The organism is Saccharopolyspora sp. NFXS83 (genome assembly GCF_026241095.1).
GTDB lineage: Bacteria > Actinomycetota > Actinomycetes > Mycobacteriales > Pseudonocardiaceae > Saccharopolyspora_C.
Map to the genome: position 1 here is coordinate 1 of NZ_JAPFGB010000032.1, position 57,671 is coordinate 57,671.

A 57,671-nucleotide genomic window follows, 5' to 3' on the forward strand; every position below is an offset into this window, starting at 1 on the left:
GCATAGCCCACGTCGAAAAGCCGACCACCCGCGGGTTCTCAGCGGCTTCCTCGCTGCGGGATCTTTTTCCCGAGTAGCTCCGCCACGAGGGAAAAAGCTGTCCTCGCGAGGAAGCCGCTGAGGTTCCGCCAAACGACCACCAAAGCAAGACGAGCCGTGAAGCCCCCAAAGACGAAGTGCGGACCCCTGGAGTCCCCCGGTCCAAAGGTCCGCACCCACCCCCACGTCCTCCCGGATCGCTCCGAGCGCCCCGTGCCCGGAGCGTCCGCCCCGACCGTCGCCCGTTCGCACGGGCTCGGTCGGGACGGCCGGGTGGCAATCCCCCCTCGGATTTCCCCCAGTGCCACCCGGTGCGGGCCGTTCATGACGCTGACCCGCACGAAAAGCACTGTGTCAGCTCGGGCTAGACATCGGCTAAACGTCGGCTAAACGTCCATAGTGGACATCGTTTGAGCTGCCGGGGAGTCAGGCGCCGATGTCGTCAATGGACTGCAGCCGGGACTTGGCCTGCGCGGCGCGCGGCGAACCCCCGGTCTCGTAGATCGACAGCGCCGTCTCCCACCGGGTGCGGGCCACGGAGCGGTCGCCGCGGGACTGCGCCACGTCGCCGAGCCCCAGGTACGCCGACGCCTGGTGCATCGCCGACCCGCAGCGCTGCGCCACGTTCAACGCCTCGTGATGGTAGCCCTCACCGTCGTCGAGCCTGCCCAGTTCGATGCTGACCTCTCCGCAGTTGTTCAGCACCATCGCGAGGGTTTCGAGGTCGTCCGCTTCGCGGTACATCACCTCGGCCTCCAGCAGGTGCTCCAGCGCTTCGTCGAGCCGCCCGTTGGCCTGCTCGACCTGGGCGAGGTTGTTCAGCGCGCCCGCCTCGCGGTAGCGGTCGCCGAGCGTGCGGTAGGCACGCAGCGCGTCCCGGCAGTGCACCTGCGCTTCCGCGTAGCGGCGCATCCGGAACAGCACGGCACCCATGTTGACCTGCGCCAACGCCAGCCATCCGGGGTTTCCGGTGGCGACGGCGCAGCGGTAGGAGTCGGCGTAGTGCGCCAGCGCTTCGTCGTGCTTGCCGGTGCGGGCGTAGGCCACGCCGAGCCCCGCGGGCATCAGCACTTGGCCGACGGGGTCGGCGGCGAGCCGCGCCGATTCGAGGCCCACCGTGTAGATCTGGATCCAGTCCTCCCACGGGCAGCGCACCACCAGGTAGTTGAACTGGCAGCGCACCAGCCGCCACGCGTACTCGTGCAGCCCGTGGGAGTGGGCGGCGCGCACGGCGGCCACGAGGTTGGGCCACTCCGAGTCGAACCACGCCAGCGCTTCGGTGCGGTTGCGGATCTCGGGCTGCTCGATGGTGGAGTCGCCGGAGAGGTCGAGGTCGTCGCGGGCGGGCCGCAGGAAGCGGCGCGCGTGGTCGGCGACCACGAGGTAGTAGTGCAGCAGCCGGGTGAACGCCTTCTCGTCGCGTTCGGCGAAGCCGGCGCCGTCCTGCCTGCCGTCACCGGTGGGAGCGGTGAGCAGTTCCCGCGCGTAGAGCCGCAGCAGGTCGTGCATGCCGAACCGGTCCGCCTCGGATTCGGTCACGAGGTGGGCCAGTGCGAGCGCCCGCAACCTGCGGTACGCGCCGGGCGGGTCCGTTTCGCAGACGGCGGCCACGGCGTGCGCGGTGAACGTGTGCCCCGGGACCAGGCCGAGCTGCCGGAACGTGGCGGCGTGCACGGGGTGCAGGTTGCGGTAGGAGATGTCGAAGGCGCGGCGCACGCTGGTGTCGGCGTCGTCGATGTCCAGCGCGTGCAGCCGGTTGCTCTCGTCGGTGAGCTCGCGCACGAGGCCCGCGATGCCGCGGGCGGGGTTCGCGGCGAGCCGGGCGGCGGCGATGCGCAGCGCCAGCGGCAGCCCGCCGCAGAGCTCGGCGAGTTCCCGCGCGGCCTCGGGTTCTTCGGCGGATCCGTCGATGCCGCCCGCCCGGTCGAGCAGCGCGACGGCGGATTCGGTAGGCAGCGTCTCCAGCGGCAGCACGCGGGCGCCGCTGCGCACCACGAGCCCGTCGAGCCTGCGCCTGCTGGTCACCAGCACCAGCGAGCGGGAACCGCCGGGCAGCAGCGGCCGGACCTGCTCGGAGTCGCGGGCGTTGTCGAGCAGCACCAGCACCCGCCGGTCGGCGAGCAGCGAGCGGAACAGCGCCGCCCGGTCGTCGAGGTCCACGGGGATCGCGTCGGCGGCCACGCCGAGCGTCTTGAGCATGCTGGTGAGCGCTTCCCCCGGCGACAGCGGCGCGCGTTCGGAGTCGAAGCCGCGCAGCGAGGCGTAGAGCTGGCCGTCGGGGAAGGAGGCGGCGACCCGCTGCGCCCAGGTGATCGCGACGGCGCTCTTGCCGACGCCCGCGGTGCCGGTGAGCACGGCGAGCAGCGTGGTGTCGCCGCGGTCGCGTTCGACCATTCGGTCCAGCAGCGCCATTTCGCGTTCGCGGCCGACGAATCCGGCGACGGCGGGCGGCAGTTCGGCGGGGACCGGGCCGACGGGGGCGACTTCCCGATCGGCCTGCCGCTGGGTGCCGCTGAGCAGGGCTTCGTCGTCGCGCAGCAGCCGTTCGTAGAGGGTGCGCACTTCGGGGCCGGGGTCGATGCCGAGTTCGTGGGAGAGCCGTTCCCGCAGCGCGTGGTAGCGGGCTTGGGCCTCCGCGCGGTTGCCCGCCCGGTATCCGGCGAGCATCAGCAGGTAGGTGAGCCGTTCCCGCAGCGGGTGCTGGTCGACCAGGGTGGCCAGTTCGACGACCAGCCGGTGGTGCTTGCCCAGTTCCAGCTCGGCGGCGATGCGCTCCTCCAGGGCGAGCAGCCGCAGTTCGTCGAGGTTGGGCCCGACCATCTGGTGCAGCCGTTCGGCGACGATGCCGGAGAGCACGGGTCCGCGCCACAGCTGGAGCGCTTCGGTGAGCAGCGCCGCCCTGGCTGCGGGGTCCTTGCCGTGCGCCTCGTTGATCAACGTGCGGGCGCGGTGCGCGTCGACGCGCTCGGGGTCGATGCGCAGCAGGTAGCCGGGTGAGCGGGTGAGGATCTCGGGGCGTCCGGGCGCGTCGGCGTCGCCGTGGCCGTGCAGCAGCCGCCGGATGCGGGAGATGTAGCCGTGCACGATGGTGCGGGCGGTCGCGGGCGGTTCGTCTCCCCAGAGGGTGTCGATGAGCCGGTCGATGGAGACGAGCTGGTTCGGTTCCATCAGCAGGCAGGCGAACGCGCCGCGCACGGAGGCGGAGCCGAGCGGCAGCGGCGACCCGTCGTAGCGGACTTCGAGCGGGCCGAGCACTCGGAAGGTGAATCCGGCGGTGGCCGGACCGGCGCCCTCGCGGTCGGCGCCCCTTCGATCGGGCGTTGCGCCCTGCCCCTGCATGCCCCTCGACACCTGCCGTTCGCTGCGTGTTCGATCCTCGTCAGTTTCGGTCACTCGGACTCGTGGAGTCCACTCCCGGCGAAGCGGACACACGGTAGCGATCTTCGACCGGCGCCCACCGGTACCATCCGAGGCGTCACCCGATCGGCCGAACGTGATGGCACGGCCGCCGAGCATCCGGCAGACGTGCCGCTCACCCGACCGGGGCGTGCCACGGCGTTCGGAAAGTTGATCATTCACCGATCCGGCGCCGGATGCCAGGGTGCCGGGCCGCACGCGGCGACGATGTCCGCGGTTGCCGGATCGCCGCCGCGCCCGCCATACCGCCCAGTAGAGTCGGGCACTGATCGACCGCCGCCGGAGCAGTGCCCAGAAGGAGATCACCGCGTGCCCACACCGTCCACAGTGGTCGATCGGGCCGTGGGCTGCCTGCTCGGCGGGGCTCTCGGCGATGCGCTCGGAGCACCGGTCGAGTTCCAGCAGCTGGACGGGATCCGCGCCGAGCACGGCGAGCAGGGCATCACCGAGCCGCCCCCGCAGGCGCTGCTGGGCGACGCCACCCAGATGACGCTGTTCACCGGCGAGGGCTATCTCAGCGCGTGGACCCAGGGCAACAACGGCGGCCAGTGGCGACCCGTCGAAACGGTCACCGCCGCCTACCGCCGCTGGCTGATCACCCAGCAGGAGTCCAAGCCGCCGCCGGGTGCGACCGGACTGCTCGCCGAAGGCGAGCTGTACGCGAGCCGCGCGCCCGGGCTCACCAGCCTGCGCGCGCTGGGCGAGCCGGAGCTCGGCAGCCCGGACCGCCCGCGCAACAGCTCCAAGGGCTGCGGCGGCGTGGACCGCAGCACGCCGGTCGGTTTCGCCCCCAGCGCGACCATCGCCTACGGGCTCGGCTGCCGGCTCGCCGCGCTCACCCACGGCGGCGCCGGTGGCTGGGCGTCGGCGGGCACGCTGTCGCTGATCGTGCACCTGATCGCCGTGCAGGGCAGGCGGTTGCCGGACGCGGTGGACCAGGCGACCGGGCGCGTGCTGCGCGACGACGGGGAGACCGCGGGCCTGCTCGCGGAGGCCTCCACGCTGTCCCGGCTGGGCGCCTCCGTCTCGCACGTGGAACGGCTCGGGCAGGGCTGGATCGGCCCGGAGGCGCTGGCCATCGGCGTGTACTGCGCGCTGGCGCTGCCCCGGCCGGAGCAGTTCCCGGCGGCGCTGCGCCTGGCGGCGAACCACTCCGGGCACAGCGACAGCACGGCCGCGATCACAGGCGCCATCCTCGGCGCCCGGCACGGCACCGCCGCGCTCCCCCGCCAGTGGCTGTCCCGGCTGGAGCTGGCCGACGTGATCGAACGCATCGGCCACGACATCGGAGCCTCCTGCTCGGGCGAGAAGTTCAACGAACGCCGCTACCTCGGCCTCGACCCGGCACTTCCGTCCCCGGATCACCAGCCCACTTGATCAGCGGGCACCGCGATCCGAGGGGCGATCAAGGCTTCGACGCGAGACCGGCCAGCATCCTGGAGCGCTCCGGATCGCCGGTGAACTCCTCCTGGCCGTCCGGACGCCACTGCGGGGCGTAGACCAGGCCCGGCTCCAGCATCTCGAAGTCCCCGAAGAACGCCTGGATCTCCGCGTGGGAGCGGAGCTGCCCCGGGTGGGTGGACTGCTCGTAGGCCTCCACCAGCCGCCGGTTCTCCTCCTGCTCCTGCTCGGTCGCGTCGGAGGTCGTCCAGTGCGACACGGCCAGCAGCGAACCGCTGGGCAGCCGCTCCCGCAGCGTGTCGAGCGCGCCGTGCGGGCCGACGGCGTCCTTGGAGAAGTGCAGCATCGACAGCATCAGCATGCAGATGGGTTCGTCGAGCCGGAGCACTCCGGTGTCGGCCAGCAGCGCCCACATCCCCCCAGGGTCGGCGATCGGATCGGCGCGCAGCGCGCGGTGCCGTCGCGGATCGCCCTCCCGGTCGAGGATGAGCCCGCCCAGCGACTGCACCACCGGGTCGTTGTCCACGTAGACGACGCGCGTGTCCCCCGGGTCGCGGGCCTCGGGCGCGGAGCTCCAGTGCAGCTCGGCGACCTCGTGCACGTTGCCGACGGTCGGCAGGCCGGACCCGAGGTCCAGGAACTGCCGGATTCCGGAGTCCAGGGCGTAGCGCACGACCCGGTTGAGGAAGCGGCGGTTCGCCCGGCAGTAGGCCTTCATGCCGGGAACGATCTCCACCACGCGCTGCCCGAACGCGCGGTCGATCTCCCAGTTGTGCGCCCCGCCGAGGTACCAGTCGTAGACCCGCGCCGCGCTGGGCGTGGTGACGCTGTCGCGCATGTCGGCGGGCATCGCCTCGACCGGGTGGTGCAGTGTGCTCATCCGCTCTCCTGGACCGCCCTATCAGCGGTGCCGCCGTGGAACACCGTCCACGATCACTCATCGGGATCAGTATTCCAACCCTTTCGGGGGCTCAAGCAATGTGTTCAGGATGAGCATGACCCCGGAGAGGGGTCGGACGCGAACCGGCCCGGCCGCGTGTCGCGGGCCGGGCCGGGACGTGCCGCGTCAGCGCACGACGGCGGTGGTGTCCCGCGCGGCGACGAAGCCCGGACGCGGCCGGTCCGCCGCGAACGGCGCCACCGGCGCGTTGCGCACGCTGTTGAACACGATGAAGATGTTCGACCGCGGGAACGGCGTGATGTTGTTGCCGGACCCGTGCATCGTGTTCGAGTCGAACCACAAGGCGGAACCCGCGTACCCGGTGAACTGCTCGATTCCGTGCTCGTAGCCGAGCCGCGTGATGTCGTCCTCGCCCGGCACCCCCACCTTCTGCTCCTTCAGCGAAGATTTGTAGTTCTCCCCCGGAGTGCGGCCCACGCACGAGACGTAGGTGCGGTGCGCGCCCGGCATGACCATCAATCCGCCGTTGAACGGATAATTGTCGGTGAGCGCCACCGACAAGCTCACAGCACGCGGCGCCGGAAGGCCGTCTTCGGCGTGCCAGGTCTCGAAATCGGAATGCCAGTAGAACCCGCTGCCCTTGAATCCCGGCATGTAGTTGATCCGGCTCTGGTGCACGTAGACCTCGGATCCCAGGATCTGCCGCGCCCGATCCAGCACTCGCGGATCGCGCACCAGATCGGCGATCAGCTCGCTGGTGCGGTGCACCTCGAACAAGGACCTGACCTGACCGGAGTCCTTCTCCACGACGGTGCGCTCGTCGGCCCTGACCTCGGGATCCTTGGTGAGCCGATCGAGTTCCTGCCAGTACTTCTGCACCTCCGCCGGGGACAGCAGTCCCGGCACGGTGTGGAATCCCTTGGCCTCGTGCGTGGCCAGGTCGGTCCGCGTCGCCGGACCGGCGCGCACGCCGGACCACACGACGGGATCGGTGCGCTCGATGAATGCGGACTCGGTGCCGCGCCGAGTCGGATAACGATCCTGAGTCGTCACATCCGCGACGGTCATCAGTTGCGCCTCCTTCGCGAATTACCGCCGGAGCGCCCGATTCCACGTCGGAATCGGGCGCCATTTCTCGGTTCCTCGGTCGGTGGCCGTTCCCCTCTTCAGGGATACGTGTCGCACACCGCGGCAGGCAACCAGACAGTTCTGGGCTACCCGACCGCCGCGGTCATTACTCATGCGCTCCGGCGAGGTTCCGCGAGGAGGGCATGAAAAACCGCCCACGGGCCGCGGGCAGCGGCTCGTGGGCGGTGCGGCGGGAACGCCAGGTCGATACCTGGTCAGTCCTCCACGATCAGCGGGTACACGCCGTTCTCGTCGTGCACCTCGCGGCCGGTCACCGGCGGGTTGAACACGCAGACCGTGCGGATGTCGGTCTTGGGGCGGACCTGGTGCTTGTCGTGGTCGTTGAGCATGTACAACGTGCCCGGCTTGAGCTGGTGGATCTCACCGGTGGACTTGTTCTCGAGCTCGCCCTCGCCCTCGTAGACGAAGACCGCCTCGATGTGGTTGGCGTACCAGAAGTCGTTCACGGTTCCGGCGTAGAGGGTGGTCTCGTGCACCGAGAAGCCGACCTTCTCCCGTGCCAGCACGATGCGCTTGCTGCGCCAGTTCTCGGTCTGGATGTCGTCGTCGGTGTTCTCGACCTCTTCGAGGCTGCGGACGAACACAATGCCCTCCTTCGTGGTGCCGGTGGTGCCGTACGAGACGGCCGGCCCGGAAGTGCGGGACCGGCCGTCGCGTGCGTTGTTGGATCAGGCAAGCACAGCTTGCACCGAATCGACGATGATCTGAAGCCCCTGTTCGAGCTCTTCATCCGACACGGTCAGCGGCGGCATGATCTTGATCACTTCGCTCTGCGGGCCGGAGGTCTCCAAGATCAGCTTCCGGTCGAACGCCGCCTTGGAGATCTTGCCCGCCGTCTCCGGGTCCTCGAATCCGAGGCCGCGGGCGAGGCCGCGGCCCTTCGCCTGGGCGCCCTCGTACTTGTCGGCGATCTCGCCGATGACCTGGCCGACGCGCTCGCCCTTGGCGATGGTGCTCTTCTGCAGCGCGTCGTCGCTCCAGTACAGCTTCAGCGCCTCGGACGCGGTCACGAACGCGGGGTTGTTGCCGCGGAACGTGCCGTTGTGCTCGCCGGGCTCCCACACGTCGTGCTCGGACTTGATCAACGTCAGGGCCAGCGGCATGCCGTAGCCACCGATGGACTTGGACAGGCAGACGATGTCCGGGGTGATGCCGGCCTCTTCGAAGCTGAAGAACGGGCCGGTGCGCCCGCAGCCCATCTGCACGTCGTCGACGATGAGCAGCATGCCGTGCTTGTCGCACAGCTCGCGCAGGCCGCGCAGCCACTCCGGGCGGGACGAGTTGATGCCGCCCTCGCCCTGCAAGGTCTCCACGATCACCGCTGCGGGCTCGTTCAGACCGGATCCGCTGTCCTCGAGCAGCCGCTCGAAGTACAGGAAGTCCGGGTACTGCCCGTCGAAGTAGTTGTCGTAGGGCATCGGCGTGGAGTGCACCAGCGGGATGCCCGCGCCGCCGCGCTTCATCGAGTTGCCCGTCACCGACAGCGACCCGAGGGTCATGCCGTGGAACGCGTTGGTGAAGCTGATGATCGACTCACGGCCGGTGATCTTGCGGACCAGCTTGAGCGCGGACTCCACGGAGTTGGTGCCCGTCGGCCCGGGGAACTGGACCTTGTAGTCCAGCCCGCGCGGTTTGAGCAGCTTCTCGTCGATGGTCTCCAGGAACTCCCGCTTGGCCGCGGTCGCCTGGTCGAGCCCGTGCGTGACGCCGTCGCGCTCGATGTACTCGATCAGCTTGCGCTTGAGCAGCGGGTTGTTGTGGCCGTAGTTCAGCGCGCCGGCGCCGGCGAAGAAGTCCAGGTAGGGCGTGCCGTCCTCGCCGTAGAGCCAGCTGCCACCCGCCTTGTCGAACGTCGTCGGCCAGGTGCGGCTGTAACTGCGGACCTCGGATTCGAGGCTTGCGAAGATATCGTTCACGATCCTCCGTTCGCGGCGGCCGAAGCGGCCACCGGCTGCAAATCGGTCATGGTCCCCGCCGGGGAGACCTGCCGGTCGGAACTCGATTCGTCTGTGCGGCGCGGTCGGCGGATGACCCCGCCCCCGCACGTTCCCCGCCACCGGCTCCCACCGAGAGCCGCGCGGGACGTGCTCGCGCTAGTCCGCCGGGCGTGGCGCCGCAGCGGCCTCACCTGCCACGACACCGGGAGCCGCGAACGGGCCGATCCGGTAGAGGTCCTCGCCCAGGTGCGCGTCCGGGAACAGTTCGGCGCCGAACAGCTCGCTGCGGGCGAGCTCGGTACCGCGGTCCCTGGCCAGCGCCGAGAACAGCTTGATCGAGGCGGTGTTGTCAGCGGTGATGGTCGTCTCCAGGTAGCGGACACCGTCCGGCACCAGCCGGTCGAGCAGGTGCCCGAGCAGCTTGCCCGCCACACCGCGGCCACGCTGCGAGGCGTCCACGGCGACCTGCCAGATCATCAGCACGTCCGGGGCGTCCGGGCGCAGGTAGCCGGTGACGAAACCGACCACGTCGCCGTCCTCCCGCGCCACCGCACTGGTGTGCGCGAAGTCCCGGCACCACAACAGGTACGCGTAGGACGAGTTCACATCGAGCACTCGCGAATCACGGGTGATCCGATAGAGCGCGGGGCCGTCCGCGACGACCGGAATGCCGATCTCGCCGGAAGCGGAAGAACCGCTCCCCGCATTCCGTCCGCCATTCGGTCCGTCGCCGTTATGGCTGGGTTTGTCGCCGGTCATGCTTTGCCAACTTAACAGAACATCGGTAACGCGTCAGGCACTCGGCCGTTTCCTGGCGTCACTACCAGGCGATACTCGATTTTACACGTGATGAGCACGACAGGATTGTTGCGCGTCGCATCAGCGCAATGATAACGATCTAAGGCGCATAGTGATCGAATTTGCGCACTGCGGGCGTGACCAGCTAAAACGCCCGCCGCAGCAGCACGTCCGGACTCGGATTCGATTGCCCGGCCGCATTTTTCACGGTCCGCTCCGGAAATTGCGATCTTCATCCGGCGAGCGACCACCCGGGGTGCACGGTCTCTCACTTTCCGCCACCGGAACGCACACGTCCGGGGCCGCCGTGGCGGCCCCGGACGCGGGGTACTGCTGGAGAGCCTTCGGCGAATCAGACGCCGGCGACTTCCTTGATCCAGTCGCGGTACTCGGTGACGTTCGTGTACGCCGTCGAGGTCGCGCGGTCGCTCGTGGAGGCCACGCCGACCTGGGTGCCGTTGGAGAACATCGGGCCGCCCGAGTCACCGCCGGCGGTGATGCCGTTGACGCGGTCGGCGCAGACCGCGGTGCCGCCGCGGTAGTCGGTGCAGGCGATGTCGGTGACCTTGACATCGGCCACCTTCAGGTTCTCGGCCTGGCACTGGGCCTCGGGCTGGTCGGTGCAGGTCGCGCCCCAGCCGTAGACCTGGACGGTGTCGCCGTTGTTGACGTCACCGGTCGAGCCGAGCGGCGAGAACTCGACGTTCATCGGGGTGGCCACGTTGACCAGCGCGAGGTCGACGCTGTCGTGCACGTGCACGCCGCCGGCCTTGGCCTTGACCTCCTGGCCCTCGTGCTGGTTCAGGCTGCCGACCTTGAAGCTGATCGCGTCGCCCGCGCCTTCCACGCAGTGCTGCGCGGTGAGCACCCAGTCCGCGGAGATGGCGGTGGCGGTGCAGGCCTCCTGGCCGTTGTTGAGCAGGCGAACGGCCCAAGGAGCGTCAGTGGCCTCCTCGCCGTCGATGATCATCGGCTGCATGTCGACGGGGGCGGGCGCCGCAGGGGCGGCGGCCTGGGCGGGAACGGCGAAGGCGGCGGCGGCCAGGGCCAGGCCCGCCGCTCCGGTCAGCACTCGTGCCAGGGACACGCTGATCTCCTCTGGGTAGCAGCGGCAACGCTGTGGGGACGGTCAAGTGGTCCCATGACCTCACCCGAACGGGTAATGGGTCAACCAATTGGTCACTATTCGCCACCACTCCCCTGGTTTTAGACCTGATCGAGATGCGCCGTTCGATTGACCACAGCAACCTTCGAAGGCCCACTATGGGCCTCGGCCGCACCCCGCCGTCAAGGGTCCGGCGGCCGTACTCCACGGACTTCGGGGGCATTCATGGAGATCACGTCGTACCCGCCCGGCACGCCCTGCTGGGTCGACCTCAGCACCGCCGACCCCGATTCGACCTCGGATTTCTACGCCGAGCTGTTCGGCTGGACGGTGCACGACTCCGGCCCGGACGCGGGCGGCTACCTGATCTGCCAGCGGGGCGGCAAGCCGATCGCGGGCATCGGCCCGCAGGACGAGCGCCAGCAGGGCCCGACGTTCTGGACCACCTACGTGGCCACGACCGACGCCGACGCCTCCGCCGAGGCCGTCCGAACCGCGGGCGGCCAAGTGCACCTGAACCCGATGGACGTGTTCGACGCGGGCCGGATGGCGCTGTGCTCGGACCCCACCGGCGCCGCCGTCGCGCTGTGGCAGCCGAACCAGCACCCCGGTTCGACCGTCGTCAACGAGCCCGGCACCCCCTGCTGGCACGAGCTGGCCACCCGCGAACCCGACCGCGCCACCGAGTTCTACCGCGCGGTGTTCGGCTGGGAAGCGGCGTCGCAGGTCACCGGCGACACCGAGTACCGGCTGCTGCGGCTGGGCGGCCACGAGATCGGCGGGATGATCCGAATCGACGAGAGCTGGCCAGCCGAGGTGCCCGCGCACTGGCTCGTGTACTTCGCGGTCCCGGACACCGACCGCGCCCTCGCCGACGTCACCCGCCTCGGCGGCGCCACCGTGGTCGGCCCGGTCGACATCGAGCCCGGCCGCTTCGCCGTGGTCCACGACCCGGCAGGCAGCATCTTCGGAGTCATCCACCTCAACCCCGCCGGGTGAGCTCCCCCGCGATCGTGCGGTGAACCGCGCCGTCAACCGCGACCGGGCAGCGGCTCCGACTGCGACAGGGCGCGCAGCCAGGCGGCGGCGCGGCACTCCCACCGCACGATCGCCCACTGCTCGGACAGGCGCAGCCAGGCGAAGCAGATCGACGGCACCCCCAGCAGGACGACCACGACCACCATCATCGAGTCCACGTTCCCTCCCCACTTCACGCACCGCGTCGGCGGTGTCGAACCGAAACGACACGACCGAACCTATTCCGGTTCCGGGCGGCATTACCACGGCCGGCGAACCACTCGCCAGGAATCCGCCAGATCGGCTTTTTTCCCGCCAGCTGTTCGTCACCCGCAGGATTCCCGCCACCCTGGCGGGAATGTGGCGAAAAGCCAGGTCGCTCCCGCGCATTCCCGCCCTTCGGCGCGGTTCGTTGACGAGATCACTCCCGACCCTTAGTCTCCGCGCGAAACTGAGGGGAACAATGGGGAACGACGACAGAACCCGCAAGAATGCGGGAAACGCGCTGGCGTCGCTGCACAAGGGGCTCGGGGTGCGGCGCGCGGACCTGCACACCCGTTTGGGGCCCGAGCTGCGCGGCATCCTGCGGATCACCGGTACGGACGCGACGGGCGTGCGGGAGCAGCTGACGCGGTGGCTGGAGGAGTGGCTGGCGCAGCTCGCCGACTCCGACCTGGCCCGCATCGCCGCGGTGTCCTACAACATCCCGCCCAGCAAGGGGCTCAACGGGCTCAACTACGGCCACCGCGTCGAGGCGCTGGCCGCCGAGTTCGGCAGGGGGTTCTCCAAGCGCAGCATCGAGCGGCGGATGCCCGAGATCGTCCAACACCTCCAAGGATGCCTTGACCAGCAATACCGTTCGCCGAAGGCGCCCAAGGAGGTGGCGATGCGGCAGCACGAACCCCTGTCGGGGGACGCTGCGGCACCGCAGCCCGAGCCGGAACGCGGAGGGGTGCACGATGCGCTGCGGGCGCTGCACGATCCGCGTTCGGCCGTTCGCCGCGTGATCGACTGCTTCCTCGCGGACGACGTCCACGTGCCGTGCTCGCCCGCGGGCGGGCTGGTCGCGATCAGGGCGGCGGGCCGCAGCACCTGGGTGTGCGCGTTCACCCGAGCGCACCTGCTGGAGGACTACCGGCGGGCTTCGTCGGCACCGTGGGCCACCGGCTCCCACCGGCTGCTCGGAGCGGACCTGGTGCGCACCGCGACCCGGACCTCGGACCCGATGGGAATTCTGCTGAACCCGCGCGCCGGAGAACCGATGGCGCTCACCGAGACGGTGAGCATTCCACCGGCACTGACCGCCGAGATCCGCGAAACGTTGCGGTCCACCTAGGCCCCTGCATCAGGTCCGGATGAATCAACGGATAGATTCCCGCTACCCTCCGTTCCATGGCCGAGTTGGACGATTCCGCGGCGCACCTTTTCGCCTCTCCGGAAGAACTGCACCGGAGCGCGAACACCGCGCAGCACATCATTGACGACTTCCGAGAACAGACAGTTCGCAAATTTCAGCTCAACCCGGAACAGGCGGGGAACGACGAATTGACCCGGGCACTCCAGACCTTCCAGGAGGACTCCTCCCGAGCCGGCGCCGAACTCGCCGGTGAGGCGGCCGAGCTCACCGACCGGCTGCGCGCCACCGCGGACGACTACGCGCGGATCGACGCCGACCTGGAGCGGGCGCTGATCACCGCGCTCGACCTCGGCTAGCTCCGGAGCGAACGCGGATGATCCAGCCACCCGACGATGAGCCGCCGCTGCCCGGCAACACCCAGGGCATCGTCACCGAATGCGATCGGCTGCGGAAACTGGCCGACAGCCTCGACCAGACCGGGCGCGCGCTGCGCGACGTGCGGGTCGAGTCGTGGTCGGGCCGAGCCCGAGATCGTTTCGACGCGGCCCAGTACGAGCTGAGCAAGCAGTGGCGGCAGTCCGCCGATGCGCACTACGCCGCCGCCGACGCGCTCGGCGAATACCAGGTGCTGCTGGAGAACCTCCAGCAGCACGCGCGATCCGAGGCCGCCGACGCCGCCGGCGACCCGGTGCGGCAGGCCGCCGCGGCGGAGCTGATCCGCCGCTGGCGGATCCAGCAGGACGAAGCCGGGCGCCGGGCGGCGCGCGCGATCTCGCGGGCCGGCGAAGACCTGGCCGCGCTGCCGCCGGTGCTGCCGCGGGAGGCCGCTCCCGCGCCGCCGCGCGGGGCCCTTCCCGCTCCGAGGCCCGAAGCCGCGCCGGAACCCGAGCCCCCGCGAGAACCCGAGCCCGCGCCGGAACCCGAACCTCCGCAGGAGCCCGAACCCGCCCACCGGCCCGAGCAGGCGGAGCCGCCCGTCGCCGAGCCACCGCTGGTGCTGGAGTCATTGCACCCGGAGATGACGTTGCACGACCTGAACGCCTACCAACGCGAACTGCTCCGGCTCAACCAAGACGTCCGCGCGGCGTGGGCCGCCCCGGACCGCCAGTTCGTCATCCCGATCCCGTGACTTCGCGAGCCGCGTTCTAGCCGCTCAACAGGGCTCGTCACGGGACGTGCTCACGGGCCGTCGCCCGGTCGGGGAGTACAGAATCGACTCCCGATCACCGATCATCAGTAGGCGAAACGACCCGTGCCCCCGGTCGCACGACCGAACCCGGTGCTCACGCCGCAGGTGCGTTCGCCGTGGGGCGCCGCCGGGAAACCCACCGACACCGGCCGCCCTCGCGCCGGACATCTCCGATCCCGACCACCTGCCGATACCGGTCGAGTCCAGCACCATCCGAACTCAGCGCCCCTGGAACGGAGCCGCTGAGGGGACTCGAACCCCTGACCGTCCGCTTACAAGGCGGGTGCTCTACCAACTGAGCTACAGCGGCGCGCACGGCCACGCCGTGCGCGCACATCGTAGTCGGCGCCGGGCTGCGGCGGGCAGGCGGCCGTGCCGGTGCGGCCCCTCGCCCGCGGGCGCGCGGGGCGGGTGTCAGGCTCGTGACGGACGACACCAACAGGACGTGCAACGGCTGAGGCGTGCGGGCCGATGGCCGAGGGGACGATCAACACGATCGCCGCGAGGTGGCGAGCAGGAAGGTAGGTCTGCGGTGGGAATCACGCAGCGCGCCCGAGGTGTGCTGCGGCGGCGCGAGCCGACCGAGACGGTCGGGACGCGCAACGCCGTTTACGGGCCGGCACTGCCCGAGGAATCAACGGTCCACCTGGTGATGGACCTGGGGCTGCGCATCGGCGAAGTCCAGATGGCCAGCGGCGCGGGCGCTTCCGACGTGACCGCGACGATCATCGGTGTGGTCAGCGCGTACGGCCTGCCGCACTGCGAGGTCGACGTGATCTACACGTCGATCACCGTCTCCTGCTACCGGGGCACCGAAGAGGTGCCGATCACCTCGCTGCGCGTGGTGCGAAACCGGTCCATCGACTACACGCGGCTGTCCGACGTGGAGGACCTGGTCCGCGAGATCACCGCCGGTTCGATCTCCGCGTCCGAGGCCTACGCCGAACTGGACAAGATCACCTCCGCGCCGCACCCGTTCCCGCGCTGGGTGGCGACCCTGGCGTGGGCGGGCATGGCGGCCTCGCTGTCGGTGCTGCTCGGTGGCGGCGACCCGTGGCTGGCGCTGGTGGCCGCGGTGGCGACGGCGCTGGTCGACCGGATCGGCCGGATGCTGAACAAACGGGCGCTGCCGTTCTTCTTCCAGCAGGCGGTGGGCGGCGTCATCGCCACGAGCATCGCGCTGGCCTGCTCCGAGCTCCAACTGCTGACCAGCCCGGCGCTGGCGGTGGCGGCGAGCATCATCGTGCTGCTGTCCGGGATGACCGTCGTCGGTTCGATGCAGGACGCGATCACGGGGTACAACGTGACCGCGGCCGGCCGCATCGCGGAGCTCGCGCTGATGTCGGCGGGATTGATCGCCGGAGTGGTGCTGGCGCTCTACACCGGCGTGGAGATCTTCGGCGCGGTCAACGAGGGCAGCGACCTGCGGGAGGTCGGCGCCGCGCAGATCGACTCGTCGCAGCCGCTGATGATCCCGGTCCAGGTGCTGGCGGGCGCGTCGACCTCGGCGTGCTTCGCGCTGGCCAGCTACGCGCCGCCCCGCCCGCTGATCATCGCCGGGCTCGGCGGCGCCGTCGCGGCGGGCGTGTCCGGAATCCTCATCAGCGACCTGGTGGGGGTGCACCCGGTGCTGGCGGGCGCGATCGCCACGACCGTCGTCGGCTTCGCCGGTGGCATCGTCACCCGGCACTTCGGGATTCCGACACTGGTGATCGCGGTGTCCGGCGTGGCTCCGCTGCTGCCCGGTCTGGCCACCTACCGGGGCCTGTACGAGATCGCGGTGGCAGGCAACCCGGCGGGCATGTCCACCCTGATGGTGGCCGCGGCGACCGGCCTCGCCCTGGGCGCGGGCGTGGTGCTGGGCGAATACCTCGCCCAACCCGTCCGGACCCGCCTCGGCAGGCTCGAACGCCGCATCGCGGGCCCCCGCCTGTCCGGTCCGCTGCGCCCTACCCGCCGTCGGCTGGAGTGAGCGCAGCGGTCCCTCCACCGCCACCGCGCGGCGAACGCCGGATCGGCGCTGCGCGCCGAGATCGACCTGTGCTCGCGCTCGTCGCGGGTCTGGGCGACGCGATCCTGCTCGGCCACCACACCCCCGGCTCCGCGACGGCCCTGTCGAGCTGCACCCGTCCCGGCTGAGCGCGCGGGAGCCGCCGAAGCACGAGCAGAACCAGCCGTGACGCCCAGGAGAAGTGAGCAAGGACTCGGGGGGCGTTGGCCCACACGAACGACGCGGGCGATGACTAGATTGACTAGCCTCGCCTGCGGGTAGTGAGTGATCCGGGACGGACCCGCGACAGAGGGTCCAGCCGCTGGAGAGCACCAAGCCGTCGGCGCAGCCCATCCCGCCCGAGACAGCAGAGTCTCCCGAGGAGGCAACACCGGTGACCAGGGGCAGCACCCGTGCGGATTTCGTCGTCGTGGCCAATCGGCTCCCGGTAGATCTGGAGAAGCTGCCGGACGGCACCGAACGCTGGAAGCACAGCCCTGGGGGCCTGGTGACGGCGCTGGAGCCGTTCCTGCGCGCCCGGCACGGCGCGTGGGTCGGCTGGCCCGGAGTCGCCGACGTCGACGTGGAACCGTTCACCGACGAGGACATGCACCTGCATCCGGTGCGGCTGTCGGCGGACGAATTCCAGGACTACTACGAGGGATTCTCGAACGCGACGCTGTGGCCGCTGTACCACGATGTGGTGGTTCCGCCGGTGTTCGACCGGTCGTGGTGGGAGGCGTTCCGCCGGGTGAACCGGCGCTTCGCGGAAGCGGCGGCGGAAGTCAGCGCCGAGGGCGCGACGGTGTGGGTGCAGGACTACCAGTTGCAGCTGGTGCCCGCGATGCTGCGCGAACTGCGCCCCGACCTGCGCATCGGCTTCTTCCTGCACATCCCGTTCCCGCCGGTGGAGCTGTTCATGCAGCTGCCGTGGCGCACCGAGATCGTGCGCGGGCTGCTCGGCGCGGACCTCGTCGGGTTCCACCGTCCGGGTGGCGCGCAGAACTTCCTGTGGTTGGCGCGGCGGCTCGCGGGGTTCGAGCCGAGCCGCGGCCAGGTGGGGGTGCGGTCCCGGCCGGGCGTGGTGCAGGTCGGGGATCGCGCGGTGCGCGTCGGGGCGTTCCCCATCTCCATCGCCTCCTCGGAGCTGGACCAGATGGCGCGCAGCAAGGAGATCCAGCAGCGCGCCAAGGAGATCCGCGCTGAGCTGGGCAATCCGCGCCGGATCATGCTCGGCGTGGACCGGCTCGACTACACCAAGGGCATCGACGTGCGGCTGCACGCGATGCACGAGCTCCTCGCCGACGGGCAGATCCGGGCCGAGGACGTGGCGATGATCCAGATCGCGACGCCCAGCCGGGAACGGGTCGAGCACTACAAGCAGATGCGGGAAGGCATCGAACGCGAAGTCGGCCGGATCAACGGGGAATTCGGCCGGGTGGGTCACCCAGCAGTGCACTACTTGCACACTTCGGTGGACAAGAAGGACTTGGTGGCGTTCTACTGCGCCGCCGATGTCATGGTCGTGACGCCGGTGCGCGACGGGATGAACCTGGTGTGCAAGGAATACGTGGCCTGTCGCCACGATCTGGGCGGCACCCTCGTGCTCAGCGAGTTCGCCGGGGCCGCCGCGGAACTCACCAGCGCGTTCCTCGTCAACCCGCACAACCTGGACGGGGTCAAGGACGCCTTGCTCTCCGCCCTCGACATCGAGCAGGCCGAAGGCCGCCGTAGGATGCGAGCATTGCGTAGGCAGGTGCTCACGCACGACGTCGATCGCTGGGCGCGATCGTTTCTGGAAGCACTGGGGACACCCCCGACTGACTAGCGCGAACATCGCGTGATTCCCGATTTTGCGGGAACCGCACACAATGATCGATCACCGGCGACGAGCAGTGAACCCGACTCGCACGCTCGACGCCGAATCGGTCATGTAGACCCATCCGACCGCCCCAGAGGAGTATGGCGTTGACCGCCGAAGCTCTCCCCGCCGAGCTGCGCCGCACCATCGTCCAGCTCGCGCGCACCCCTCGACTGCTGGTCGCCTGCGACTACGACGGCACTCTCGCCCCGATCGTGGCCGACCCGAACGCGGCGAAGCCGTTGCCCGAATCGGTGCACGCCTTGCGTTCGCTGGCGTCCCTGCCCGCCACGACCACCGCGGTGATCTCGGGCCGGGCGCTGCGTGACCTCGCCACCCTGTCCCGGCTGCCGTCCGAGGTCCACCTCGTCGGCAGCCACGGCTCCGAGTTCGACGTGGGCTTCGTGCACGAGCTCGAACCGCAGGCCACGGAGCTTCGGACCGCGCTGCAACGCGGCCTGCAGGACATCGTCGCCGGCAACGACGGGGTGTCGCTGGAGGCCAAGCCGGCCAGCGTCGCGGTGCACGTGCGCCGGGCCGACACCGCCGTCGCCGAACGAGTGCTGGACGAGGTCCGCTCCGGGCCCGCCACCTGGGACGGCGTGCAGGTCACCGAGGGCAAAGCGGTGATCGAGCTGGCCGTGGTGCAGACCGACAAGGGCAACGCCCTCGACGCGCTGCGCCACCAGGTCGGCGCCACCGCCGCGATCTTCCTCGGCGACGACGTCACCGACGAGAAGGCCTTCGCCCGGCTGCACGGCCCGGACCTCGGCCTCAAGGTCGGCGACGGCGACACGCTGGCGCAGTTCCGCGTCGCCGACACCACCCAGGTCGCGACGGCGCTGGCGTTCCTCATGGAAGAGCGCCGCACCTGGCTCTACGGCGAGCAGGCGCCGCCGATCGAGCGGCTGACGATGCTGTCCAACGAGCGCACCGTCGCCCTGCTCACCCCCGACGCGCGGCTGACCTGGATGTGCCACCCGGGTCCGGACTCGGCGGCCGTGTTCGCCGACCTGCTCGGCGGCCCCGGCGCCGGGCACTTCTCGATCCGCCCGCACGGCGGCAACGGCGCCCCGCGCAGTCCGCTGCCGTTGGGCCAGCGCTACGTGCCGGGCACCATGACCGTCGAGACCCGCTGGTCGCGGCTGCTGGTCACCGACTACCTGGAGCACGGGGTGGACGGGCACCGCACCGACCTCATCCGGGTGATCACCGGCGGCACTACGGCGAGCATCGAGTTCGCCCCGCGCCCCGAGTTCGGCCAGGTGCCGGTGCGGCTCGTCCCGGAGTCCGGTGGCCTGCGGGTGATGGGCACCTCGGAGCCGATGGTGCTGCGTTGCCCCGAGGTCCAGTGGGAGATCACCTCCGACGGCATGCACGAGTCCGCGAGCGCCGTGGTGGAGGCCTCCGACGACGCCCCGATCGTGCTGGAGCTGCGCTGCGGCACGGAGGACTTGGCCGCGTCGGAGCAGACCGAGTCCCAGCGCCGCGGCGCCGCCGACGTGTACTGGTCGGAATGGCTGGAGACGCTGACGCTGCCCGCGCTGGAGCGCGATCTGGTGGGGCGGTCCGCGCTGACGCTGCGCGGGCTGTGCAACACCGACACCGGCGGCATCATGGCCGCCGCGACGACCTCGCTGCCCGAGGAGATCGGCGGCGTCCGCAACTGGGACTACCGCTACTGCTGGCTGCGGGACGGCTCGATGACCGCCCAGGCCCTGGTCACGCTGGGTTCCACCGACGAGGCCGAAGGCTTCCTGAACTGGCTGCACGGCGTGCTGGAGACGCTGCCCGGGCCGGAGCGGCTGCACCCGCTCTACTCCTTGCAGGGCACCAGCCTCGGGCCGGAAGCCGTGATCGACAGCCTGCCCGGGTACGCCGGTTCGCGTCCCGTGCGCGTCGGCAACCTCGCCGACCAGCAGGTCCAGCTCGACGTGTTCGGACCGGTCGTGGAGCTCGTCCTGCACCTGGCGGCGGCTCGCGGTTCGCTGCGGGACCGCGACTGGGAACTGGTGAAGGCGATGGCCGAGGCGGTGTCGCACCGCTGGTTCGAACCGGACCACGGCATCTGGGAAGAGCGCGACCAACCTCGCCACCACGTCTACTCGAAGGTGATGTGCTGGGTCACGCTGGACCGCGCGGTCAAGCTCGCGGAGCAGTACGGCCGGACGCCGGAGGCCGGCTGGACCGCGCTGCGGGACGAGATCTCGCAGGACGTCATCAAGAACGGCTGGCAGCCGGACGTGCAGGCGTTCACCACCGCCTACGAGGGTTCCGACCTGGACGCGGCCTCGCTGCACGTGGGCCTGTCCGGGCTGATCGACCCGTCGGACGACCGGTTCCGCGCCACGGTGACGGCGATCGAGTCGGAGCTGCGCAGCGGCTCCACGGTCTACCGGTACCGCCGGGACGACGGGCTTCCCGGCGACGAAGGCGGCTTCCACCTGTGCGCGGCGTGGCTGATCGAGGCGTACCTGCTGATCGGCCGCCGCACGGAGGCGGAGGAGCTGTTCCAGCAGATCGTCGACACGGCGGGCCCGACCGGTCTGCTCGCCGAGGAGTACGACCCGATCGCGGAGCGCTCGCTGGGCAACCACCCGCAGGCGTACTCCCACCTGGGCCTGATCCGCTGCGCCCAGCTGCTGTCCCAGTGACGCGCTGAGCCGCGTTTGCCACACGAACGGGCCGTTCACCCCACCGGGTGAACGGCCCGTCTCGCTGCGCACTCCTGCGATATCCCGAGGAGCCGAACGCCCCGCTCCCCCCGAGCGGGACCACCTTCGCAGCTCAGCACTTCTTCTCGACGGTGCGGCTGATCTTCACGTTCTCGCGAGAGTGCGCGAGCTGTCCGCAGCGGGGCGATTCGTCCGCAGCAGGCGTCCCGGGCCGGATGCGAACCCGGCGGGGCGAGGTGGCCCCGCGGTGCGCCGAGTGCCGAACTCCGGGCGGATTTCCGATCACGATTTGCGGCGAAACCGCCGTTCGGGTCGAACGTGGCGGTTACGCTCCGGCGCAAGTCAAGGCACCTGTGCGGGGAGCCGCACGGACATCTGGGGGATTCACGTGACCGGACTGACGATCGCGATCGCGATCGTGCTCGTCGGCGTCGTCGTCGCGGTGGCGAGCTGCGTGATGCTGTACCGACGCATGCGCGCCACGCCGCACGAGGCCGCGAGCCCGACCGACCCGTTCCACACCGGCGACCAGGATTCGCTGCGCGGCGACCCGCGCGCCCTGAAAGCGGGCGACATCGTGGAGATCCGCGGCCTGAGCTACACGGTCCGCGGCACCCTGCGGCTCTCCGAAGGCGGTTGGGGCTGGGCGGAGCACCTGCTCGACGACGCCAAGGGCACCCAGGTGTGGCTGGCGATCGAGGAGGACCCGGACCTGGAGCTCACGCTGTGGACCCCGGTCGACGACGCCGGTGAGCCCGGTGCGAAGCGCATCGAGTTCGGCGGTCGCAGCTACGAGCGCGAGGAGTCCGGCTCGGCGACGTTCCGCAGCGAGGCCACGACCGGCCTCTCCGAGCAGGGCACGGTCCGCTACCAGGACTACGAGGCTGGCGACGGCGCGCTGCTGGGCTTCGAGTCCTACGGCGACTCGGACTGGGAGGCCGCCACCGGCGAGGAGCTCAGCCGGTACGACGTGCGCATCTACCCCACCACGATCTGACGGGGGCGGCTCGATGAAACGCGGCTTCTGGTGGGTACTGGCGGGCATCGTCGTCGTCATCGCGTTGGCGATCGCGCTGATCGCGATCTTCGGCGGCGGCTCCGGTCCGCGCGGGTACGTGGCGGGCCACTACCATCGCGCCTCGTCGCTGGACATCCGCGGCGACAGCGACAACAAGGCGTACACCAGCCCGAAACCGGTGCCCGTGGTGGCTCGGGAGATCACCTCGCGCTGGCGACCGCAGTCGCAGCAGACCGACGCCAGCGGCGTCTACCTGCGCTACTCCGACGACGCGGTGATCATCCAGCCGCGCGCGGCGGGCTCGGTGATCCACGTGATGGACGTCGACCGCGCCTACCGGCACTACCACTCGCACGTCAGCCACGGCTGGGGCGGACTCGGCACGCGCGGCGAGACCTTCCGCGGCGGCGGTCCCGGAACCGGGAAATGACCGCTCCGCGCGACTGACCACCCGCCTCCGGGCACGGTGCCGGATCTCGAACCGAACCCGGCCGGAGGCGCTCCCCCACACCGGGTCGTGCCACCGACCCAACCGACGAGAAGGGCGAAACGACCTTGCTCCAGGAACTGCTCTCCGGACTGCTCGCGGCCGTCGCTTACGGCGTCATCGGCACGCTGATGATGACGCTCGGCTACCTGCTGGTGGACCTCGCCACGCCCGGCAAGCTGCGCGACCTGATCTGGGTGCGGCGCAACCCGAACGCCGCGTTGTTGCTGGTGTCCGGGCTGATCGGTGTGGGGGTCATCCTCACCACCGCCATCGCCGCGAGCGCCGACGACCTCGTCGTCGGCCTGGTCGGCACCGTCGTCTACGGCCTGCTCGGGCTGGTACTGATGAGCCTGTCCTTCCTGCTCATCGACGCCCTCACCCCCGGCAAGCTGGGCGACGAGCTGTCCTCGGAGACCCTGCACCCCGGCACCTGGGTCTCGGCCGCCGCGCACGTGGTCATCGCGGTGATCATGGCTGCCGCCATCTGGTGACACCACCGGGAACGGCCGGGCGCGAGCGCTTCGCTCCCGGCCGTCGCACCCGTCCGGCACCCGCCCCGACCTCCGACCCCGGCAAGAAAGCTGGTCGCCATGTCCACCAGCGCTGAGACCCCGCCCCGCGCCTCGGACGACGACACCACCGATCCGCCGGCGCGGCCCCGCGGCCGGGCGGCCCGCACCGCGGTGCTGGTGGCCGTGTTCCTGTGCGCGGCCTGCGGCTTGGTGTACGAGCTGGCGCTGGTCGCGCTCGGCAGCTACCTCATCGGCGACACCGTCGGGCAGGCCTCGATCGTGCTGTCGCTGATGGTGTTCGCGATGGGCGTGGGCGCGCTCGCCGCGAAACCGCTGCAGCGCTGGGCCGCCGCCGCGTTCGCCGCGGTGGAGGTGCTGCTCGCGCTGCTCGGCGGCCTCAGCGTGCTGGTGCTCTACGCCGCCTTCGCGTGGCTGAGCCTCTACACGCCGGCGCTGATCGTGACCGCCCTGGTACTGGGCGGGCTGATCGGCGCGGAGATCCCGCTGCTGATGGTGCTGCTGCAGCGCATCCGCAAGCAGGACGCGGGTTCGGCGGTGGCCGACCTGTTCGCGGCGGACTACGTGGGCGGCCTGCTCGGCGGCCTGGCGTTCCCGTTCGTGCTGCTGCCGCTGTTCGGGCAGCTGCAGGGCGCGCTGCTGGTGGGGATGCTGAACGCGGCGGCGGGGCTGGGCCTGGTGCTCACGGTGTTCCGCCGGGAGCTCTCGAAGCGCGCGACGCTGCTGCTGATCTCCGCGTCGGCGCTGGTGGGACTCGTGCTCGGCGGCGCTTACCTGCTCGCCGACGACTTCGAGGTGACCGCTCGGCAGGCGCTGTACAAGGACCCGGTGGTGCAGTCGCTGCGCACGCCGTACCAGGAGATCGTGCTGACCGAGTCGTTGCCGGTGGAGGGCGCCCCGGACACCCGGCTCTACCTCAACGGCGATCTGCAGTTCAGCTCCGTGGACGAGTACCGGTACCACGAGGCGCTGGTGCACCCGGTGCTCGACGGCCCGCGCTCGCACGTCCTCGTCCTCGGCGGCGGCGACGGCCTGGCGCTGCGGGAGGTGCTGCGCTACCCGGACGTGCGGGACGTGACGCTGGTGGAGATGGACCCGGCGATGCCGCAGCTGTCCCGGACGGATCCGCGGGTGTCCGCGCTGAACCGCGGCGCTTTCGAGGACCCGCGGGTGCACCTGGTCTCGGCGGACGCGTTCAGCTGGCTGCGCGACAACCGCACCCGGTTCGACGCGGTGGTCGTGGACATGCCGGACCCGGATTCGACGGCGACGGCGAAGCTGTACTCGACGGAGTTCTACGGCCTGGTGCGCCACGCGATGGCCGAGCACGCGCGGGTGACCGTGCAGGCCGGATCTCCGTACTTCGCACCGAAGGCGTTCTGGGCGATCGAGGCGACGATGCGCACGGCCGGGCTGGGCACCGCGCCGTACCAGGTGTCGGTGCCGAGCTTCGGCGAGTGGGGCTTCCACCTCGCCGCCGCGGGTTCCCCGCCGCCGCTGCGGCTGCCCGCCGACGCACCACCGCTGCGCTCGCTGGACGACCGCACGCTGGCCGCCGCCACCGCCTTCCCACCGGACCGCGGTCGGCTGCCCGGTTTGGAGCCGTCGACCCTGATGCACCCGACGATCCTGCGGTACGTCCAAGGCGAGTGGCGCAACTACTGACCGGAGCTCGCTCCGGGGCAGCCGGGTGGTGGAGCCGAGCGTCCGCTCACGGGCCGAACCAGCGTTCTTCCGCCGAGCGCGGCGGGGCGGCGGTGCTGCCGGTGATGAGCTGCGTTTCCAGCACGACGTCGCGCGGCCGACCGGGCTCGCTGGTGTCCAGCAGCAGACGGCCCGCCGCGCGGCCCTTCTCCAGCACCGGCTGGCGCACGGTCGTCAGGCCCATCCGGTCCGCGTCGTCGATGCCGTCGAAGCCGGTGACCGTGAGGTCTTCCGGCACCCGCAGCCCGCGGCGGCGGGCCTCGTCGAGAGCGCCCAGCGCCAGGATGTCCGAGGTGCAGATGATCGCCGTGATCTCCGGGTCGATCTCCAGCAGCTGGGCCGCAGCCGACGCGCCGGACTCCGTGGTGTGGTCGAACCGCTCCACCACCGGCACCTGCGACCAGTCGACCCCGGCCTCGCTGAACGCCGCGGCGAGCGCGGTCAGCCGGGAGCGCTGCACGTGGAAGCTCGCGTTCGCCTGGCGGTGCACGGAGGCGATGCCGTCGTTGCGCCCGCGCGCCAACCGCATGCAGGACACCCCGATCCGGCGGTGCCCGAGTCCGATCAGGTGGTCGGCGAGGACCTTCACCGCGCCCTCGTCGTCCGGGCCGACCCAGTCGAGCTGGTCGATGCGCGGCTGGTCGCAGATCACGACCGGCACGGGGCGCTCCAGCACGGCGGCCAGGTGCGGATCGTCGTCGGGCACCGAGTACACGACGAATCCGTCGACACCGGCGCGGTGCACCGAGGCGACGTCTTCGCGCTCCGGGCTCGCCGGGATGAGCAGCAGACCGTGCCCGGCGTCTTCGCAGGCCAGCGCGAGTCCTTCGAGGAAGCCTATGGCGCCCGGGTCGCGGAAGGCGTAGGAGAGGTTCTCGGTGAGCAGCAACCCGACCGCCCCGGCCTTCCGGGTGCGCAGCGAGCGCGCCACCGGGTCGGGGCCCGGATACCCGAGCCTGCGTGCGGTGTCGAGCACCCGCTTGCGCAGCTCCGGCGAGAGCTGATCAGGGCGGTTGTACGCGTTCGACACCGTGGTCCTGGAGACCCCGAGCTCCGCCGCGAGCGAAGCTAGCGTCGCAGGCCGTCGGGCATTCGTTGACCGAGCCATGGAGGAACCGTAACGGTTCAGTACCCGGGGGTGAAGCCGCCGAGATGCAGATCCCATTGCCGATCGGCAACGATCACCCTCCGCACCTGGATGATCACGCACTGAACTGGTTTCTGGAAACCAGTGACCTTAACGAGGTTAAGCGCTACGTTGTTGCTTAACCCGAGTCAGTGAAAGGTGCGTCGCATATGGCTGAGGTCGCTTACGTACAGGCATCCCGCCTCTATCCCGGCAACCCGCCGGTGCGAGCGGTCGACGCACTGGACCTCCAGGTCGACGACGGCGAGTTCCTCGTGCTCGTCGGGCCGTCCGGCTCCGGCAAGTCCACCGCGCTGCGGATGCTCGCGGGCCTGGAGGACGTCGACGAAGGCGCCATCACCATCGGCGGCGAGGACGTCACCAACACCCCGCCGAAGGGGCGCGACATCGCGATGGTCTTCCAGTCCTACGCGCTGTACCCGCACATGACGGTCGCCGACAACATGGGCTTCGCGCTGAAGCTGCGCAAAACCCCCAAGGACGAGATCCGGGCCAAGGTCACCGAGGCCGCCAAGATGCTCGACCTGGAGAAGTACCTGGACCGCAAGCCCAAGGCGCTCTCCGGCGGCCAGCGCCAGCGCGTCGCCATGGGCCGCGCCATCGTCCGCGAGCCCAGCGTGTTCCTGATGGACGAACCGCTGTCGAACCTGGACGCGAAGCTGCGCGTGGAGACCCGCGCGAACATCGCGGCGCTGCAGAAGCGGCTGTCCACCACCACGATCTACGTCACCCACGACCAGGTCGAGGCCATGACGATGGGCCACCGGGTCGCGGTGCTCAAGGACGGGCTGCTGCAGCAGGTCGCCAGCCCGCGCGAGCTGTACGAGAACCCGCGCAACGCGTTCGTGGCCGGCTTCATCGGCTCGCCCGCGATGAACCTGAAGACGGTGCCGCTGTCAGCAGGCGGGGCGGAGCTCGACGGGCAGACGATCCCGCTGACCCGCGCGGCGCTGTCCGCCGCGGACGGGCTCAAGGAGGTGACCTTCGGGGTGCGCCCCGAGGCGCTGAGCCTGGTCGCCGGCGAGGACGAGAAGAGCATGGCCATGGTCGTCGAGCTCGTCGAGGAGCTCGGCGCGGACGCCCTGGTGCACGGCAGCATCCAGGTCAACGGCTCGCCGGAGCGGTTCGTGGTGCGCACCGACGGCCGCACCCCGCCCGCGCTGGGCCAGCAGGTGAAGGTCGCGCTGCGCGACTCCAGCGAGGTGCACCTGTTCCGCCCCGACGACGGCACCCGCCTCACCGCCTGATCCCCTCCCGCACACCCGATGCCCCCGCCCCGGCGGGGGCATCGTGCGTTCCGGACCCCCGCGGCAGGGGTGAACGCCGGCCCCGCTGGACGAACGGTCCGTTCACCTCCGTTCCGCGCAGCCCATCGACCGCACCACGGTTCCGGATGAACGGACCGCCTGCCCGATCCCCTTGGGCGAACGGTCCGTTCACCCCGAACCGCCCGCCGGACACCCGCCACCGGTTCTCGGAGTGAACGGACCGCCTGTCCGATCTCGTTGGTCGAACGGGCCGTTCACTCCCACCCGATCCCGCCGGAGCGCGCTTGCCCGGCGGCGGCACGGCCTCGTTCCGGGTGAACGGACCGTTCGCCCGATACCCGTTGGCCGAACGGGCCGTTCGCCTCGTGGCGGCGGCGTGGACGTTCACTCGGACGGGGGCGACTCGGCCGGGCGGCTGGACCGGAGGAAGCCGCGGGCGATAATGCGAAGCGTTGTCATGTTCACACTCGTTGGCTCACCCGTTCGGTGGTTCGGCCCAGCTAGCCCGGCGTACGCTGCACATGACAACGGTTTCCGTTTGCGGTCGTCGCCGGTCCCCCGGCCCCGACGTCCCCACCTCATGGTGCGTCCCCGAGGAGTGCGTTCATGACCGTCTTCACCCGACGTGCCCGCCGCGGCGGCACGGCGTTGGCCGGCCTCGCCGCCGTCGCGCTGACCGTCAGCGCCTGCGGCGGCACGGACTCCGGCCAGGCCGCTGACGACGGCCAGCTGACGGTCGTGGCCACCACGAACGTCTGGGCCTCCGTCGCACGAGCCGTCGGCGGCCCGAACGTCGAGGTCGAGTCGATCATCGACGATCCGGCGGCGGACCCGCACTCCTACGAGAGCAGCCCGCAGGACGCGGCGAAGGTCGGCGACGCCGACCTGGTGCTGCTCAACGGCGGCGGCTACGACGAGTTCGCCGAGCAGATCCTCACCGGCACCGGCGCGGGCAAACCGACCGTCCAGGCCGTCGAGGGCGAGCACGAGCACGCGGAAGAACCCGCAGCGGGCCACGAGCACGAGCACGGGAGCGAACCCGCCGAAGCTCCCGGGCACTCCGACGAGCACGCCGGGCACGACCACTCGGTGAACGAGCACGTCTGGTACGACCTGCACGTCGTCCGCGAGACCGCCGACCGCGTCGCCGAGGAGCTCGGCAAGATCCAGCCCGAGCGGGCCCAGGAGTTCCGCGACAACGCCGCGCGGTTCGGCGAGCAGATCGGCGGCCTGGAAGGCCGGGTCGACCAGATCGCGGCCAGCGAGCGCGGCAAGAAGGTCATCGTCACCGAGCCCGTGGCGCACTACCTCGTGGAGGCCGCCGGGCTCACCGACATCACGCCGCCGTCGTTCGTGAACTCCGTCGAAGCGGGCAACGACCCGGCCGCCGCCGCCGTCGCGGAGATCCAGAACGCGGTGAACTCCCGGCAGGCCGCAGCGGTGATCTACAACCCGCAGACCGAATCCCCGGTCACCGAATCCGTCCGCAAGAGCGCGGAGCAGAATCAGACCCCGGTCGTCGAGATGACCGAGACCCTGCCGCAGGATCAGGACTACGTGCGGTGGATGGACGGTCAGATCTCGGCGCTGCAAGCGGCGCTGGCCGGTCGCCCCTGATCCGGCCCCCGGTGGGCCGCCCGAGGGCGGCCACCGGGGCCGGGCCCGGCGCCGCGCCCCGAACGACCCGCACCCCACCACTGATCCGAGAGCCACCGTGGAACCCAGCACCGACACCGCAGCACCGGACCGCAGCATTCCGGCCACCTCCGGCCGCGACCCGGCGGTCCGGCTGCGCGAAGCCAGCCTCGCCTACGGTTCCCGAGTTCTGTGGGATCGGCTCGACCTGGACGTGCGCCCCGGTGAGTTCCTGGCCGTGCTGGGCCCGAACGGCTCCGGCAAGACGAGCCTGCTGCGCGTGCTGCTCGGCTTGCAGCCGCTCAGCGGTGGTGAGGTCCGCGTCGCGGGCGAACCGGTCCGGCGCGGCAGCTCCCGCATCGGGTACATCCCGCAGCAGCGCTCGGTGGACCCGACGCTGACCGTCCGCGGCAGCGACCTGGTGGGGCTCGGCCTGGACGGGCACCACTGGGGCGTGGGCTTCCGGCGGCGCAAGGAGCGCAAGCAGCGCGTCGAGCAGGCGTTGCGATCGGTGGAGGCCGCCGAGTACGCGCGGATGCCGCTCGGTCTGCTCTCCGGCGGCGAGCAGCAGCGGCTCCGGGTGGCGCAGGCGCTGGTCGGCGAGCCGGACGTGCTGCTGTGCGACGAGCCGTTGCTGTCCTTGGACATCGCGCACCAGCGCAACGTGAGCAGGCTGATCGCTCGCCAGGCCAAGGAGACCGACGCCGCGGTGCTGTTCGTGACGCACGAGATCAACCCGGTGCTGCCGCTGGTCGACCGGATCCTGTACCTGGTCGACGGCCGGTTCCGGATCGGCACCCCGGACGAGGTGATGACGTCGGCGACGCTCTCGGAGCTGTACCGCTCCGACGTCGAGGTGGCGCGGGTCGGCGGCAGGCTCGTCGTCACCGGCACCGATGAAGTCGATCACCACCACTGCGCCGGGGAGACCTCATGAGCACCCTGACCGACGCCCTCGGCCGGTTCTTCGACTTCGAGCTCACGGCCGACCTGCTCGGCTACCCGTTCGTGCAGCAGGCGCTGCTGGCGGCGGCGGCGCTGGGCCTGGTCTCGGGCGCGCTGGCGCCGCTGGTGGTGGCGCGGAAGATGTCGTTCGCCGTGCACGGCACCGCGGAGCTCGCGTTCACGGGCGCGGCGGCGGCGCTGCTGTTCGGCGCGAGCGTCGGGGTGGGCGCGCTCGGCGGCGCGGTGGTCGCCGCGCTGCTGCTCGGCTTCCTCGGTCAGCGCGGCGGTGAGCGGGACTCGGTGATCGGCGCGATCCTGTCGTTCGGCCTCGGCCTCGGCGTGCTGCTGCTGTGGATGAACCCGGAACGCACCGCGAACAAGTTCAGCCTGCTCATCGGCCAGATCGTCGGCGTCGACTCGGCCGACGTGGCGCTGCTGACGGGCAGCGCGGCGGTGGTGCTGGTGGTGCTCGCCGTGGTGTACCGGCCGCTGCTGTTCGCTAGCGTCGACCCCGATGTCGCGGCGGCGCGCGGGGTGCCCGCTCGGCTGCTCACCCCGCTGTTCGCGGTGCTGGTCGGGGTGGCGACCGCGCTCGGCGTGTACACGGTGGGCGCGCTGCTGGTGCTGGCGCTGATGGTGACGCCCGGTGCGGCGGCGGCGCGGATCACCGCGAGCCCGCTGCTGTCCACGGTGCTCGCGGTGGTGTTCGCCGAGGTGGCGGTGCTGGGCGGCATCGTGCTGTCGTTGGCGCCCGGTGCCCCGGTGAGCGCCTTCGTGACGATCCTGTCGTTCGTGATCTACCTGGTCTGCCGCGCCGTCGGCACCGTCCGCCTCCGCCGCGCCTCCCGCACCCCGGCACCCACCGCGGCCTGAGCCCCGCCCACCGCCGGGCACCGACGTTTCGGAGTGAACGGACCGTTCGTCCCATCCCGTTGGACCAACGGTCCGTTCACTCCGCCCGGAGCAGGAGGGCGCCGTCAGCGCGGGTCGGCGGCGAGGATCGCACCGACCTGATCGGCCACGGCCGGGTCGAGCAGGTCGTAGCGCCCGCCGGAGACGAACCGCTCGGAGAGTTCGAAGGTCACCACGTCCCCCTCGGCGAGCAGCGCCCCCGTCTCCTGCGGTCGCTTCGCGATCTCCTCCGGGTGCACGATCGCGAGGTCGGCGAACGTCGCGGCGAGGTACGGGCTGGCGAACTGGGTGAACGAGTCGCCCACCATCCGGGTCGGCACGTCGACCATGCCCGGTTTCGGCGCCGACTCCAGACGCAGCGGCTCGTGGAAGTCGCTGGGCCGGAACCGCGTGTTGTCGGCGCCTCCGTCGGGGGCCAGCGAGTACGCCCGGATCGGCACGGTGCGGCTCTGCCCGAGCTGGTCGGGGATGTCGGCGGAGTGCGGATATTCCCTGCTCGGCAGCAGTTTCCAGCCCGCCGTGCTGCCCGGCCGCAGCCGTTCGGCGAGCTGGTAGACCATCGTGATGCCGCCTTCGTGGGTCCAGTGCGTGTCGATGTCGTGGTAGATCGCCCGCCCGTTGCGGTCGGCGGCCTCCAGCAGCGGTTCCCGCATGTCCACCGCGGCGGTCGCGGCCGGCAGCCGCCGCCAGAACTCCTGCCGGGCCTGCGACGAGCAGTCCTCGCCCGCGTAGTTCTCCGGCAGGTTCGCCGGGTACATCGTCGACTTGTCCGGCGCGATGACCAGCTGGAACTCCCGCCCGGACGCTTCGACGACGCTGCGCCACCGCCGCAACCCCGAGATCACCTCGTCCAGGTTCCGCTTCGGCGTGCACGGGTACGCCACGTCGTGCCCGAGGTAGAGCCAGCCCGCCTTGCCCTCGATGACCTTGGGGAACACGTCCTCGTTCAGCGGCGGACGCGGCTGCTGCTGATCGCTGCCGGTGCCGACCGGCGAGCTGTGCGTCCCCGATTCCAGCCGCGCCTGCTCCCCGAACACGCCCTGGCTGATGCCGTGCACGGACCGCACCGCCTGCCCGCGGAACGGCAGGTTCTCGGCGGCCCACGGGCTCAGCCCGGTGAGGAACCCCCAGCCCTCGGTGATGCCGGGGAACTCGGCGAGCGGCCGGTTCTCCAACTGCTCGGCCCGCGCCCCGAACACCCAGGTCGTCGCGGGCGCGGTGAGGAACAGCAGCGCGCACACCAGCGCCGTGAGCTGCCGCCTGCCGTGCCGCGGCCGGTGCATCGGGTGCTCGCGCGGCAACCACGACTCGTGGACCGCAGGTAACTCCGTGGGTTCCGTCCTGGACACGCCGCTCACGTTAGCCGGACCCCCATCCACCCGTACCCGGTTCCACCAGGAGGTGGCCACCAGCACTCCCTCCACGCGGCTCACGCCGAAGCGAGTGGCCGGGCTCAGAACTGGTAGTACAGGAACGGGCTGAACGAACCGGTGGCGACGAGCAGGCCCGAGTAGGCGAGGCCCGCGGTCATGACCCCGATGCGCAGGGCGTTGGCGGAGCGGGAGCGGACCGACTCCAGGAACGGGCCGGTGCCGGTCGACGCGGGCAGCGCCACCACGACGAGCGCCACCAGCAGGAAGAACACCCGCTGGTTCGTCACGGAAGCGGCGACGATGTCGGTGAGCCCGGACAGGTCCGGTAGCAGCATGTGCCCGATCATCGTGAACGCCGTGCCGACGTCCGGCGCGCGGAAGAACACCCAGCCCACGACGACCAGCAGCAGGGTCGAGACCCGCCTCCCGAGCAGCGCCCAGCGGCCCGCCGGAGCGGAGTCGTACCCGGTCGCGCGTTCGATCACCAGCAGCGCGCCGTGGAACAGGCCCCACACCAGGTACGTCCACGCGGCACCGTGCCAGAAACCGGTGAGCACGAAGATGATCGTGAGGTTCAGGTAGGTGCGTCCGGTGCCGCGGCGGTTGCCGCCGAGCGGGATGTAGACGTAGTCGCGGAACCAGCGCGACAGCGACATGTGCCAGCGCCGCCAGAACTCGGTGACCGTCACCGAGGAGTAGGGGCGGGCGAAGTTCTCCGGCAGCCGGAACCCCAGCATCCGGCCCAGCCCGATCGCCATGTCGGAGTAGCCGGAGAAGTCGAAGTACAGCTGCACCGTGTAGCCGATGGCACCGAGCCAGGCCACGGCGAAGCTCATGTCGCTCGCCGGGGTCGCGAAGCAGGCGTCGACCATGGGCGCGAGCGTGTCGGCGACGACGACCTTCTTCGTCAGCCCCCACGCGAACCGGGGGAACCCGGCGGCGATGTCGTCGAGCCGGTGCGTGCGGGGCTGCGGCAGCTGGTCGGCGATCTCCCGGTAGCGCACGATCGGTCCGGCCACCAGCTGCGGGAACATCGCGATGTAGGTGACGAAGGCAACGGGGTCGCGCAGCGCGGGCCGCTCGCCGCGGTACACGTCCACGACGTAGGAGATGTGGTGGAACGTGTAGAAGGAGATCCCGATCGGCAGCGCCAGTTGCAGCACCGGGAAGTCACCGCCGAACCACCGGCCCAGCGTCGCGAGCTGCTCGGTGGCGAATCCCGCGTACTTCCACACCACCAGGATCAGCAGGTTGAAGGAGACCGCGCCGATCAGCAGCGTCCTGCGGTGCGGTCGCCGCTCCCACTCGTCGGGTTCGAGGGAGCGCCCGGCGAAGAAGTTCACCACGATGCACGCCAGCAGCAGCAGCGTCGTGCCGCCCGCTCCGCTGGCGTAGAACACCAGGCTCGCGATCGCCACGATCGCGTTGCGCGCGGCTCGGGGTGCGACGAGCACCGCGATCAGCACTAACGGCAGGAAGTACCAGAGGAACAGCGGAGTCGAAAAGTACATCGGTGATGGGCCTCGCGGTGCTGGGAGGCCCTGGCCTCCCGATCGTGTCGGGTTCGGAGCCTAGCCGAGCGGTGCACCGCACTTGCCGCGAATGGTTCAGCTCGAACCGCCTACGCGGACCGGTCCGGTTTCCTACTCTGGAGTTCATGACCGCTCCGCCCCCGCCGGGCTGGTACCCGGACCAAGCCGACCCGCGCTACGTGCGCTGGTGGGACGGCAGGCAGTGGACCCAGCACGTCCAGCCCGCACGGCCGCCGCAACCGCCGCGACCGGCACCGCACCCGGGCGCACGACCGGCGGGAGGCGGCCAGGGCGACGCCTCACCCATCGAACTGGCCCTCGGTGGCACCGGGGACTCCGACTCCGTCCTCCACCAGGCGCAACAGCAGGCCGGAGTCGGCGGAACCGTGTCCGGTGGCGGCGGCACCCTGTTCAGCGAGCCCGTGCTGGTGGTCAACCAGAAGGCGAAGCTGATCGAGGTGGCCAACGAGTACGCCGTCTACGACCAGCACGGCGGGCAACTCGGCTCGGTGGTGCAGACGGGGCAGAGCGGCGCGCAGAAGGCGCTGCGGCTGTTCACCAAGCTCGACGCCCTGATGACGGTGCGGCTGGAGATCCGCGACGCCCGGGGTGCGCCGGTGCTCACCATGAACCGGCCGGCGACGATGTGGAAGTCGACCATGCACGTCCAGCGCCCAGACGGGGCCCCGGTCGGCGACATCCGGATGGAGAACGCCTTCGGGAAGCCGCGGTTCGCCTTCGAGGTCGACGGCCGGCGCATCGGCGGCATCACCGCCCAGAACCTGCGCGCCTGGGACTTCGAGGTCCTCGACGCGCAGGACGAGCACATCGGCCAGATCAGCAAGACCTGGCAGGGCCTGGGCAAGGCCATGTTCACCACGGCCGACAACTACGTCCTGCAGCTGCACCGCCCACTACCGGACCCGCTGATCAGCCTCGTGGTCGCGGCCTCCCTCACCATCGACACCACCCTGGGCCAAGCCCAGAAGTGACCTCCTGAACCAACGTCGACGTCACCGTCGAATATGCGCGAAGCGCATAGCCCACGTCGAAAAGCCGCTCACCCGCGGGTTCTCAGCGTCCTTCTCGTGAGGACACCTATTTCCCTCGTGGCGGAGCCACTCGGGAAAAAGATCCCGCAGCGAGAAGGACGCTGAGGTTCCGCCACCCGGACACCCGAGCAGAACGACCGGGCGAGATCACCGAGCAACAGACCTCGTGCGGCGGCGGCGGGCTACTTCGGACAGCACGACCCCTGCCGCGACGGAGGCGTTGAGCGACTCCACCTGCCCGGCCATCGGGATGGACACCGTCTGGTCGCAGGTGTCCCGCACCAGCCGGGACAGACCGCGCCCTTCCGAACCGACCACGACGACCAGCGGTCCCGTCGCCAGCTCCAGCTCGTCGGAAGTGATGTCGGAGTCGGCGTCGAGCCCCACGACCATCAGGCCCTCGGATTTGAGGTCCTTGAGCGTCCGGGTCAGGTTCACCGCCATCGCCACCGGCAGCTGCGCCGCCGTGCCCGCGCTGGTGCGCCACGCGACGGCGGTGATCCCGGCGCTGCGCCGCTGCGGAAGGATCACGCCGTGCGCGCCGAAGGCCGCGGCCGAGCGGATCACCGCGCCGAGGTTGCGCGGGTCGGTCACCCCGTCCAGCGCCACCAGCAGCGGCGGCATGCCGGAGTCCTGGGCGTGGGTGAGCACGTCCTCCGGGTGCGCGTACTTGTACGGCGGCACCTGCAGGGCGATGCCTTGGTGCAGCGCGCCGCCGGTGATCCGGTCCAGCTCGGTGCGCGGCACGTCGACCACCGAGATGCCCTTGTCGGACGCGTTGCGCACGGCGTCCTTGACCCGGTCGTCGGTGTCGATGCCCTGCGCCACGTACAGCCCGGTGGCCGGGACGCCGGCGCGGAGGCATTCGGCGACCGGGTTGCGACCGGCGACCAGTTCCGGCAGTTCACGCTGCTCGCGTTGCCTGCGGTTCTGCTGCTCGGCCTTCGCCTTGGCCGCGTCGGCCCGCTTCTTCGCGGGGTGCGGGACGCGGTCCTGGGCCTTCGGCGTCGGGCCCCTGCCTTCGAGTCCTTTTCGACGCTGGCCGCCGGAGCCCTTCACCATGCCCTTCTTCGAGCCCGGCTTGCGGGTCGCCCCACGGCGCTTGTCGTTGCCTGCCAACGTTCGTCACCCGTCCTTGAGTGTCCACAACGGACCGTCGGGTGTGTCCTCGACGGCGACGCCGGAAGCCAGCAGCCGGTCCCGCAGCAGGTCGGCGGTGGCGAAGTCGCGCTCCGCCCGAGCCTTCTGCCGCTGCTCCAGCAGGCCGTCCACCAGCTCTGTCAGTGCCCGGCGCGCGGCGTCGTCGGCACCTGATTCCTCGGCCCACTGCGGGGCGAGGGGGTCCAGGCCGAGCACATCGGTCATGGTGCGCACCGAGGCCGCGGCGGTGCGCGCGGCCTGGTCGTCACCGGTGTCGAGCGCGGCGTTGCCCTCGCGGATCGTGGTGTGCACGGCCGCGAGCGCCTGCGGGGTGGACAGGTCGTCGTCCATCGCCGCCGCGAACTCGGGGCGCACCTCGCCGTGCTCCACGCCGCCGGTGCGTTGGGCGACGCGGCGCACGAAGGATTCGATGCGCCGGTAGGTCGCCACCGCTTCCTGCAGCGCTTCCTCGGAGAACTCCAAGGTCGAGCGGTAGTGCGGGCCGACCAGGTAGTAGCGCAGCTCGCCGGCGCGGGCGCGCTGCAGCACCGCGGGAATGCTCATGGTGTTGCCGAGCGACTTCGACATCTTCTCGCCGCTCATGGTCACCCAGGCGTTGTGCAGCCAGTACCGCGCGAAGGGGTCGCCGGCGGCGTTGGACTGCGCGAGTTCGTTCTCGTGGTGCGGGAACACCAGGTCCAGGCCGCCGCCGTGGATGTCGAACTCGCCGCCCAGGTAGTAGGTGGCCATCGCCGAGCACTCCAGGTGCCAGCCGGGGCGACCGTCGCCCCACGGCGTCGGCCAGCTCGGCTCGCCGGGCTTCGCGGCTTTCCACAGCGTGAAGTCCCGCGGGTCGCGCTTGCCGCCGACCGCGGTCTCGCCCTGCTGCACTTCGTCGAGGCGCTGGCCGGACAACCTCCCGTAGGACTCGCTGAAGGAGCCGACGGAGAAGTACACGTCGCCGCCCGCGCAGTAGGCGTGGCCCTTGTCGACGAGCCGCTGGATCAGCTCCACCATCTGGCCGATGTGCCCGGTCGCGCGCGGCAGCGCCGACGGCGGGAGGCAGCCGAGCTGGTCGTAGGCCTTCTCGAAGGCGCGCTCGTGCGTGGCGGCCCACTCCCACCAGGGGCGGCCCGCCTCATCGGCCTTCTTGATGATCTTGTCGTCGATGTCCGTGACGTTGCGGACCAGCCGCACGTCGTAGCCGGTGTGCAGCAGCCAGCGGCGCAGCACGTCGAAGTTGAGCCCGCTGCGCACGTGCCCGATGTGCGGCACGCCCTGCACGGTGGCCCCACAGACGTAGATCGACGCCACTCCGTCGCAGCGCGGGTGGAATTCGCGCGTCGTGCGGGTCGCGGTGTCATGCAGGTGCAGGCTCACGCCTCGATGGTACGGGGGTACCTCGATCGTGAACCACGACAGGGGGCTTCTCGTCAAGGCTTGGCGAGCGGCGCTCTCCCGATCGAACGGCTCATGGGGCGGGGGCCCTACGGCGCGGCGCTCGTTCCGCGTCTTGCCGGCGGCGGAGCCGCCGCCCTGGCACGACGTTCGGCCAGCGGGTCCTCAGCGGATCATGCCTCGGTCGCGGGCGCGGGCAGCACGCCGTGCTCGGCGACCGCCGCGAGCAGCGCGTCCGGCCGTTGCGCGGTGGGCAGCGGTTCCACGATGGACACCGCGCATCCGACCGCGGCGGCCCCGCCGTCGGCCTCCTCGCTGTCGCCGATCATGAGCGCCTCCTCCGGCGCCACGCCGATCCGCTCGCAGGCGCGCAGGAACAGCTTCGGATCCGGCTTGATCACGCCTTCGACGTAGGACATGAGGTACTCGTCGACCAGGTCCAGCACACCGAGCTCGGCGAACGCCGGGCGGATGTCGAACGCGATGTTGCTGATCACGCCGATCAGCACGCCCGCTTCGCGCAGCTCGCGCAGCACCTGGGCGGTGTCGGGGTAGGGGGTCCAGGAAAGCGGGTCGACGAGCCGGCCGTAGAGCGCCTCGGCCTGCTCCGCGGTGCCGACCCCGGACAACCGCAGCACCTCGAGGTTCGACTTGCGGTGCATCGCGGGGTCGAGGTCGCGCTGGTCCCAGGCGTCCCGGAACTCCGGTTCCATCCGCACCGAGTTGCCGGTCGGCGCGGTGAGCCTGCGCAGCAGTTCCGTCTGCGCCTCCAGGTCCAGCAGGTCCCCGCTGCCGTCGGTGAGCCCGGCCAACCAGGTCTCGTCCTGTTCCAAGCGGAACAACGTGCCGGAGTAGTCGAAGAACACCGCGCGCAAGCTCACGGAACCCACCGTACTGGCCACGGCCGGAACGGTCCGCAGATCGCGGCCGATCTCACGCCGCGATCGATCAGCAGTGGCTGGTGTCGTCCCGGTACATCGGCGCGACGATGCCGAACACGCACGAGGCGGTGCTGATCCAAAGGACGACGGCGGCGAGGCTGAGCGCGGCGGGGCCGCCACCCGCCCACAGCAGCAGCGAGCAGGGCCAAGCGATCAAGGGCTGACCGACCACGGTCCTGCGCACCCAACGATTACGTTCGATCACCATGGGTCGAGCATGACCCCAGGTGAGCGCCACGGCCAGGGTGCGCACCCCGAGCTTTCCCTGACTTATCCCCCCGGTGGCGCAGAATTAACCGAACCCGCAGGTCAAGCCACCGAGAAGAGCAATGCGGTGGCCACCGCGGCGATGCCCTCCCCGCGCCCGGTCAGCCCGAGCCCGTCACTGGTCGTGCCGGACACCGACACCGGGGCCCCGAGCACCTCGGAGAGCACCCGCTGCGCCTCGTCCCGGCGCTTGCCGATGCGCGGGGCGTTGCCGATGACCTGGACCGTCGCGTTGCCGACCTGGTATCCGGCCGCGGTGATCCGGGAGAGCACTTCGGTGAGCAGCTCCGCGCCGTGCGCCCCGGCCCACCGGTCGTCCCCGGTGCCGAACACGGCGCCCAGGTCGCCGAGGCCCGCCGCCGAGAGCAGCGCGTCGCACAGCGCGTGCGAGGCGACGTCGCCGTCGGAGTGCCCGCTGCACCCGTCGACTCCGGGCCACAGCAGCCCGGCGATCCAGCACTCTCGGCCGGCTTCCACGGGGTGCACGTCGACGCCCTGCCCGATCTTCGGCAGTGGTGCGGTCACCGGGGTTCTCCGATCGGTTCGACGGCCAGCACCGACTCGGCGACCGCCAAGTCGAACGCGGTGGTGATCTTCAACGCGTGCGGGTGGCCGGGCACGGTGCGCACCTCGCCACCGATCCGTTCGACGAGCCCGGCGTCGTCGGTGGCGGCGTCGCCCGCCGCGTCGTAGGCGGCGCGCAGCACGTCGAGGCTGAAGCCTTGCGGGGTTTGGACGCTGCGCAGCTGCGAGCGGTCGACGGTGGCGGTGACCGCACCGCCCGCATCGACCTGTTTGATCGTGTCGGCGACGGGGAGCACGGGGATCACCGCGGAAGCACCACCGCGCACGGCGTCGACCACGTCGGTGATCACGACGGCCGGGGTGAACGCGCGCGCCGCGTCGTGCACGAGCACCACATCGGCATCGGGCACCACTCGCTCGGCGACCGCGAGCGCGAGCCGGACCGACTCGGTGCGGTCCGCGCCACCGGGCACCACGTGCACCACGGCCGGGTCGAACTCGCCGAGGTCGCGTTCCACGACCTCCACCTGGTCCGGCGGGGCCGCGACGACCACGTGGTGCACGCGGCCGGAGTCCAGCAGACCGCGGACCGCGCGCACCAGCAAAGACTCGCCCGAAACCGGGACCAGTGCTTTCGGCATTCCGGCCCCGAGGCGCACACCGCGCCCGGCGGCCGGAACGAGGGCCACCACTTTCACGTTGAGCAGGACCCGCCGATCACACAGCCGTGGCGAGAACTTCGTCCAGCAGGGACTCGGCCTTGCCCTCGTCGGTTCCTTCGGCCAGCGCCAATTCGCTGACCAGTATGTGCCTCGCCTTGGCCAACATGCGCTTTTCACCCGCGGACAGGCCACGGTCCTTCTCGCGCCGCCAGAGGTCGCGCACCACTTCGGCCACCTTGTTCACATCGCCGGAGGCGAGCTTCTCCACGTTGGCCTTGAACCGCCGGGACCAGTTCGTCGGTTCCTCGGTATGCGGGGCACGCAGCACATCGAAGACGCGATCGAGACCCTCTTGACCGACGACGTCCCGAACACCGACGATCTCGGCGTTGTCAGCGGGAACACGAACGGTCAAATCACCCTGCGCGACCTTGAGGACGAGGTACTGCTTCTCCTCGCCCTTGATCACACGGGTCTCGATTGCTTCGATGAGCGCGGCGCCGTGATGCGGGTAGACGACGGTCTCTCCGACCTTGAAAACCATGTGTCCTCTGCCCCTTTCGCTGTGCCCAGCTTAGCATGCGCGGCAACCGAGCCTCGACCGGCTCCCGCGTGTCGTCGCAGGTCAGGACGCGATCGGGGGTTGACAAACAGCCTCCGGACATGCATTCGGAGGGTAGTCGGCGCCCCCATTTGATCCACTGTGGACACCCTCCGAACACGGTTCACGACGCGGGATCGGGAACCGATGTGGGGTCTGCCTACTGGTCACGAGAACCGGACCACTAAGCTCCATCGCGGTCGTCCGGCTATCAGGAAGGACACTGCCACCGTGAGCCGCCCTCAGCACCACACCTTTCGCGTGCGGTTGACCTCGGCCGCCCTCGGCCTGGGTGCCGTCGTCGCACTCGCCGGCTGCAGCGCGGGTCAGGTCACCGAGACCGACACGCAGGTCGCCGCCGTCCCAGGCGGCAGCGGCGATGCCAACGGCATCGGCGTCCGCAACGCGACGCTGTCCTTCCCCGAAAGCGGGGCCCGCTACCCCGCCGGTTCGTCCGCCCCGCTCGCGGGCGTGCTGATCAACGACACCGGCGAGCTGGACCGCCTCGTGCAGGTCAACAGCACCTACGCTGGCTCGGTCGAGGTCGGCAAGGAGCGGACGCTGCCCTCGCGGACCGCGCTGCACGCCTACGGCGCGGACGAGGTCCAGGCGGGCGGCACCCAGCAGCGCGAGGTCTCGATCACGCTGAAGGGCCTCACCCAGGACATCACGCCCGGCGTGACGATCCCGGTGACCTTCGTGTTCGAGAAGGCCGGTCCGCTGACCGTGCAGGTGCCGATCGGCGAGGACTCGACTCCGCGCCCCGACACCGGTGGCGAGGAATCGCACCACTGATCTCCGGCGCTCCGCCGTCGAAGCCAAGGCCGCCTTCGGGCGGCCTTCGGCATGTTCGGGCCCGTTCCGGCAGGTCGGAGCCGTGGTCCGACACGCGGGCGTGTGTCGGACCGTGGCGCGTCAGGGCTGCCGGATAGCCTCGCGATCGTGCCTCCCAAGAACACCCGCGCCGCCCGGCCCGCCTTCCGCTGCGCCGAATGCGGTCACGAGGTCGCGAAGTGGGTCGGCCGCTGCCCGAAGTGCCACGAGTGGAACACGATGGACGAGGCCGCTCCGGCCAAGCCCGCGCTCGCGAAGATGGCCCCGGCGACGCCGTCGACCTCCGCCCGCCCGATCGGCGAGGTCGACCTCGACTCGGCGCGGGCGGTGCCGACGGGCATCGCGGAGCTGGACCGGGTGCTCGGCGGTGGCATCGTGCCCGGCGCGGTGATGTTGCTCGCCGGTGAGCCCGGTGTCGGCAAGTCGACCCTGCTGCTGGAGGTGGCGCACCGCTGGGCCGCGGCTCGCACCGGCGGCCCGTCGCTGTACATCACCGGCGAGGAATCGGCCGGTCAGGTGCGGTTGCGCGCGGAACGCACCGACTCGCTGGACCCGGAGCTGTTCCTCGGTTCGGAGAACGACCTGTCCGCCGTGCTCGGCCACGTCGAGGCGATCAAGCCGGGGTTGCTGATCGTGGACTCGGTGCAGACCGTGCAGAGCCCGGACGTGGACGGCACGCCAGGCGGGGTCACCCAGGTGCGAGCGGTCACCTCCGGACTGGTGGCGTTGGCGAAGGAACGCGGGTTGCCGGTGGTCCTGGTGGGGCACGTGACCAAGGACGGCGCCGTCGCCGGGCCGCGCGCGCTGGAGCACCTGGTGGACGTGGTGCTCAACTTCGAGGGCGACCGGCATTCCTCGCTGCGGATGCTGCGCGGCATCAAGAACCGGTTCGGCCCGGCCGACGAGGTCGGCTGCTTCGAACAGCGCGACGACGGCATCGCGGAGGTCACCGATCCGTCCGGCCTGTTCCTGAACCGGCAGGAGGCTGCGGTGCCGGGCACCGCGGTCACCGTGATGGTCGAGGGCAAGCGCCCGCTGCTGGCCGAAGTGCAGGCGCTGGTCGCTCCGACGCAGATGCAGATCCCCCGCCGCGCGGTCAGCGGGCTGGACTCGGCCCGGGTGTCGATGACGCTGGCGGTGCTGGACAAGCGCGGCCGGATCCGCACCGGGGAGAAGGAGGTGTTCGCCGCGACGGTCGGCGGCATGAAGGTCACCGAGCCCGCGGCGGACCTCGCCGTGGCGCTGGCCATCGCGTCGTCCTCGCTGGACGTGCCGCTGCCGCCGAACATGGTGGTGATCGGCGAGGTCGGGCTGGCCGGGGAGATCCGCCGGGTGAGCGCGGTGGGACGACGCCTCGCGGAGGCGGCGCGACTGGGCTTCGACCGCGCGCTGGTGCCGCCGGACTCGGGCAGACTTCCCGCCGGTATCAAGGCGACCGTGGTGCCGGATCTGCAGACCGCGCTGAAGTCGCTGCGGTCCCGCTGATCCCCGAGCCCGGGAGGGGGCAGGTGGCGGAGAGCGTCCATCCCGAGCAGTGGCGCGCCACGCTGGCGTGGTTGGCGCCCGGCACCGCGCTGCGCGACGCGTTGGAGCGCATCCTGCGCGGGCGCACCGGTGGGCTGGTCGTGCTGGGCCACGACCGGACGGTGGAGTCGATCTGCGACGGCGGTTTCCGGCTGGACGTGGAGTTCAGCGCCACCCGGCTCCGCGAGTTGTCCAAGATGGACGGTGCCGTGGTGCTGTCCACGGATGCGACGCGCATCCTGCGCGCCAACGTGCAGCTGGTCCCGGACCCGACGATCCCCACCGACGAGTCCGGCACCCGGCACCGCACCGCGGAACGCACCGCCATCCACACCGGCCACCCGGTCGTCTCGGTGAGCCAGTCCATGAGCCTGATCAGCGTGTACATCCACGGCCACCGGCACGTGCTGTCCGGTTCACCGGAGATCCTCTCCCGCGCGAACCAGGCGCTGGCCACGCTGGAGCGCTACACCGCGCGGCTCGCCGAGGTGACGCACGCGCTGTCCGCGCTGGAGGTCGTGGACTCGGTGACGCTGCGGGACGCGATGACCGTGGTGCAGCGGCTGGAGATGGTGCGCCGCATCTCCGACGAGATCGAGGGCGCCGTGATCGAGCTGGGCCGCGACGGCCGCCTCATCGAACTGCAGCTGGACGAACTGGTGGGCGGCATCGACGTGGACCGGGAACTGGTCGTGCAGGAGTACCTGCCGACGGCGGGCGGGGTGCCCACCACGGAGCAGGTCGACGCGGCGCTGGCGAAGCTGGACGCGACGGCGCTGCTGGACCTGACGGCCGTGGCCCAGGCCTTCGGCTACCCGGGCGGGACCGAGGACCTGGAGGAGCAGTTGCATCCGCGCGGCTACCGGCTGCTGGCGCGGGTTCCGCGGCTCCCGGCGGTGGTGCGCAGGCAGCTCGTGGCCGAGTTCGGTTCGCTGCGAGCGCTGCTGGCGGCCGACGTGGCGCAGCTGTGCGCGGTGGAGCACGTCGATGAGGCCCGCGCTCGCCTGATCCGCGACGCCCTCATCCGGCTCGCCGACGCCTCCACCACCGACCACTACATCTGATCGCCCTCGTGCGCGGGGTGCGGAGCGGTCGCCGCGTCAGCCGGTGATCTTGAACGGGACCGGTTGGCTGATCAGGCCTTCCAGTCGGGCTCCGACGACGTAGTCGCCGGCGACGGCGGTGTCGTGCTCGGCGGCGCACTGCTTCGGGGTGGCATCGCGGGTGGAGGCGGCTCCGGTCCACTCGATCTCGTTGCGGACCGACTCCCCCGGTTCGAGCAGCGGGGTCTCGTTGGTGGTTTCGACCTGGCAGTCGTTGCTCGACCAGAACCGGGTTCCGTCCGATGTGGACACGACGATTTCGCGGAGCGTGCGGTTGGTGTCCCGCACGCAGGGCTTCGAGCTCGCGTTGGTGAGGATCATGCGCAGCGCGATCGGCTCCCCCGCCGGGTAGGTGGCGTCGACCGGCTCGGCGGCGAGCCGCAGGTCCTGGTCGGCGCACGGCGGCGGAGGGGGCGGTGCGGCGGCGGGAGCCGGGGCGCCGTGCGGCTGCGCCGGCGAGGGCGCGGCCTGCGGGGCGGGCTCGGCGGTGTTGCGCTCCGGAGCCAGGGCGCCGGCCAGGACGGCGACCCCCCACAGCACCAGGGCGATGACCAGCAAGATCACGCCGATCGCCAAGGCGCGGCGCCGCCAGTACACCTCGCGGGGAAGCGGTCCGATGGGGTCCAGCACGATCCGACACTAACCCGGCGATACCGCCGAAAAGCCCAACGCGAGCGCACCCGATCAGGTGCATTGATCCGGATGATCAGTGGCTCCCCGTAGCCCCTTCGAGTGATCTTGCGCAGGCCTGAGGGTGCCGGTACCGGTCCGGTCGCGGGCTGGCAGGATCGGAGCCGAGATGACGACGAACGCCTGGGACCCCACCGAACTGATCGACTGGTTCGCAGCCGTTGCCCGCCCGCTGCCGTGGCGCGCGGCCGGCGTCACCGGCTGGGGCGTGCTGGTCAGCGAGACCATGCTGCAGCAGACCCCGGTCAACCGGGTCGCGCCGATCTGGCAGGAGTGGATGGCGCGCTGGCCGCGGCCGTCCGACCTCGCCGCCGCTTCGCAGGCCGAAGTGCTGCGCGCCTGGGGCAAGCTCGGCTACCCGCGCCGGGCGCTGCGGCTGCACGAGGCGGCGGGCGCGATCGCGGCCGAGCACGGCGACGTCGTTCCGTCCGATGTGGACACCCTGCTGGCGCTGCCGGGCATCGGCGCCTACACGGCGCGGGCGGTGGCGGCGTTCGCCTACGGCAGGCGCGCTCCGGTGGTGGACACGAACGTCCGCCGCGTCGTGGCCCGCGCGGTGCACGGCGCGGGCGACGCGGGACCGCCCTCGACCAAGCGCGACCTGGCCGATGTGGACGCGCTGCTGCCCACCGACGACACCAGCGCGGCACGGCTGTCCGCGGCGCTCATGGAACTCGGGCAAGTGGTGTGCACGGTCCGCTCCCCCGCGTGCGAGCGCTGCCCGATCGCGGCGGACTGCGCGTGGCAGCACGCCGGTCGGCCGGCGTACGCGGGGCCGCCGAAGAAGGTGCAGAAGTTCGCCGGGACCGACCGGCAGGTGCGCGGCAAGCTGCTCGACGTGCTGCGCGGCTCGGAAGGACCGGTGGCGCGCGACCTCCTCGACGCCGTGTGGTCCGACGCCGGGCAGCGCGACCGCTGCCTGGATTCGCTGCTGGTGGACGGGTTGCTGGAGCAGACCGCGGACGGCCGGTTCGCCCTGCCCGGCGAGCACTGACCGGCCCGGCTCGAACGGAAGGGACCCGTGGCGCAGACGCTGACCGTGTTCTTCGACGACGCGACCGAGACCAGGCTGGTCGCGCTGCGCGACTCCGTGGCCGCGGCGGGAGTTCCGGTGACCGCGGGGCGGCCGAGCGTGGCGCTGGCCGCGGCGAGCGCGATCCCGTCGGGCACCCGCAAGGCGTTGCGCTCGGAGCTCGCCGCGCTGTTCCTCCCGGACCTGTGGTTCTACACGCTGGGCACGTTCCCCGGCGAGGACGCGGTGCTGCTGCTGACCGCCGTGGTGGACGCGGAGCTGCTGGCGGTGCACTCGGCGGTGCACGACGTGCTGGCGGGCAAGGTGACGAACCCGTCGGCGTACCACTTCCCCGGCGCCTGGATCCCGCACTGCGCGCTCACCCCGGTGCTGAGCGGGGAGCAGCTCACGGCCGGGTTCGCCGCGTTGCGCTCGACCTCCCCGGTGCGGGCGGCGGTGTCCGAGGTCGCGGTGCTCGATTCCCGCAGCGGCGAGTCGGAGGTCCTCGTCTCGCGCTGACGCGGATCCGCTGATCAAGCCCCGGAACGGGTGATCCGAAGCCACCTCCCCGCCCCTGCGCGACACGGCTGTTCCAGCCCGTCGACCAGCGCACTCACTCCATCCACAGTGGACTACAGCGGGTATCCGCCCGAGTTGCTCTTGCCCAGGTGAGGGGCCACTTTGGACCGGCAGCCTGTCACGCGGTGTGAGGAGCGAGATGGATGTCGACGGTGTGAGCATCGTGGCGCGCGGGATCACCGCCACCGGCCCGGAGGGCATCGTCTTCGAGAACGTCGACGCGCGCGTGTACCCGGGCGAACTCGCGGTGGTCCTCGGGGAAGGCGGCACCGGCCGCACCTCGCTGCTGCTCGCGCTGTCGGGCAGGTTGAAGATCGTCGCGGGGCGCATCGAGATCGACGACGCCCCGCGCCGCGCGAGCCTGGTGCGGCGGGCCATCATCCCCGCCCGGCTCTCCCCCGGGTTCGAGCTGGAGGGCAGGCTGCGAGTCCGCGAAGCCATCCGCGAACGCCGGGTCACCGCGCGGGTCACCGCGCGGGCCGTGGACCGGGCGATGGCGGCGCTCGGCCTGGACGTGGACCGCGCCGCGCTGATCGACGAGCTGTACCCGGACGACCGGCTGCTGCTGGCGATCGCGCTGGCCACCGCCGGTGAACCACCGGGGATCCTGGTCGACGACGTCGTCGCCGGACTGCTGCCCTCCGGGCGCAACCGGGTGTGGTCGGCGCTGCGGGCCGTGGCCGACACGGGCATCACCGTCCTGGCCAGCTCGACCGAGCCCACCTCCGAAGCGGACGTGCTGATCCGGTTGCCGTACAACATCGTCGACTTCGGCGACGACACCACCGGCCTGCCGCTGTTCAGCAGCGCCGCCAACGAGGACGTCCGATGAAGGCGATCTACCTCGCCTGGCTGGAGCTGCGCCGGTTCCGCGGCCCGTGGCGCAGGTTCGCACCGGCGGTGCTGATCCTCATCCCGCTGCTGTACGGGGCGCTGCTGCTGTGGTCGAACTGGGACCCCTTCGGCCGGATGTCGGCGGTGCCGGTCGCGGTGGTCAACTCCGATCGGCCCGCCGACCACAACGGCGAGCAGGTCAACGCGGGCGAGCAGTTCGTGCAGCAGCTGCGCACGACCGACACGTTCCAGTGGCACTTCGTCGACGCGAACACCGCCCGCAGCGGGCTGGAAGAGGGCCGCTACTACTTCACCATCCAGGTCCCGCAGGACTTCAGCACCCGGCTCGCGAACTCGACGCGCAGCGCCCCGCAACGTCCGGCGGTGCTGCTGACCAGGAACGACGCCAACGGTCACCTGGCGGGGATCATGGCCGACACGGCGCGCTACGAACTGCAGAACCAGATCAACGCCGCCGCCTACGCCGCCTACGCGCGGGGGTTGTACGGAGATCTCGGCGAGGTCCGCGGCAAGCTCGGCACCGCCTCGGAGATCTCCGAGCAGCTGGTGCAGGGCACCCAGTTGAGCAAGCAGAGCACGGGGGCGCTGGCGCGGGGGCTCACCGGCGTGCGGGACGGCACCGGCCGGGTGTCCGGCGGGGTGCGCGACATCGCGGGCGCCTCCGCGCAGCTCGACCAGCGGCTGTCGTCGATCACCGAGTTCACCGGGCGGCGGCTGCCCGCCACCTCGGAGGCGCTGCTGGACACCAGCGGTGCGGCGGTGCGCGACCTCAACACGATCACCGGCGGCACGGCGGCGGCGCAGAGCCAGGCGGGGCGTTCGGCGGGGACGTTGGCGCAGCTCGCGAACCGGCATCCCGAGCTGCGCGGCGATCCGCTGTACCGGTCCGCGCTGGACGACGCGCGCCGGCTCGCCGCCACCACGACCACCGTCCACGACGCGGCGACGGACGCGCTGGGCAGCGCCGCCGACACGCAGGACCGGGCGCTGGCGCTGCGCGACGAGCTGGAGCCGCTGCAGCAGGACGTCAGCGACATCGACGAGCCCGCGACCCGGCTGCGGCTGGGCTCCGCGGAACTCACCGGCGGCGTCAACGGACTCACTCACGGCGTGAACACGCTGGTCGCCAACATCGGGGTGGCCCAGACGAGTTCGGGCCAGCTCAACGACGGTGCGCGGCGGCTCGCCGATCAAGTGCGGGACAGCCTCGACCGGATGCCCCCGGCCGGTCCGACGGAGGTCGCGCGGGCCTCCTCCGAGCTGGGCACGCCGTCGGTGGTCCGGGCCACCACGCTGAACTCCGCCGACGTGTACGGCCGCGGGGTGGCGCCGTTGTTCTTCGCGATCGCGCTGTGGGTGTTCGGGTTGTTCGCGTACCTGCTGTTCACGCCGTTGAACCAGCGCGCGCTGGGCGGGCGCACGAATCCGCTGTCGGTCGCGATCGGCGGCTGGCTCCCGGCGGCGGCGCTGGGCGTGATCGGTGGCCTGGTGCTGCTCGGCGCGATGGACCTGACGCTGGGGCTGGATCCGGTGGACCTGCCCGCGGCGGTCGGGTTGACCGCGTTGGGGGCCGCCGCGTTCACCGCGATCAACCACTTCCTGCGCGCCGCGTTCGGCGCGGTCGGCGGACTGGTGTCGCTGGCGCTGCTGCTGGTGCAGATCACCGCTTCCGGCGGGCTGTACCCGCTGGAGACCGCTCCGGCGCCGATCCAGGCGATGCACTCGGCGCTGCCGATGAGCTACCTCGTCGACGGGCTGCGGGTGGCGTTCACCGGCGGGGAGCAGCGGCACCTGATCTGGGACGCGATCGTGCTGGGCGGCGTGCTGGTCGGGTTCCTGCTGATCACGTCGCTGGTGGTGCTGCGGCATCGGACGTGGACGATCGGCAGGCTGCACCCGCAGATCGAGTTGTGAGCCGGGCGCGTCCCGACCGGTGGACCGCCGTCGCGCTGCTCGTCACCTCCGGGCGGTATCCGTAGGCTGGGTACATGGCTGTTGTGAAGATCAATGCGATCGAGGTCCCCGAGGGCTCCGGCCCCGAGCTGGAGAAGCGGTTCGCCGGTCGGCACGGCTCGGTCGAGGATTCCCCCGGTTTCCTCGGTTTCGAGCTGCTGCGTCCCGTCCAGGGCGACAACAGGTACTTCGTCTACACGAAGTGGGAGTCCGAGGAGGACTTCCAGAACTGGGCGCAGGGCCCGGCGAAGGCCGCGCACACCGGCGAGCACAAGAACACGGTCGCCACCGGCTCGAACCTGCTGGAGTTCGAGGTCGTGCAGGAGAAGCACAAGGACGCGTGACGCGTCCGGACCAGGTGAGCACCGCGCCGGCCGAGCAGGCGGGCGCGGCGCCCGCCGGGACGAACGATGAGGAGCACCGGACGGTGAGTTCGGAATCCGCCGCCGCCGCGAAGTTGATCTTCGAGGCGGAGGCGCTGCTGGTGTGCGCCGGAGCCGGGCTGGGCGTCGACTCCGGCCTGCCCGACTTCCGCGGCGACACCGGCTTCTGGCGGGCCTACCCGCCGTACGAGCGGCTCGGGCTGAGCTTCGCGGAGGTCGCCGACCCGGTGCACTTCGCGGAGGACCCCGAGCTGGCCTGGGGGTTCTACGGGCACCGGCTCGGGCTGTACCGGGAGACGGTGCCGCACGAGGGCTTCGAGGTCCTGCGGCGCTGGGCGGAGCGGATGCCGCGCGGGGCGCGGGTGTTCACCTCGAACGTCGACGGCCAGTTCCAGGTGGCGGGTTTCGCGCCGGAGCACGTCGCCGAGTGCCACGGCAGCATCCACCACCTGCAGTGCCTGGAGCCGTGCACCGACGACGTGTGGCCGGCCGACGACGTCTCGGTGCGCGTCGACGCGGCGACGATGCGCGCGCGGTCGCCGCTGCCCGGCTGCCGGAACTGCGGCGGGACGGCGCGGCCGAACATCCTGATGTTCGGCGACCGGGGCTGGGTGCCCGGCCACGCGCAGCCCCGGCTGGACGAGCTGCAGGCGTGGCGGCGGTCGCTGCGGGCGGCCCGGCTAGTGGTGGTGGAGCTCGGCGCGGGGACGGCGGTGCCGACGGTGCGCAGGCACGCGGAACTGGCCTCGGCCGCCTCCGGTGCTCTGATCCGCATCAACCCCCGGGAGCCGGAGGTCCGCCACGGCCGCGGCGTCTCGATCCCGGAAGGCTCGCTGACCGCGCTGCGCGCCATCGACGCGCTCCTCTGAGCGCGGGTTCACCTGCCGGACGATCGCCACGGGCGAACCCGGTCACCGCTCCCGCTGCGCAACGGGCTCGCCCCCTGCCCCGTCGAGCTCAGGATCCGCGTGATCAGCGGCGATTTCGCGAGAATTCGATTCGCCCCGGGGACGAGCGATCGGGAACCCGATCACGCGAGCTCAGTTCGGGATCACGACGTGGGCTCGGATCGCGCGGTGATCGCTACCGGGCACGTCGAGCACCGCGTAGTCCTGCGTCACCAGACCTTCGCTGGTCAGCACGTGATCGATGGTGGCGCGCGGCATCCACCCGGTGCCCCAGGTCGGGGTGAGGCCGCCGCCGGTGACCTCGGCGGCGTCGGCGTACCCGCCGCCCAGCAGCGCGCGCAGCGGCGAGTGGTCCAGCGTCGCGTTGAAATCCCCCGCCAGCACCCGCGCCGCGCCGCCCGGCCGCGGCAACGCGGTGAGCTCGCGCAACCAGCCGTCGGCGGTGTCCGCACCCATCGGGTAGATCGGGTGCACCGCGACGAACTCCACGTCGCGCGGCCCCGGCAGGTCGATCAGCGCGGACGGCTGGGCCAGCGACGTCGGCGGCACCAGCGCGAGCTCCCGCAGCGGATACCGCGAAGCGATCCCCGTGCCGTCCGCCTGCGGACCGCTGTGCAGCACCCGGTGCGGCAGCAGCTCCGCGAGGCCCGCCCGGTCCAGCTCGGCGACGGCATCCGGAGTGAGCTCCTGGAGGCTCAGCACGTCGATCCTGCCGTCGCGCACCAGGTCCACGACGCGATCCGCTTGCGCCCGCCCGAAAAACAAGTTGACCGACAGCACCCGCAGCGGTGAACCTTGCACCGGCGTCGGCGAATCCGGGATCGCCCTGGGGAGCACCAGGATCGCCAGCACCACCGTCAGCAGGCCGACGACGAGCGTGGTCAACCACCGCCGCAGGGCCAGGCCCAGCACCGTCAGCACCGACCCGACCGGCACGGCGTACTGCAAGGTCGCGACCAGCGCGATCGTGTAGCGGTTCGCCGTGTCGAAACCCAGCAGCGCGGGCGCGGCCCAGCACGCCGTACCGAGCACGGCCAGCAGGAACAGCGCGGTCACGAAGCCGCTCTTGCGCCTGCGGGGCGTGGATTCGATCTCGGGTTCGGCCACTGCCGTGTCCATCCAGCACCCCCGGTGTCGTGCGGCTCACGCGGGCCGTCAGCGCGCTGTGCGCGGCCTGCCAGCGATACCCCCGATGGTGGGGAGCATAGCGAATCAAGGAGGCGGCATGTCCTACGCGATCCAGGCGGAAGGCCTGGTGAAACGCTTCGGCGCGACGACCGCGCTGGACGGGATCGACCTGGCCGCGCCCACCGGCTCCGTCCTCGGGGTGCTCGGGCCGAACGGGGCGGGCAAGACGACCGCGGTGCGCATCCTGGCCACGCTGCTGCGGCCCGACGAGGGGCGCGCCACGATCGCCGGTCGCGACCTGCACCGCGAAGCGGTGGCGGTGCGCGGCAGGATCGGGCTCACCGGGCAGTACGCGTCGGTGGACGAGGAGCTCACCGGGGTGGAGAACCTGGTGCTCATCGGCAGGCTGCTGGAGCTGTCCCGGCGGGACGCGCGGGCGCGCGCGGTGGAACTGCTGGAGCGGTTCGGCCTCACCGACGCCGGCGGCCGGGCCGTCAAGACGTACTCCGGCGGCATGCGCAGGCGGCTGGACCTGGCCGCGAGCCTCGTCGGGAGGCCGGAGGTGCTGTACCTGGACGAGCCCACGACCGGCCTCGACCCGCGCAGCCGCAACCAGGTGTGGGACATGGTCACCGCGCTCACCGGTGAAGGCGTGACGGTGCTGCTGACCACGCAGTACCTGGAGGAGGCCGACCAGCTCGCGGACCGGATCAGCGTCATCGACCACGGCCGCGTCGTCGCCGAAGGCCGCGCCGACGAGCTCAAGCGCCGCACCGGCAAGCAGACCCTGCAGGTGCGCCCCAGCGGTGCCGAGGACGTGCCCGAGGTGCGGCGCATCGTCGCCGAGCTCACCGGGACGCAGCCCGCCACCCACGACGAGGGCGGCCTGATCACCGCGCCGGTGGACGACCCGGTGCTGCTGTCGACCCTGGTGCGCAGGCTCGACGACGCGGGGATCACCGCCGACGAGCTCGCCCTGCGACTGCCCAGCCTCGACGAGGCGTTCCTCGCGCTGACCGGGAAATCCGCCGAAGAGGAGGCCGCGGCATGACCAGCACCCTCGAACGTTCCACCGACTCGACGCCGGTGTCCCCGCCGCCGCGGGAGCGCATCGGACCGCTGCGCACCGTGCGGCACGGCCTGACGCTGGCCGGGCGCAGCGTGCTCAAGATCCGCAAGTCGCCGGAGGGGCTGCTCGACGTCACGCTGCAGCCGATCCTGTTCCTGGTGATGTTCGTGTACCTGTTCGGCGGCGCGATCGCCCAGGACACCGGCGCCTACCTGCAGCAGACGCTGCCGGGCGTGATGGCCATGAACATGATCTTCGGCAGCCTCGGCACCGGGATGCAGCTCAACACCGACATCAACAAGGGCGTGTTCGACCGCTTCCGCAGCCTGCCGATCGCCCGGTCCGCCCCGCTGATCGGTGCCGTGTTCGGCGACATCGTGCGCTACGTCGTGTCCGTCGCGGTGCTGCTGGGCGTGGCGACGCTGATGGGCTTCCGCATCGAGACCGGGCCGCTGCAGGCGCTCGCCGCGTTCCTGGTCGCGCTGGCCTTCGCGCTGTCGATGTGCTGGATCACGGTGTTCCTCGGGATGCTGATCCGCAGCCAGCAGGCGCTGCCCGGCGTGGCGATGGCGTTCATGTTCCCGCTGACGATGGGCAGCAACGTGTTCGTGCCGACCGAGACGATGCCCGGCTGGTTGCAGGCGTGGGTGCAGATCAACCCGGTCACGCAGCTCGCGGACACCGCCCGCGGCCTGATGCTCGGCGGGCCGGTCGCCGGGCCGCTGACGGCGACGGTGATCTGGATGGTGGCGCTGACGGCGGTCTTCTTCCCCCTGGCGATGTGGGCCTACCGCCGCCGCGTCTGACTCCGCGCTGGGAACGTTCTCGCTCTGCCCGGGGGTGAGGTGGTGGAACCTCAGCGGGATCCTCGCTGCGAGCATCCCGCTGAGAACCCGCGGCGGTGCCGGTTGCTCCGGTGGTCGCCGCTCAGCGGCTGCGCCGCCGACGGGACGAAGATCGACCGGGCTGGCGTCAGGCGGTGCTGAGCGTCGCGCGGAGGTCTGCGACGGCGGCTTCGCGGTCCAGGGCCGCTCCGGAGTCGAACGCCGCCGCGTGCTCGCCGGTCGTTCGCCGCAGGGCGGCTCGGACTCGGCGGACGTCGGGGTCGCCCTCGTCGAGGACGCCGCGCAGCACGGCGGCGAGGCCGAGGCAACGGGCCGCGCCTCGCGGATCGCCTGCATCCAGGCGCCAGCGGGCCGCGCATTCCGCGACGGCCGCGGCGGCGGGCATGTCGCGCGTGCCGAAGCCGCCTACCAACGCCTTGGCCAGCAGCGCCGGGACCTCCCCCGGCCGCTCCTGGTCGAGCAGCAGCCGGGCGCGGTGCAGCAGCAGCACGTGGCGCAACGCCGACAGCTCGTGCTCGTCCACCCGCACCCGATCCGCCTCGTCCAGGTGCCGCTCGGCCTCGTCGAGCCTGCCGGACAACCGCGCCTGCTCGGCCAGGCCGCCCAGCGCCCACACCGCGAACCACGGCCGCGTCCGGTTCGCGATCGAGCGGGCCTGCTCCAGGTCGGCCCGGCCCTGTTCGAGTTCTCCCGCGCGGATCCGCTCCATCCCGATGCGCAGCATGATCGGCGCCAGGTCCGCTTGGGAACGCAGCTGCCGGATCGCGTCCACCGACTCCTCCAGCACCTCGACCGCGCCCGCGTGGTCACCGCGCAGCGAGCGGAACCCGGCGAGGCTGTTGACGGTCTGCGCCCTGCCCCACCGGTCGCCGAGCTCCCGGAACGCCTCGGCGGCCGTGCGCATGTGCTCCTCGGCGGCGCGGGGGTCACCGCTGTGCTCCGCGCTGAACGCCCGCCCGAACATCGCCGAAGCCCGCGCCCACGGGTCCGGGTGCGCCTCGGCGCGCTCGATCACGCGGCGCACCTCGTCGAACTCGCCGACGATGAGCCACGCCCCCGCCTCCAGCAGGCCCGCGTGCCGGTAGCGCGCCATGGCGTCGGTCTCGCGAGCCGCTCGGGCGGCGGCGCGGACCCGGTCCGTCCAGCCCTCACCGGTGTCCGCCACCATCCTGCCGAGCCCCACGACAGCCCTGGCCTGCGGCGACGCTTCACCGGGCAGTGCGGCGACGGCCGCGAGCCGAGCGGCGGCGTCGTCGTCGAGCGCGGACATCGACCAGTACCAGGCCAGCGCCGCGCCGAGCCGGAGCCCGCTGTCGGCGTCGCCCGATTCGACCGCCCAGTGCAGCGCGGCCAGCAGGTTGTCGTGGTCGGCGTCGAGCCGATCCATCCAGTCGATCTGGTCCCGCCCGTAGAGCCGCGGCTCGGCTTCTTCGGCCAGCGCCAAGAAGTGCGCCAGGTGCGCGGCCCGCACCCGCTCCGGCTCGACCTCGGCCGCGCAGCGCTGCCAGCAGTAGGCCCGCACCGTCTCCAGCATCCGGTAGCGCGTGCCCTGCTCCGATTCGACGACGGCCACCAGTGATTTCTCCACCAGCGACGAGAGCACGTAGAACACGTCCGCGGCGGGCAGCTCCCCGTCACCGCAGACCGCGGAGATCGACTCGGCGCGGACCGCGCCGGTGAACACCGCCAGCCGCCCGGCGAGCAGCCTTTCCTGCCCGGTCAGCAGATCCCAGCTCCACTCCACGACGGCCCGCAGTGTGCGGTGCCGCGGCATCGAGCTCCGGTTGCCGCCGGTGAGCAGCCGGAACCGGTCGTCGAGGCGCTCGGCGATCTGCGGCAGGCTCATCGATCGCAACCTGGCGGCGGCGAGCTCGATGGCCAGCGGGATGCCGTCCAGCCCGCGGCACACCTCGACCACGTCGGCCGCGGTGCGGTCGGTGAGCGCGAAACCGGGGCGGGCGGAGCTCGCCCGGTCGAGGAACAACCGGACGGCGGCGGATTCGGCGGGGTCGGCGCCGTCGCCGGGCAGGGCCAGCGGGCCGACCGGGAGCAGCTCCTCGCCGGTGAGCGCGAGCGGTTCCCGGCTCGTGGCCAGGACGCGCAGCTCGGGGCACCTGCCGAGCAGTTCGTGCACGAAGCCGGCGGCGTCGTCGATCAGGTGCTCGCAGTTGTCCAGGACGAGCACGGCCGGTTCGGCCGCCAGCACGTCGGCGAGGCGCGCCGCTCCGGGGGTGTGCTGCGCCTCCAGCAGCCGGGTCTCGCGGATGCCGAGCGCGGCCAGCGCCGCGGAGGCGAGGTCGCTGCCGTCGCGCACCGGGGCGAGTTCGACGAACCACACCCGGCGGTCGGTGATGGCGGCGGCGCTCTCGGTCGCGAGGCGGGTCTTGCCGGCGCCGCCGGGGCCGAACAGGGTCACCAGGCGGGAGCGGCCGAGGGCCGCGTCGACCTGCGCGATCTCGTCCTCGCGGCCGACGAAACTGCTCAGCCGCGCGGGCAGACCGGTGTGCTGGGGCGCGGGTTCGGCGCGGTCGGCCGGTCCCGTCGCGCGGGCGGAGCCGGGGTGCGGGCCGCCGCGCAGCAGGGTCGCGTGCAGCTCGCTCAGCTCGGCGGCCGGATCGACGCCGAGCCGGTCGGCCAGTTCCGACCGGTGCGCCTCGTACGCCGCGAGGGCGTCGGAGCGGCGGCCCGCGGCGTGCAGGGCGCGCATCCGCAGCGCGGTGAGCCGTTCGCGCAGCGGGTGGCGGGCGCAGAGGCCGTCCAGTTCGGCGATCAGCTCGTCGTGCCCGCCGAGCCGCAGGTCGGCGTCGATGCGCTCTTCCAGCGCGGCCAGCCGCGTCTCGTCGAGCCGCGCGACGTGCGGGGCCGCGAACGGGGAGTCGGTGAAGTCGACCAGCGCGGCGCCGCGCCAGAGCGCGAGCGCTTCGCGCAGCGTCGTGCCCGCAGCCGCGAGGTCACCGGCGCGCAGCCGCGCGCGGCCCAATGCCACCAACCTGTCGAAGCGGTGCACGTCGATCTCGTCGCGGTCGAGCGGCAGGGAGTAACCCGCGGTCCCGGAGCGGGATTGCGCGACGTCGGCGATCCGCCGCGCCCGGGACACCAGGGACTGCAAGGCGTTGAGCGCGCCGGCGGGCTGCTGCGCGCCCCACAGGTCGGCGATCAGGGTCTCGGTGGGCACGGCGTGCCCGGCGTCCAACGCCAGCCTGGCCAGCAGGGTGCGCACGCGCGGGCCGCCGACCTCGACCGGTCGGCCGTCGGCCGCACGCAGCCGGAACGGCCCCAGCATCGCCACTCGCACCTGCCCAGCTTCGCAGAGTCCACCGCCGGAACAGGTGCGCGCCTGAGCCCGGCAGGCCCGGATCTGTCCTCACCTTGTGGACAACTCCCGTCCCGGACTCGATGTCCACGTCCCCACTCGCCGACATCGCATCGTTACCCCTGGCCACGCCGCCAAAGGTGCCGATCAACAGGCGTTCGCCCACCTGAGGACAACCCGTTCCCAAGAACCGCGTCGAGGGCCTTCGGCCGGGAAAGCAGGGATGATCCCTCCAGTTGTCCACAGGTTTCATCCACAGGAAGCCGACTTGTCCACAGCGCATGGGCACGCGATGAGGATCACACGGCGCGACACCGGCGCGGCCTGGAATCATGGAACAACCGGACATACCGCACGGTGGCGCTCGGCGGCCGACGCCGAGCGCACCACGGGTCCGTGACCTGGCCGTTCGGCTCAGCCGCCCGATGTGCGGCCGGGCGGTGGCGCCTCCTGGTGAGGTGCCCGCTTTGCCGAGACCCCTCGACGATCGTTCGGAGCCTCGATGAACTCGACCGCACTGGCCGCTGCCGCCGCCGAGCCGACCGGGTTCACCGGTTGGGTCGTCAGCGTGATGGAGACCCTCGGCGGTCCGGGCGCCGGATTGATCATCGCGTTGGAGAACGTGTTCCCGCCGATCCCCAGCGAGCTGATCCTGCCGCTGGCCGGATTCACCGCCAGCCAGGGCGACATGAACATCGTCTCGGCGGTGCTGTGGACGACGATCGGCTCGATCGTCGGCGCGCTGGTGCTCTACTGGCTGGGTGCGTCCCTCGGCCGGGAGCGGATGCACCGGATCGCGGCGAAGCTGCCGCTGGTCAAGGTCGCCGACGTGGATCGCACCGAGGCCTGGTTCGCCAAGCACGGCGTGAAGGCCGTGTTCCTCGGCCGGATGATCCCGCTGTTCCGCAGCTTCATCTCACTGCCAGCTGGCGTGGAGAAGATGCCGCTGCCGACCTTCGTCCTGTTCACCGGCCTGGGCAGCCTGATCTGGAACACGCTGTTCGTGGTGGCCGGCTATCTCCTCGGCGAGAACTGGTACCTCGTCGAGCAGTACGCGGGCGTCGTGTCCAAGGTCGTGCTGGGCGCTGTCGTGGTGGCGATCGGCTACTTCATCATCACCCGCATCCGGCGCAACCGCCGCGAGCAGGACTTGGCCGACGACATCACCGAAGAGTTCCCCCGCATCGACCCCGCCGAGGCGGCGACCCGACAGATTCCCCGCGTTCGCTGACCTACGGGGTCGCCGCCGGACGCTGATCGTCGGGGACGCCGGAGAGGTCCAGCAGCGTCGCCCGCTCGGCCCGGTGGCGAGCGATGAGCACCGACATCGTCAGCACCGCCGACGCCGAGCACCGCACCCTCGATGAAGCGCGGTGAACGGGCGCCCGCGCGTGCTCACTGCGCGTCGCCGTCCCCGGCGTCGGCGTCATGAAACACCAGCTCGGCGCCGAGACGAAGAGTAATCGTCGGGGCGGATCGACCCTCGCATTCTCGCGCCC

General features: G+C 71.3%; 50 protein-coding genes and 1 tRNA gene. 29 read left to right on the top strand and 22 right to left on the bottom strand.

From position 1 onward, the window contains the following. Positions 1–465: 465 nt before the first annotated feature. Positions 466–3,378 carry an AfsR/SARP family transcriptional regulator gene (locus OOZ19_RS25815; RefSeq protein WP_266092753.1) on the bottom strand — a complete coding sequence of 971 codons (2,913 nt, stop codon included), beginning with the start codon at positions 3,376–3,378 and terminating at the stop codon, positions 466–468. Positions 3,379–3,765: 387 nt separating this feature from the next. Between OOZ19_RS25815 and OOZ19_RS25820 the strand changes: the two genes are divergently transcribed. Beyond that, a complete protein-coding gene (locus tag OOZ19_RS25820; RefSeq protein WP_266092754.1) occupies positions 3,766–4,833 on the top strand; it encodes an ADP-ribosylglycohydrolase family protein in 1,068 nt (355 codons plus the stop codon). Between the two features lie 28 nt (positions 4,834–4,861). On the opposite strand, the gene OOZ19_RS25825 is transcribed toward OOZ19_RS25820, so the two are convergent. The 6 genes from OOZ19_RS25825 to OOZ19_RS25850 form a co-directional block, all read right to left on the bottom strand. After that, positions 4,862–5,737 (bottom strand): SAM-dependent methyltransferase, encoded by an 876-nt coding sequence (locus tag OOZ19_RS25825; RefSeq protein ID WP_266092755.1) that lies wholly within the window; start codon positions 5,735–5,737, stop codon positions 4,862–4,864. Positions 5,738–5,923: 186 nt separating this feature from the next. Beyond that, a complete protein-coding gene (gene thpD, locus OOZ19_RS25830) occupies positions 5,924–6,826 on the bottom strand; it encodes an ectoine hydroxylase (RefSeq protein ID WP_266092756.1) in 903 nt (300 codons plus the stop codon). A 275-nt stretch (positions 6,827–7,101) separates the two neighbouring features. Further along, a complete protein-coding gene (locus OOZ19_RS25835; protein WP_266092757.1) occupies positions 7,102–7,491 on the bottom strand; it encodes an ectoine synthase in 390 nt (129 codons plus the stop codon). A gap of 84 nt (positions 7,492–7,575) precedes the next feature. Then, a complete protein-coding gene (ectB, locus tag OOZ19_RS25840; RefSeq protein WP_266092758.1) occupies positions 7,576–8,823 on the bottom strand; it encodes a diaminobutyrate--2-oxoglutarate transaminase in 1,248 nt (415 codons plus the stop codon). A gap of 177 nt (positions 8,824–9,000) precedes the next feature. Continuing rightward, complete coding sequence (ectA, locus tag OOZ19_RS25845; protein WP_416309508.1) at positions 9,001–9,603, bottom strand: diaminobutyrate acetyltransferase; 603 nt, start codon at positions 9,601–9,603, stop codon at positions 9,001–9,003. A gap of 391 nt (positions 9,604–9,994) precedes the next feature. Then, on the bottom strand, positions 9,995–10,729 hold the full coding sequence (locus OOZ19_RS25850; RefSeq protein WP_266092759.1) for a S1 family peptidase: 735 nt from the start codon (positions 10,727–10,729) through the stop codon (positions 9,995–9,997). A 243-nt stretch (positions 10,730–10,972) separates the two neighbouring features. Between OOZ19_RS25850 and OOZ19_RS25855 the strand changes: the two genes are divergently transcribed. Then, entirely contained in the window at positions 10,973–11,746 is a 774-nt protein-coding gene (locus OOZ19_RS25855; RefSeq protein ID WP_266092760.1) for a VOC family protein, read from the top strand. Between the two features lie 32 nt (positions 11,747–11,778). Here the strand turns inward: OOZ19_RS25855 and OOZ19_RS25860 are convergent, their stop codons facing one another. Then, positions 11,779–11,943 (bottom strand): hypothetical protein, encoded by a 165-nt coding sequence (locus OOZ19_RS25860; protein ID WP_266092761.1) that lies wholly within the window; start codon positions 11,941–11,943, stop codon positions 11,779–11,781. 284 nt (positions 11,944–12,227) lie between these two features. On the opposite strand from OOZ19_RS25860, the gene OOZ19_RS25865 reads away from it, so the two are divergent. From OOZ19_RS25865 to OOZ19_RS25875, 3 genes are all read left to right on the top strand, one after another. Next, positions 12,228–13,100, top strand: coding sequence for an SseB family protein (locus OOZ19_RS25865; protein ID WP_266092762.1), 873 nt, complete (start codon positions 12,228–12,230; stop codon positions 13,098–13,100). A gap of 209 nt (positions 13,101–13,309) precedes the next feature. Continuing rightward, positions 13,310–13,477, top strand: coding sequence for a type VII secretion target (locus OOZ19_RS25870; protein WP_266092763.1), 168 nt, complete (start codon positions 13,310–13,312; stop codon positions 13,475–13,477). A gap of 17 nt (positions 13,478–13,494) precedes the next feature. Beyond that, the gene (locus OOZ19_RS25875; protein WP_266092764.1) at positions 13,495–14,250 is read left to right on the top strand and encodes a putative T7SS-secreted protein; all 756 of its coding nucleotides are present in this window, start codon (positions 13,495–13,497) and stop codon (positions 14,248–14,250) included. 297 nt (positions 14,251–14,547) lie between these two features. On the opposite strand, the gene OOZ19_RS25880 is transcribed toward OOZ19_RS25875, so the two are convergent. After that, a tRNA-Thr gene (locus OOZ19_RS25880) sits at positions 14,548–14,620 on the bottom strand. A gap of 222 nt (positions 14,621–14,842) precedes the next feature. Between OOZ19_RS25880 and OOZ19_RS25885 the strand changes: the two genes are divergently transcribed. The 7 genes from OOZ19_RS25885 to OOZ19_RS25915 all read left to right on the top strand — a co-directional run bounded on the left by OOZ19_RS25885 (position 14,843) and on the right by OOZ19_RS25915 (position 24,539). Further along, the gene (locus tag OOZ19_RS25885) at positions 14,843–16,282 is read left to right on the top strand and encodes a threonine/serine exporter family protein (protein WP_266092765.1); all 1,440 of its coding nucleotides are present in this window, start codon (positions 14,843–14,845) and stop codon (positions 16,280–16,282) included. Between the two features lie 412 nt (positions 16,283–16,694). Continuing rightward, positions 16,695–18,128, top strand: a complete 1,434-nt coding sequence (locus OOZ19_RS25890) for an alpha,alpha-trehalose-phosphate synthase (UDP-forming) (RefSeq protein WP_266092766.1) — start codon at positions 16,695–16,697, stop codon at positions 18,126–18,128. A 134-nt stretch (positions 18,129–18,262) separates the two neighbouring features. Then, positions 18,263–20,815 carry a trehalose-phosphatase gene (otsB, locus tag OOZ19_RS25895; protein WP_266092767.1) on the top strand — a complete coding sequence of 851 codons (2,553 nt, stop codon included), beginning with the start codon at positions 18,263–18,265 and terminating at the stop codon, positions 20,813–20,815. Positions 20,816–21,224: 409 nt separating this feature from the next. Further along, positions 21,225–21,833, top strand: a complete 609-nt coding sequence (locus tag OOZ19_RS25900) for a DUF4178 domain-containing protein (protein WP_266092768.1) — start codon at positions 21,225–21,227, stop codon at positions 21,831–21,833. Positions 21,834–21,846: 13 nt separating this feature from the next. Further along, positions 21,847–22,284: a DUF4247 domain-containing protein gene (locus OOZ19_RS25905; protein ID WP_266092769.1), complete on the top strand. Its 438-nt coding sequence runs from the start codon at positions 21,847–21,849 to the stop codon at positions 22,282–22,284. 125 nt (positions 22,285–22,409) lie between these two features. Next, entirely contained in the window at positions 22,410–22,835 is a 426-nt protein-coding gene (locus OOZ19_RS25910) for a DUF350 domain-containing protein (protein ID WP_266092770.1), read from the top strand. 99 nt (positions 22,836–22,934) lie between these two features. Further along, a complete protein-coding gene (locus OOZ19_RS25915) occupies positions 22,935–24,539 on the top strand; it encodes a polyamine aminopropyltransferase (RefSeq protein WP_266092771.1) in 1,605 nt (534 codons plus the stop codon). 46 nt (positions 24,540–24,585) lie between these two features. Here the strand turns inward: OOZ19_RS25915 and OOZ19_RS25920 are convergent, their stop codons facing one another. Next, positions 24,586–25,686: a LacI family DNA-binding transcriptional regulator gene (locus OOZ19_RS25920; protein ID WP_266092772.1), complete on the bottom strand. Its 1,101-nt coding sequence runs from the start codon at positions 25,684–25,686 to the stop codon at positions 24,586–24,588. Between the two features lie 188 nt (positions 25,687–25,874). On the opposite strand from OOZ19_RS25920, the gene OOZ19_RS25925 reads away from it, so the two are divergent. From OOZ19_RS25925 to OOZ19_RS25940, 4 genes are all read left to right on the top strand, one after another. Beyond that, positions 25,875–26,972 carry an ABC transporter ATP-binding protein gene (locus tag OOZ19_RS25925; RefSeq protein ID WP_266092773.1) on the top strand — a complete coding sequence of 366 codons (1,098 nt, stop codon included), beginning with the start codon at positions 25,875–25,877 and terminating at the stop codon, positions 26,970–26,972. Positions 26,973–27,599: 627 nt separating this feature from the next. Further along, complete coding sequence (locus tag OOZ19_RS25930) at positions 27,600–28,610, top strand: metal ABC transporter solute-binding protein, Zn/Mn family (RefSeq protein WP_266092774.1); 1,011 nt, start codon at positions 27,600–27,602, stop codon at positions 28,608–28,610. 97 nt (positions 28,611–28,707) lie between these two features. Continuing rightward, a complete protein-coding gene (locus tag OOZ19_RS25935) occupies positions 28,708–29,565 on the top strand; it encodes a metal ABC transporter ATP-binding protein (protein WP_416309509.1) in 858 nt (285 codons plus the stop codon). Then, positions 29,562–30,446: a metal ABC transporter permease gene (locus OOZ19_RS25940; RefSeq protein ID WP_266092775.1), complete on the top strand. Its 885-nt coding sequence runs from the start codon at positions 29,562–29,564 to the stop codon at positions 30,444–30,446. Before OOZ19_RS25935 ends, OOZ19_RS25940 begins: the two co-directional genes overlap by 4 nt. A 104-nt stretch (positions 30,447–30,550) precedes the next feature. Here the strand turns inward: OOZ19_RS25940 and OOZ19_RS25945 are convergent, their stop codons facing one another. Then, positions 30,551–31,834, bottom strand: a complete 1,284-nt coding sequence (locus tag OOZ19_RS25945) for an alginate O-acetyltransferase AlgX-related protein (protein ID WP_266092776.1) — start codon at positions 31,832–31,834, stop codon at positions 30,551–30,553. A gap of 104 nt (positions 31,835–31,938) precedes the next feature. Next, positions 31,939–33,369 (bottom strand): MBOAT family O-acyltransferase, encoded by a 1,431-nt coding sequence (locus OOZ19_RS25950; RefSeq protein WP_266092777.1) that lies wholly within the window; start codon positions 33,367–33,369, stop codon positions 31,939–31,941. Positions 33,370–33,515: 146 nt separating this feature from the next. Between OOZ19_RS25950 and OOZ19_RS25955 the strand changes: the two genes are divergently transcribed. Next, positions 33,516–34,382, top strand: a complete 867-nt coding sequence (locus OOZ19_RS25955; RefSeq protein ID WP_266092778.1) for an LURP-one-related family protein — start codon at positions 33,516–33,518, stop codon at positions 34,380–34,382. Between the two features lie 207 nt (positions 34,383–34,589). Here the strand turns inward: OOZ19_RS25955 and rlmB are convergent, their stop codons facing one another. From rlmB to OOZ19_RS25990, 7 genes are all read right to left on the bottom strand, one after another. After that, positions 34,590–35,561 (bottom strand): 23S rRNA (guanosine(2251)-2'-O)-methyltransferase RlmB, encoded by a 972-nt coding sequence (gene rlmB, locus OOZ19_RS25960; RefSeq protein WP_266092779.1) that lies wholly within the window; start codon positions 35,559–35,561, stop codon positions 34,590–34,592. Between the two features lie 6 nt (positions 35,562–35,567). Continuing rightward, on the bottom strand, positions 35,568–36,962 hold the full coding sequence (cysS, locus tag OOZ19_RS25965) for a cysteine--tRNA ligase (protein ID WP_266092780.1): 1,395 nt from the start codon (positions 36,960–36,962) through the stop codon (positions 35,568–35,570). Between the two features lie 191 nt (positions 36,963–37,153). Continuing rightward, positions 37,154–37,861: an HAD family hydrolase gene (locus OOZ19_RS25970; RefSeq protein ID WP_266092781.1), complete on the bottom strand. Its 708-nt coding sequence runs from the start codon at positions 37,859–37,861 to the stop codon at positions 37,154–37,156. 67 nt (positions 37,862–37,928) lie between these two features. Next, positions 37,929–38,129, bottom strand: a complete 201-nt coding sequence (locus OOZ19_RS25975) for a hypothetical protein (RefSeq protein ID WP_266092782.1) — start codon at positions 38,127–38,129, stop codon at positions 37,929–37,931. A gap of 101 nt (positions 38,130–38,230) precedes the next feature. Next, complete coding sequence (ispF, locus tag OOZ19_RS25980; protein ID WP_266092783.1) at positions 38,231–38,713, bottom strand: 2-C-methyl-D-erythritol 2,4-cyclodiphosphate synthase; 483 nt, start codon at positions 38,711–38,713, stop codon at positions 38,231–38,233. Continuing rightward, the gene (gene ispD / locus OOZ19_RS25985; RefSeq protein WP_266092784.1) at positions 38,710–39,411 is read right to left on the bottom strand and encodes a 2-C-methyl-D-erythritol 4-phosphate cytidylyltransferase; all 702 of its coding nucleotides are present in this window, start codon (positions 39,409–39,411) and stop codon (positions 38,710–38,712) included. The genes ispF and ispD overlap by 4 nt, the downstream gene beginning before the upstream one ends. 19 nt (positions 39,412–39,430) lie before the next feature. Then, positions 39,431–39,919: a CarD family transcriptional regulator gene (locus OOZ19_RS25990; RefSeq protein ID WP_266092785.1), complete on the bottom strand. Its 489-nt coding sequence runs from the start codon at positions 39,917–39,919 to the stop codon at positions 39,431–39,433. Positions 39,920–40,207: 288 nt separating this feature from the next. On the opposite strand from OOZ19_RS25990, the gene OOZ19_RS25995 reads away from it, so the two are divergent. The 3 genes from OOZ19_RS25995 to disA all read left to right on the top strand — a co-directional run bounded on the left by OOZ19_RS25995 (position 40,208) and on the right by disA (position 43,398). Further along, entirely contained in the window at positions 40,208–40,771 is a 564-nt protein-coding gene (locus tag OOZ19_RS25995; RefSeq protein ID WP_266092786.1) for a copper chaperone PCu(A)C domain-containing protein, read from the top strand. Positions 40,772–40,918: 147 nt separating this feature from the next. Next, positions 40,919–42,295 carry a DNA repair protein RadA gene (gene radA / locus OOZ19_RS26000; protein ID WP_266092787.1) on the top strand — a complete coding sequence of 459 codons (1,377 nt, stop codon included), beginning with the start codon at positions 40,919–40,921 and terminating at the stop codon, positions 42,293–42,295. A 23-nt stretch (positions 42,296–42,318) separates the two neighbouring features. Continuing rightward, positions 42,319–43,398, top strand: a complete 1,080-nt coding sequence (disA, locus tag OOZ19_RS26005) for a DNA integrity scanning diadenylate cyclase DisA (protein ID WP_266092788.1) — start codon at positions 42,319–42,321, stop codon at positions 43,396–43,398. Positions 43,399–43,434: 36 nt separating this feature from the next. Here the strand turns inward: disA and OOZ19_RS26010 are convergent, their stop codons facing one another. Beyond that, on the bottom strand, positions 43,435–44,067 hold the full coding sequence (locus OOZ19_RS26010; protein ID WP_266092789.1) for a hypothetical protein: 633 nt from the start codon (positions 44,065–44,067) through the stop codon (positions 43,435–43,437). A gap of 169 nt (positions 44,068–44,236) precedes the next feature. On the opposite strand from OOZ19_RS26010, the gene OOZ19_RS26015 reads away from it, so the two are divergent. The 6 genes from OOZ19_RS26015 (at position 44,237) to OOZ19_RS26040 (ending at position 49,778) form a co-directional block, all read left to right on the top strand. Further along, on the top strand, positions 44,237–45,121 hold the full coding sequence (locus OOZ19_RS26015; RefSeq protein WP_266092790.1) for an iron-sulfur binding domain-containing protein: 885 nt from the start codon (positions 44,237–44,239) through the stop codon (positions 45,119–45,121). Positions 45,122–45,148: 27 nt separating this feature from the next. Continuing rightward, entirely contained in the window at positions 45,149–45,658 is a 510-nt protein-coding gene (locus tag OOZ19_RS26020) for a 2'-5' RNA ligase family protein (protein WP_266092791.1), read from the top strand. 199 nt (positions 45,659–45,857) lie between these two features. Continuing rightward, positions 45,858–46,550: an ATP-binding cassette domain-containing protein gene (locus OOZ19_RS26025; protein WP_266092792.1), complete on the top strand. Its 693-nt coding sequence runs from the start codon at positions 45,858–45,860 to the stop codon at positions 46,548–46,550. Then, positions 46,547–48,487, top strand: a complete 1,941-nt coding sequence (locus OOZ19_RS26030; RefSeq protein ID WP_266092793.1) for a YhgE/Pip family protein — start codon at positions 46,547–46,549, stop codon at positions 48,485–48,487. Before OOZ19_RS26025 ends, OOZ19_RS26030 begins: the two co-directional genes overlap by 4 nt. A gap of 74 nt (positions 48,488–48,561) precedes the next feature. After that, on the top strand, positions 48,562–48,870 hold the full coding sequence (locus OOZ19_RS26035; RefSeq protein WP_266092794.1) for an antibiotic biosynthesis monooxygenase family protein: 309 nt from the start codon (positions 48,562–48,564) through the stop codon (positions 48,868–48,870). A gap of 83 nt (positions 48,871–48,953) precedes the next feature. Beyond that, positions 48,954–49,778, top strand: a complete 825-nt coding sequence (locus OOZ19_RS26040) for an SIR2 family NAD-dependent protein deacylase (protein ID WP_266092810.1) — start codon at positions 48,954–48,956, stop codon at positions 49,776–49,778. Between the two features lie 171 nt (positions 49,779–49,949). Here the strand turns inward: OOZ19_RS26040 and OOZ19_RS26045 are convergent, their stop codons facing one another. Then, a complete protein-coding gene (locus OOZ19_RS26045; RefSeq protein ID WP_266092795.1) occupies positions 49,950–50,936 on the bottom strand; it encodes an endonuclease/exonuclease/phosphatase family protein in 987 nt (328 codons plus the stop codon). Positions 50,937–51,042: 106 nt separating this feature from the next. Between OOZ19_RS26045 and OOZ19_RS26050 the strand changes: the two genes are divergently transcribed. Both OOZ19_RS26050 and OOZ19_RS26055 read left to right on the top strand, forming a co-directional pair. Then, a complete protein-coding gene (locus tag OOZ19_RS26050) occupies positions 51,043–51,996 on the top strand; it encodes an ATP-binding cassette domain-containing protein (protein ID WP_266092796.1) in 954 nt (317 codons plus the stop codon). Further along, the gene (locus tag OOZ19_RS26055; protein WP_266092797.1) at positions 51,993–52,820 is read left to right on the top strand and encodes an ABC transporter permease; all 828 of its coding nucleotides are present in this window, start codon (positions 51,993–51,995) and stop codon (positions 52,818–52,820) included. The genes OOZ19_RS26050 and OOZ19_RS26055 overlap by 4 nt, the downstream gene beginning before the upstream one ends. Before the next feature lie 166 nt (positions 52,821–52,986). Here OOZ19_RS26055 and OOZ19_RS26060 read toward each other — a convergent pair whose 3' ends face one another. Further along, the gene (locus tag OOZ19_RS26060; RefSeq protein ID WP_266092798.1) at positions 52,987–56,154 is read right to left on the bottom strand and encodes an ATP-binding protein; all 3,168 of its coding nucleotides are present in this window, start codon (positions 56,152–56,154) and stop codon (positions 52,987–52,989) included. A 520-nt stretch (positions 56,155–56,674) separates the two neighbouring features. Here OOZ19_RS26060 and OOZ19_RS26065 point away from each other — a divergent pair. After that, the gene (locus OOZ19_RS26065) at positions 56,675–57,403 is read left to right on the top strand and encodes a DedA family protein (protein WP_266092799.1); all 729 of its coding nucleotides are present in this window, start codon (positions 56,675–56,677) and stop codon (positions 57,401–57,403) included. Positions 57,404–57,671: the final 268 nt, after the last annotated feature.

Excerpts from the sequence above, each read along its gene's own strand:
- OOZ19_RS25950 (WP_266092777.1), bottom strand. The coding sequence starts at position 33,369 with ATGTACTTTTCGACTCCGCTGTTCCTCTGGTACTTCCTGCCGTTAGTG.
- OOZ19_RS26035 (WP_266092794.1), top strand. The coding sequence starts at position 48,562 with ATGGCTGTTGTGAAGATCAATGCGATCGAGGTCCCCGAGGGCTCCGGC.
- OOZ19_RS25815 (WP_266092753.1), bottom strand. The coding sequence starts at position 3,378 with ATGCAGGGGCAGGGCGCAACGCCCGATCGAAGGGGCGCCGACCGCGAG.
- OOZ19_RS26045 (WP_266092795.1), bottom strand. The coding sequence starts at position 50,936 with ATGGACACGGCAGTGGCCGAACCCGAGATCGAATCCACGCCCCGCAGG.
- OOZ19_RS25905 (WP_266092769.1), top strand. The coding sequence starts at position 21,847 with ATGAAACGCGGCTTCTGGTGGGTACTGGCGGGCATCGTCGTCGTCATC.
- otsB (WP_266092767.1), top strand. The coding sequence starts at position 18,263 with ATGGCGTTGACCGCCGAAGCTCTCCCCGCCGAGCTGCGCCGCACCATC.
- OOZ19_RS25920 (WP_266092772.1), bottom strand. The coding sequence starts at position 25,686 with ATGGCTCGGTCAACGAATGCCCGACGGCCTGCGACGCTAGCTTCGCTC.
- OOZ19_RS26015 (WP_266092790.1), top strand. The coding sequence starts at position 44,237 with ATGACGACGAACGCCTGGGACCCCACCGAACTGATCGACTGGTTCGCA.
- OOZ19_RS25925 (WP_266092773.1), top strand. The coding sequence starts at position 25,875 with ATGGCTGAGGTCGCTTACGTACAGGCATCCCGCCTCTATCCCGGCAAC.
- ectA (WP_416309508.1), bottom strand. The coding sequence starts at position 9,603 with ATGACCGGCGACAAACCCAGCCATAACGGCGACGGACCGAATGGCGGA.
- OOZ19_RS25940 (WP_266092775.1), top strand. The coding sequence starts at position 29,562 with ATGAGCACCCTGACCGACGCCCTCGGCCGGTTCTTCGACTTCGAGCTC.
- OOZ19_RS26065 (WP_266092799.1), top strand. The coding sequence starts at position 56,675 with ATGAACTCGACCGCACTGGCCGCTGCCGCCGCCGAGCCGACCGGGTTC.
- OOZ19_RS25875 (WP_266092764.1), top strand. The coding sequence starts at position 13,495 with ATGATCCAGCCACCCGACGATGAGCCGCCGCTGCCCGGCAACACCCAG.
- OOZ19_RS25825 (WP_266092755.1), bottom strand. The coding sequence starts at position 5,737 with ATGAGCACACTGCACCACCCGGTCGAGGCGATGCCCGCCGACATGCGC.
- OOZ19_RS25930 (WP_266092774.1), top strand. The coding sequence starts at position 27,600 with ATGACCGTCTTCACCCGACGTGCCCGCCGCGGCGGCACGGCGTTGGCC.
- thpD (WP_266092756.1), bottom strand. The coding sequence starts at position 6,826 with ATGACCGTCGCGGATGTGACGACTCAGGATCGTTATCCGACTCGGCGC.
- OOZ19_RS26050 (WP_266092796.1), top strand. The coding sequence starts at position 51,043 with ATGTCCTACGCGATCCAGGCGGAAGGCCTGGTGAAACGCTTCGGCGCG.
- OOZ19_RS26030 (WP_266092793.1), top strand. The coding sequence starts at position 46,547 with ATGAAGGCGATCTACCTCGCCTGGCTGGAGCTGCGCCGGTTCCGCGGC.
- OOZ19_RS25855 (WP_266092760.1), top strand. The coding sequence starts at position 10,973 with ATGGAGATCACGTCGTACCCGCCCGGCACGCCCTGCTGGGTCGACCTC.
- OOZ19_RS25955 (WP_266092778.1), top strand. The coding sequence starts at position 33,516 with ATGACCGCTCCGCCCCCGCCGGGCTGGTACCCGGACCAAGCCGACCCG.
- OOZ19_RS25865 (WP_266092762.1), top strand. The coding sequence starts at position 12,228 with ATGGGGAACGACGACAGAACCCGCAAGAATGCGGGAAACGCGCTGGCG.
- OOZ19_RS26055 (WP_266092797.1), top strand. The coding sequence starts at position 51,993 with ATGACCAGCACCCTCGAACGTTCCACCGACTCGACGCCGGTGTCCCCG.
- OOZ19_RS26025 (WP_266092792.1), top strand. The coding sequence starts at position 45,858 with ATGGATGTCGACGGTGTGAGCATCGTGGCGCGCGGGATCACCGCCACC.
- OOZ19_RS25915 (WP_266092771.1), top strand. The coding sequence starts at position 22,935 with ATGTCCACCAGCGCTGAGACCCCGCCCCGCGCCTCGGACGACGACACC.
- OOZ19_RS25975 (WP_266092782.1), bottom strand. The coding sequence starts at position 38,129 with ATGGTGATCGAACGTAATCGTTGGGTGCGCAGGACCGTGGTCGGTCAG.
- OOZ19_RS25990 (WP_266092785.1), bottom strand. The coding sequence starts at position 39,919 with ATGGTTTTCAAGGTCGGAGAGACCGTCGTCTACCCGCATCACGGCGCC.